Source organism: Pseudomonas sp. 10-1B, from assembly GCF_000935045.1.
In the GTDB taxonomy this organism is placed as follows: domain Bacteria; phylum Pseudomonadota; class Gammaproteobacteria; order Pseudomonadales; family Pseudomonadaceae; genus Aquipseudomonas.
The window spans coordinates 1-55,441 of record NZ_JYKS01000005.1; the positions used below are offsets into that span (position 1 = coordinate 1).

Sequence of the window (55,441 nt, forward strand, 5' to 3'; positions counted from 1 at the left end):
CCACCACCTTGGCGATGCCGCTACTTTCGCCGATGTTGGCGAACACCTCGACGGCGTGGCCATCACGGGTGACGGCCGGCTCGAAGCGGTTGGCCCAGGCGGCCTGCAAGCGCTGCTCGCGCAAGTCGCGCTCGGCCAGGGCACGTTGCAGTTCATCCGCCGGCGGTGCCACGCTGACCACGCCGCGCTGGCCATCGAGCAGCAGCGGCGTGCCACTGTCCAGCAACAGTATCGCCGCCCCCGCCCCCACCACCGCCGGAATGCCCAGGGCACGGGCGACAATGGCGCTGTGGGCGGTGGCGCCACCTTGGGCAGTGACAATGCCCGCGACCCGGCTGGGGTCTAGCCGAGCGACATCGGACGGGCCGACTTCGCTCATCACCAGTACGTAAGGTTGCTCGGGCTCCACCTGGGCCCGCACACCACACAACTGCGCCAGTACCCTGCGGCCAATGTCACGCAGGTCGGCGGCGCGTTCGGCGAGCAAGGCGTCGTGCAACGATTCCTGCTGGCGGGCCGCCGCCTCGATCACCGCCATCCACGCCGCCGCAGCGCTTTCACCCTGGGCCAGGCGCTGCTCGACATCGTCGCTCAGGGCCGGGTCGGCGAGCATTTCCTGATGGGTGACGAAAATTTCGCCAATGCCCTTGTCGCTGCGCTGGACCAAAACCTGCAGTTCGCCGTTCACACTCGCCATGGCCTCGCGCAGCTTTTGCCGCTCCTGGGCGCACGACTCACCGCGCAGGGGGTAGTCGAATTCGCGTTCCACACACACATGCGCCGGGCCGCTGGCAATGCCGGGGGCAGCGCCCACACCGTGAATACGGCTGCCGGCGGCGGGGGCCTGCAGCACTTCGGGCGCAGCGCTGGCGACAGCTGCGCTGCTCTGCGCCAGCGGTTCCACCTCTTCACCCAGGCCCTGTTCGATGGCGGCCAGCAACACCGGCAAGGCATCGGCGGCGATACCTGGCTCGGCCAGCAGTTCCAGCGTCTGGCCACGGCGGGCGCCGAGGCTGAGCAGCTTGCTCAGGCTCTTTACCGACACCGCCGGCTGTGCACTGTCAACCAGGCGTACCCGGACTTCCCCCTCGAAGCCTTTGGCCAACTGCGCCAGCACCTTGGCCGGGCGGGCATGCAGGCCGTGCGGGTTGGCCAGCACGATACTCGCGCTGGGCCAGTCCAACGGCGCTTCGCCACCCAGCATTTGCAGTACCGCACGGCTGCTGGTGGCCTGGTAGAGCATCTGCCCACGGCCCTCGATCAGCACTTCGCACAAGCGTTCGAGCAAGGCCTGGTGCGCCGCGCCGAGGCTGGCCAGGCAGAACAGGCCGTTGAGCGGCTGGTCGCGGTAACGCAGCGGTTGCTGCGGGGTGATGAAGGCCAGGCCCGGCTGGCGCACCTGGCGCTCGCTGTGCAGCCACCACAGGCCCTCGCCCAACGGCAGCGGCTCGGCCTGCTGCAGCACGGCGGCAAAGCCACTGTCGACGCAGTCGGCACGCTGCAACAGGCGGGCACCGCGCCAGGCCAGCTCGTCGAAGTCTTCGGCCGGCAGGTTCAAACCGACCAGTTGGGCATCCAGCGCCAACTCCTGGGGTGCACCTTGCAAAAGCTTGAGCAGCGCCTCGGCGGAACTGGCCCGGCGCAAGGCTTCGGCCAGGTCTGTCTCGCCCAGGGCGCGGGTCAGCAGTTGCAGCAGGCGCAGGTGCTCGTCGGAACGGGCGGCGATACCGATGGCCAGGTAGACGATCTGGCCATCGCCCCAGTCCACCCCCTCGGGAAACTGCAGCAGGCGCACACCGGTGGCGTACACCAGGTCGCGGGTCTGCGGCGTGCCATGGGGGATGGCGATGCCCTGGCCAAGGAAGGTGGAGCCTTGCCCCTCGCGGGCCTGCAGCCCTTGCAGGTAACCCTCGGCGACCAGGCCGTCAGCGACCAGCCGGTCCGCCAACAGGCGCAATGCCTCGGCCTTGTCGGCGGCCTTCTGGCCCATGGCTATCTGCTCCTTGGCGAGCTCGAGCATGACCTTCTCCTTTTGCAGTTCCCGGTCGGGTACTGGAGTATTGTTGTGAAATTCACGTAAAGGGCCAGTTCAACAGCCTTGCACGGATGGCTGCCGAGGCAGAAAAATCGGCGGCTGAAACGTTTAATCTGACCAGGCGGCCACGTTACTCGATAATCTGCCGAGGAAAAAGCCCCATCCTGTCGGACAATTGCGACAATGGTCGTCTGCGCGTGGCGCCAGTAGCGGGTCAAACTACCCGATCCGGCCCCACAACCAGCCCCGGTAATAACAAGGAAAATTCGGTGAAACTCAGCGATATCGCCCGTCTGGCCGGTGTGTCCGTGACCACTGCCAGCTACGTCATCAATGGCAAGGCCGAACAACAGCGCATCAGCAGCAGCACCGTCGAGCGGGTGCGCGCGGTGGTCGAGGCCCACGGCTTCACACCCAACCCGCAGGCCGCTGGCCTGCGCAGCCGGCATACCCGCACCCTGGGCTTCATTCTCCCGGATCTGGAGAACCCCAGCTACGCCCGCATCGCCAAGCAACTCGAGCAAGGCGCCCGCGCCCGCGGCTACCAGTTGCTGATCGCCAGCAGCGACGACCAGCCCGACAGCGAGCGCCAGTTGCAGCAACTGTTCCGCGCCCGCCGTTGCGATGCGCTGTTCGTCGCCAGCTGCCTGCCTCCGGAAGATGACAGCTACCGCGAACTGCAAGACAAAGGCCTGCCAGTGATCGCCATCGACCGGCGCCTGGACCCAGCGCATTTCTGCTCGGTGATCAGCGATGATCGCGACGCCAGCCGCCAACTGGCTGCCAGCCTGCTGAGCGCCGCCCCGCGCAGCATTGCGCTGATCGGTGCACGCCCCGAGCTGTCGGTCAGCCAGGCCCGTGCCGGCGGCTTCGACGAAGCCCTGCAAGGCTATACCGGCGACGTTCGCCGTTACCAGGGTGAAGCCTTCAGCCGCGCCTGCGGCCAGCGCCTGATGCAGCAATTGATCGACGACCTGGGCGGCCTGCCGGATGCCCTGGTGACCACCTCGTACGTGCTGCTGCAAGGGGTGTTCGACACCCTGCAGGCGCGCCCTGCCGACTCGCGCCAACTGCAATTGGGCACCTTCGGCGACAACCAGTTGCTCGACTTCCTGCCGCTGCCGGTCAATGCCATGGCCCAGCAGCATGGCCTGATTGCCGCCACCGCCCTGGAGCTGGCGCTGGCCGCGATCGAGGAGAAACGCTACGAACCCGGCGTGCATGCCGTCGGCCGCACCTTCAAGCAGCGCATCACGGCGGCCTGAACATGCGCCTGATCGACACCCACACCCACCTGGACTTCCCCGACTTCGACGCCGACCGCCCGCGCCTGCTGGCCAACGCGGCGGCGCGCGGGGTGGAGCGGATGGTGGTGCTGGGGGTGTGCCAGGCGAATTTCCAGCGCGTGTGGGAGATGGCCTGCGCCGATCAGCGCCTGTTCGCCGCGCTGGGCTTGCACCCGATCTACCTCGACCAGCATCGCCCGGAGCACCTGGTGCAGTTGCGCCAGTGGCTCGGGCGCCTGCACGGCGACCCGCGGCTTTGCGCCGTGGGTGAATTCGGCCTGGACTACTACCTCGAAGACCTGGACAAGGTGCGCCAGCAGGCGCTGTTCGAAGCACAGCTGCAAATGGCCTGCGACTTCGCACTGCCCGCCCTGCTGCACGTGCGCCGTAGCCATGCCCAGGTGATCGCCACGCTCAAGCGCTACAAGCCGGCGCGGGCGGGGGTGATCCATGCGTTCGCCGGCAGTTACGAAGAGGCACGCGAATACATCAAGCTTGGCTTCCGCCTCGGCTTGGGCGGCGCGGGGACCTGGCCGCAAGCCCTGCGCCTGCGCAAGACCATCCCGCGCTTGCCGCTGGAGAGCATCGTGCTGGAGACCGACTCGCCAGACATGGCACCGGCGATGTTTGCCGGCGAGCGCAACAGCCCCGAGCACCTGCCAGCGATTGCCGAAGCGCTGGCGCAGTTGATGGGCATCGAGGCCGAGACACTGGCGGAGGCCAGCAGCCGCAATGCCTGTGAGGTCTTTGGCTGGTAGTACCTAGACCTTGAACGCCCCGATCAAGCGCTTCAACTCCACCACCTGAACCGACAACGCCCGGCTGGCATCCTCGGCCTGGCAAGCGCCTTGGGTGGTGTCCTGCGCCGCCCGGTTGATCGCGACGATGTTCTGGTCAATGTCATGCGCCACCGCGGTCTGCTGCTCGACTGCCGCGGCAATCTGCTGGTTCTGCTCGACGATCCCGCCCACTGCGCCCAGGATATTGCCCAGCGCCTGTTGCACCTGGCGCGCTTCATCGACGGTTCCCGCGGCCATCTGATGGCTGCTGCCCATTGCCTGCACGGCCACCTCCACGCCTTCGCGCAGGCGCTGGATCATCTGCGCGATCTGCGCCGTCGAGTCCTGGGTACGCTTGGCCAAGGTGCGCACTTCATCAGCTACCACGGCAAACCCACGCCCCTGCTCGCCGGCCCTCGCCGCTTCGATGGCCGCGTTGAGCGCCAGTAGGTTGGTCTGCTCGGCGATGCTGCGAATCACCTCGAGCACCTGGCCAATCGCCTGGCTGTCGTCTGCCAGCCGGTTGATCGCCAGCACGGTCTGGTCGATTTCCGCGGCCAGGCGGCCGATGCTGCCCTGTTGGTTTTCCACCAGCGTACGGCCATTGGCACTCTCGTGATTGACCTGCTGCGCACCATCGGCGGCCAGCGTGGCGCTGCGCGCTACCTCCAGCGCGGTAGCGCTCATCTGGTTCATCGCCGTGGCCACCTGTTCGATCTGTTCCCGCTGGCCACTGACCGCCTGGTTGCTGCGCATCGACACCGCCAGCACCTGCCCGGCCTGCTCCTCGACCGCCATCACAGTGCGCCCGACCTGGTCGATCAGGCCACGGATACGCCGCACGGTTTCGCTGAACCCCTGCCCCAGCTCGCCCAGTTCATCGCGGCTGTGCGCGGTGAAGCTGACCGTCATGTCGCCAGCCGCAACCTTGTCCATGGCACCGCCCAGCTCACGCAAGGAGGCCCGGGTCGAGACATAGAAGCCTGCATAGAGGTACAGGATCAGCGCCAGGACACCGGCCAACACCGCCCCCAAGGCGAACATGCGCAGGCGCTGCTCGGCAAGCCGCTCCTGCAGCTGCTCCTGCAGGTGCGTAAGCACTGCGTCGTTCAGGCGGTAGGTCTGCGCCATCAGCTCACTGACCTGCTGATAGAAGGTTGGCCAGGGCATATCGAGGGTTTCCGCCACCACCACCTGCTCTTCGAACAAGGACGCGGCCTGCCTGACCGTCGCCTGGCTGGTCTCGGCCACCCCCGCCAAGCCGGCCTTGGCCCCAGGCGCCGTGGCCATGACATCGTCCAGCCGCAGGGCATAGTCCGCCGCCAGGCGCTCAAGGCGTTGCAGCAAGTCTTCGAAACGGGCACTGGCAGAGGAATCGAGGAAGCCCCGTCCCAGCGCAACGGCGCCCATTGCCCGGCCCTCGCCCAACACCTGCGTGACCTGTGCCGTGCTCACCCCGAGCAGTTCACTGAACTGGCGCACCGAGGCTTGGCTGTCCTGGCTCAAGCCGGACTGGCTCACCACCTGTTTGCCCAGCATCTGGGCCTGGACCAGTAACTTATCGAACAGGGCCACCTTGGCCTGCAGCGACGATTCCGCCCGCGCGCTGGTAAACGCCCCCGCCAATTCATCGAGCTTGCCTTGCGGTACCGACACGCCCCCCTGCAGCGTCTGCAACTGCGCCTGGACTTTGTCCTGCAACGCCGCGATACGCGCCTCCAGGTCACCTGCCTGGCCCGACTGGCCAAGCACGGCGTTGATCTGCAACAGGTTGCCAAGCGACTCCAGGTCGGCGCGCAGGATCAAGCTGTCCCCCAGCGGGCCAATGCCCTGCAGTTCAGCGCGGGTGACATGAAATTGCTGCAAGGCATCACGCATCAGATAAATGCTGGTGGCGAGCATGGGCAGGAAGAACAGGATGCTGATCAGGCTGAACTTCTTGCCGAAGCTCAGCCGATTCATCAATGCGATGGCCGGATAGAGCAAATGCTTCACGGGGCACCTCCATGGATTCTTGTTGTTCTGCAGAGATAGCACTAGGCCATTTGTATAGCGCAGATCGAATCGGAGGTTTGTAACTTAACGTTAACCGCTGCCCGCGAATGGGCTCAGACCAGTACCGTTCACAGGGCAGCAGCCTGCGCTGGCTGTGGGAGCGGGCATGTCGAGGCTTCGAACCGCCGCGAAGAATCCAACGCGGTGGCTGGCACCGGCTATGCCGGTGTTCGCGGGCAAGCCCGCTCCCACAGGGACCGCGTATTTCCATAGCTCAGCGCCAAACCTGTGGGAGCGGGCGTGCCCGCGAAGGGCCGCAGAGCGGCCCCAAATTGCTTAACTGACTGGCATTAGGGCAAGCCCGCTCCCACAAGGCCCCTGCTAAATCAATCAGTTGTTCTATGAGAACGTGCTTGGTCTCGCATCAGACCAGTACCGTCCACAGGGCAAACCCGGCATACCACAGCACCGCACAGCGCAGCAGCAGCTCCCACAGGCTGTCCAGCCGCCCCAGCCCGCGCTGGTTGTCTTCTTCTTCGGGAATGTCATCGGCAATGCGCCCGACCCTGGCCACCAGGTGCCCGGCGCTGATGTGCCAGTTGAGCAACTCGTGCAGCATCACCCGCATTACCGCCACGAAGTTGCCAACCAGTGCAAAACTCAATGCCAGCACGCGTACCGGCAACCAGTCCATGATGTGCCGCAGCTGTTCGGCACGGGCCTTCAACGCCGGCTGCTTGCTGTGCTCGCCGCACAACGCCAGCAGCCGATAGGCCAGGGCGGCCCCCGGGCCCAGCACGAAGTACCAGAAGATCACCGCGAAAAAGCCCTGGTACACCTGCCACAGCAAGTTACCCTGCACCCGCACCAGCAGGCTGTGCGGTTCATCGGCCACCAGGCCCAGGTCACGCTCGGCCACATGCAGCGCCGCCTGGTCGTCACCACGCCGCCAAGCATCGCGGAACGGCCCCAGCGATGCCTTGGCATCGCCGCGGCCCAGGCTGTAGACCAGTACCAGCAGGTGCACCGGCAAGGCCAGCAGGCCATACGCCACCGGCTCCAGCACATGCAGCAGCAACACCAGCAGCGCTACCGGTGCCAAGACCAGGATGGCCAGCGTCCACCAGGGGTGCACCTTGCCACTGCGCTCCAGGCGTACCAGTTCGCCGAGGAAGAACCCATCGCGCTGCACCTGATGGCGCAGGGCCGAGAACTTCTCGACCCACAGCGCCAGCAACAACACCAGAAAACTCATGCCTTGTCCTCGTTGTGCTGCAGCGCTTCACGGTAGCGCGACCAGTCGAAGGCCGGGCCCGGGTCGGTCTTGCGTTGCGGGGCTATGTCGCTATGGCCCTGGATCCGGTGCAGGTCGATGGCCGGCCAGGCGCCGCGGATGTGCCGGGTGAGTTGCTCCAGCACCGCGTACTGGGCATCGGTATAGGGCAGGTCGTCGGTACCCTCCAGCTCGATGCCGATGGAGAAATCGTTGCAGCCTTCGCGCCCGTCGAAGCACGACACCCCGGCGTGCCAGGCACGGTCGAGCAACGACACGAACTGGGTCACTGCACCATCACGCTCGACGAACAGGTGCGCCGACACAGTCAGGTGGTTGATGCTGGCGAAGTAAGGGTGTTCGTTGGGGTCCAGGCGATTCTGGAAGAATTGCTGAACCTTGCCCGTACCGAAGCAGGCCGGCGGCAGGCTGATGTTGTGGATCACCAGCAACGAGATCGATTCGCCTTCGGGGCGGGCATTGAAGTTCGGCGAAGGGCAGTGGGTGATTCCGATTCCGTGGAACCAGCCAGTGGCACGGTCCAATTGCATGGGGCAAATCCTGAAACGCCGTGAACAGAGCAACAGTATGCCTTGCCGCCAACGCCGTTTGCATGTGAATGATTGTAATGTTGCCTCCTACAGCCGCAACCCGTCGAGCGCCGCCGCCAGCGCCCGTTCGAACAACAGCCCGTCATCCAGCACCCGCACTTCGCCCCGGTGCAGTGCCTGGGCCAGGCTTGCACTGCTCCACTCGCACACTTTCATGCCGGTGCGGTTGGCGAACACCAACCTGTCGCTGCTGTCGATGCGCGCCACCAGTTTGCAGCGCAGGGGGCCTTCTTCATCGCGCACCTCGATCCAGGTGCCTATACGCATGCGCTGCACCTGCCGCAGCAACGCAGCCTGGCCGTCGGCAAAATGCCGTGGCGCACAGGCGGGTTCTTCGGCAATCGCCAGCACGATGTCCTCGCCCACCAGCACTTCGTCGAGGGGCTGATCCGCGCCGTCGGGCTGCGACGCGCCAGCGGCACAGGCGCGCAGGTGCAACCGCTCCAGTTGCAGGAAGAATTCGCGGGTTGCCAGCGAATCCAGGGCCACGCTGGCCAGGCCATCGCGTAGCGCCTTGAGCAGGCCCGGCACCTGCTGCAGCAAGGCCTGCGGCTCGTGCGGCGGGGTGATGCTGGCCAGCAGCAGGTCCAGGGTCTGCACCGCATCCCGCCACGCCTGGGAGGCCTCACCCTGCTTCAACCAGGCCAGTAGCAGCACTTGGCTCCAGGCCTGCACCAGCATCTGCACCACCACCAAGGGCAATACCCGGCCGCGCAGGCGCTGGTTGAGCAACTGTTGTACCTGCTGCCTGGCCTGCAGGGCCCGGGCACGCCCTTCTTCGGCGTCGCGGGTACGTTGCTCGAGCAGTTCGTTGCGCCGCCGCTCGTCCTGGCCGAAGGCAAGGAAATCGTCGAGCAGTTCGGCAAACAGCCCGACATCTTCGGCAAAATCATCGAGCAGGCGCTGGACGATACGCTCCACCCGCAGGTGCAGGTTGTCGCGCAGGCCTTCGCCGCCGCACTCCCAGCCAATGGCCGCGCCAGCGATCTCGTTGAGCAGCCGGCGCGCCGGGTGGCTGGCCCTGCTGAACAGCCCCCTGTCCAGCAGGGCCACCTTGAGCAGGGGGATATGCAGGCGTGCGAGTAGCGCACGCAGGCTGGCCGGCAGGTTGTCGTCGTCATGGATGAAGGCGAACAGCAGGCCAACCAGGTTGATCATGTCTTCATCGGCCACGGCGATGCGCCGACGCGTGCCGCTGCGCACGCTGACACGCAACAGCAGTTGTTCGAGCTGCTGGTCGAGTTCGAAATCGTCGGCCTCGTGGGTGGCAGGCACGTAGTGCTGCAAATGCGACAGCAGGCGCAACAGGTCGGCGGTGCTGATCGGCTGGGCAGCAGCCACCGCCTGCAACCGTGGTGCGAACTGCCCGCGCAGCGGTGCCAGCAGCGTTTGCACCGAGGCAAAGAACGCCTGCCCTGCCGCGTCTGCGCCCACCTCTTGCCCTGGGTTTGCCGGCCCTCGGCGTACGCTCATGCGCCGGTCTTCGGCGCGCCGACGCGGTGCCGGTTGCAGCTCTGGCAGCACACCGGCGGCAGCCAGCAACTGGTTGGCTTCGCCGTAAATCACGTCGATATCGCGCAGCACATAACGCTCGAACAGCTTGAGCAGGATCAGTTTGACCCGCAGGCCAACCCCCAGGTTGCAGCCGGCGTCGAGGAAGTACCCGCATAACGCGGCGGGCCCCAGCGGGTTGTGCTGTTCATGCAGGGGGCGGTCAAGCAGCGCCTGCAAGCGCAGGCCCAGTTGCTGCAACGCGAGGCCGTCGCGTGACAGCACCCGCGCGACCATGCCGTCGATGGCCGCGGCCCGCTCCAATTGTGCCTTGCTGCGCAGCTTGCCCGGCTCGACCAGGTGCGCCAGCAGGTCTACCTGGCCAATGCGGGCGAAGGTGTCATAGAAGATATCGAGAAAACCACGCTCGATGCTTTTGCGCTTCAGGCGCAGGTCGCGCATGGCCTCGAAGTACAGGTGCTGGTCACAGCGGTCGAAGGCCTTGTCGGCCATTTCGAACAGGGTATCGTCGGCGTTGGCGAACAAGTCCTGCAGGCCTTGCCGCAACTGCAATGCGGCCTTGTCGCGCACCTGCAGGAGCAGCACCGGAAGGCAAGGCAGAGGCGTACGTCCACCTCGGTCGATGGCTGCCGCCAGGGGCACCACCTTGCCTTCTTTTTGCATCCTGGACTCCTTGCAGGGTGTCTCGCCCGACGGGGCTGTAGATCGTCAAAGCTATGACGCCAAATACTGGTCGCTATTATCGATAAAAATGCGCACAGCTGCCAGCGCCATGTCGCTGGTTGGCAAATGACCCTGATTTGCCGGAATTGCTCGTTCGTGCCGACCAAAGGTCGTTGCCAAGGCGGCTGTACACACCGGCCCCCTGCCCTATAATCGCGGGCATCTAGCTTGTGGAGCCGACCATGCCGAACCTACGCCTTGCCGACCTGACCGCTGAAATCGAAGCCAATGTGCGCCGTGCACTGTTGGAGGACATCGGCAGTGGCGATATCACCGCGCAGTTGATCCCGGCCGAACGCCTGGCCAAGGCGACCATCATCACCCGCGAAGACTGTGTGATTGCCGGCACCGCTTGGGTCGATGCGGTATTCCGCCAGCTCGACCCACGGGTAGCGGTGCACTGGCAGGTAGCCGACGGCGAGCGCGCCACGGCCAATCAGCCGCTGTTCCATCTGGAGGGCCCGGCCCGTTCGTTGCTGAGTGGTGAGCGCAGTGCGCTGAACTTCCTGCAGATGCTGTCGGGTGTCGCCACCCGTGCACGCTTCCTGGCCGACCTGGTGGAAGGCACCCAGGTACGCCTGCTGGACACCCGCAAAACCTTGCCAGGCCTGCGTTTGGCGCAGAAGTACGCGGTCACCTGCGGTGGTTGCGACAACCACCGCATCGGCTTGTACGATGCCTTCCTGATCAAGGAAAACCACATCGCCGCCAGTGGCGGGGTGGCCGAGGCAGTGGCGGCGGCGCACCGCATTGCGCCGGGCAAGCCGGTGGAAATCGAGGTGGAGAGCCTGGACGAACTGCGCCAGGCACTGGCTGCCGGCGCCGACATCATCATGCTCGATGAGCTGAACCTGGATGAAATGCGCGAAGCGGTGCGCATTACCGCCGGCAAGGCCAAGCTGGAGGCCAGTGGCGGGGTCAACGAGACCACCTTGCGGGTGATTGCCGAGACCGGGGTGGATTACATCTCGATTGGTGCCATGACCAAGGATGTGAAGGCGGTGGACCTGTCGATGCGCCTGAGCCTGTGAGCTGATTGCAGGCACAAGAAACCGGCCATTTGGCCCAATGCCAGTCAGTTAAGCCTTAGTGGCAGCCATTGGGGCTGCTGTGCAGCCCATCGCCGGCAAGCCAGCTCCCACAGGTACCGCGCAGATCTCAAGCTTTGCGCAGTCCGTGTGGGAGCTGGCTTGCCGGCGATGGGCCGCACAGCGGCCCCAAATGGCTTAACTGACTGGCATTAGCCATTTGGCCGGTTTCTTATTAAGCGGCGCTTTGCGCCCCTTTCGCGAATCAGAACGAAGCGTTGGCCAGCCCGTCCAGGTAACGCTCGACATCCAATGCCGCCATGCAGCCGGCACCGGCCGAGGTGATGGCCTGGCGGTAAACGTGGTCAGCCACGTCACCGGCGGCGAACACACCCTCGACGTTGGTGGCGGTGGCATTGCCTTCACGGCCACCATTGACCACCAGGTAGCCGTCTTTCAGGGTCAGCTGGCCTTCGAACAGCGAGGTGTTCGGGGTGTGGCCGATGGCGATGAACACGCCGTCGACCTTGATCTCGTCGCTGCTGCCGTCGTTGTTCTTCAGGCGCGCACCGGTCACGCCCATGTTGTCACCCAGCACTTCGTCCAGGGTGGCGTTGAGCTTGAGCTCGATCTTGCCTTCGGCCACACGGGCGTGCAGCTTGTCGACCAGGATCTTCTCGGCACGGAAGGTATCGCGACGGTGCACCAGGGTCACCTTGCTGGCGATATTGGCCAGGTACAGCGCCTCTTCCACGGCGGTGTTGCCGCCGCCAACCACGGCGACCGGCTTGTTGCGGTAGAAGAAACCGTCGCAGGTAGCACAGGCCGAAACGCCCTTGCCCATGAAGGTTTCTTCCGACGGCAGGCCCAGGTAGCGGGCACTGGCGCCAGTGGCGACGATCAGCGCGTCGCAGGTGTACTTGCCGCTGTCACCCTGCAGGGTGAACGGCTTGTTGGCCAGGTCGACGGCGTTGATGTGGTCGAAGACGATTTCGGTTTCGAAGCGCTCGGCGTGCTCCTGCATGCGCTGCATCAGGGCCGGGCCGGTCAGGCCATGGGGGTCGCCCGGCCAGTTGTCGACTTCGGTGGTGGTGGTCAGCTGGCCGCCAGCCTGCATGCCGGTGATCAGCAGCGGCTTGAGGTTGGCACGGGCGGCATACACCGCAGCGCTGTAACCGGCAGGGCCGGAACCGAGAATGATGACGCGCGAATGACGTACTTCAGACATGTCGAACTCCTGTCGAGCGGGCCGCAAGGGGCCGGCATCGGTGTACCGGCTGCGCCAGCTGGAAAGTTAAAAAGGACCCACGCAGCACTTGGGGAAGGCTACAACGCGCAGGCCCACAAAGCGGAAAGTTGAGCGCACTGTAGCGAGGTCGCAAAGATTAAGGAAATATCCTTCGACAATCCACCTCATAGGCATCGTCTATTCAGCGATTTCATCGATAGCCAACGCCTGCTGCTTTTGTTACAGCCGGTTTCCCGGCCAGTACCCGCCTTTCGTCGGCGCGGCAAACTCGGTAAGGTCAGCGGGTTTTCTTCTCTGCGGAGTGTTCCGATGCAAGCCCCTGTCCTCTCCGGCCCCCAGTACCTGCGCGAAGGCCTGAAACTGGTGCTGAGCCCCAACCTGCGGTTGTTCGTGCTGCTGCCGCTGGCGGTCAACCTGCTGTTGTTCGGCGGCCTGATCTACTTCGCCGGTCACCAGTTCAGCCTGTGGGTGGATGCCTTGATGCCGACCTTGCCGAGTTGGCTGAGCTTTCTTACCTACATTCTCTGGCCGCTGTTCGTCGCCTTGGTGGTGTTGATGGTGTTCTTCACCTTCACCCTGGTCGCCAACGTCATTGCCGCGCCGTTCAATGGCTTTCTGGCGGAGAAGGTCGAGGTGGTGGTGCGTGGCGAAGACAACTTCCCGGCATTCAGTTGGGGTGAGCTGATGGCCATGGTGCCACGTACCTTCGGCCGCGAAATGCGCAAACTGGGCTACTTCCTGCCACGGGCCATCGCCCTGTTCATCCTGTCGCTGATCCCGGTGGTGAACGTGGTGGCCGCGCCGCTGTGGCTGATTTTCGGGGTGTGGATGATGGCGATCCAGTACATCGACTACCCGGCGGACAACAACAAGATGAGCTGGCAGGACATGCTCGCCTGGCTGCGCGCCAAGCGCTGGCAGTCGCTGGGCTTTGGTGGCATCACCTACCTGGCGCTGATGATTCCGCTGGTGAACGTGCTGATGATGCCGGCTGCGGTGGCTGGGGCCACGCTGTTTTGGGTGCGGGAGCGGAGCTGATCCCCGGGTCATGTGCGATTGGCATGACTTGCACGCCCCCCTGTGGGAGCGGCCTTGTGTCGCGATAGGGCCGCAAAGCGGCCCCAGCAATCTGTGCATTGGCGCTGAAATCCTGGGGCCGCTCTGCGGCCCTATCGCGACACAAGGCCGCTCCCACAAAAAAGCAGAGCGTGCCTAGCCTGGGTTTCACTGCCCCAACCGGCTGGAAAACTGCCCCACCACATCCACCACCCGCTGCGCTCCGTCCTGGATCTCGACAATCACGCTGCCCGTCTCGTCGGCCAGCGCCAGCCCTTGCTCGGCCTGGCGCTTGCTGGTGTCGATGATCGCCACCGCCGCCTGCGCCAGTTGCTCGTTCTGCTGCACCACCCGGGCAATTTCCTCGGTGGCGGTGCTGGTGCGCGAGGCCAGCTGGCGCACTTCATCGGCTACCACGGCAAAGCCGCGCCCCTGCTCGCCGGCGCGGGCGGCTTCGATGGCGGCGTTAAGGGCCAGCAGGTTGGTCTGCCCGGCAATATCGCTGATGGTCTTGATGATCGAGCCAATCACCCGCGACTGGGTGTCCAGCGCCTGGATGCCCTCGGCCGCCTCCTGCATCGAGGCTTCCAGCCCGCGCATCACGCTGACGGTCTGGGTAACCACGTCGGTGGCCTTGCGGGCGCTGGCATCCGTGCCCAGCGAGGTGTTGAAGGCGACGTCCGCCGCCTCGGCCACCGCCTGTTCCTGGTTGACCTGTTCGGTGATCACGGTGGCGAACTTGACCACCTTGTACAGCACGTCGTGAGCATCGAAGATCGGGTTGTACGAGGCCTCCAGCCAGACTACCCGGCCATGGGCATCGATACGCTTGAAGCGGTCGGCAACGTATTCGCCACGGCGCAGCTTGTCCCAAAAGGCCTGGTAGGCTGCCGAGTTGGCTTCCTCCGGCTCGCAGAAAATACGGTGATGCTTGCCCCGAATCTGTTCCAGGCGGTAACCGACAGTGGCCAGAAAACGCTCGTTGGCGGTGAGGACGATGCCGTCGAGATCGAATTCGATCACGGCGGTGGAACGCATCAGCGCGTTGATCAGGCTTTCGTGCTCACGGGAGGTCTCGATGGTGCGGGTGAGGTCGCTGGAGTGCAGGGTGAAGTACTTGATGCGCCCCTCGCTGTTCTTGACCGGCTGCAGGATCGAGCGCAGCCAGGCCTCCTTGCCATTGCCACGCAGCAGGCGGAAGGCGCCGTTCAGGTGTTCACCACGGCTGATCGCGCCTTTCATGCGCTGGTAGAAATCCAGCGACTTCACATGGGCGGGGACGATGTCCTCGATGTTGCGTCCAAGCAATTGTTCGGCACGGTAGAGCATCTCGCTCTCGAAGTTGCCGTTGACCATCTCGATGCGTCCCTGAGGGTCGAGCTGCAGTACCAGCATCTCGCTGTCGAGACTGCTCTTGACCTGTTCGATGGACATCAGGTCTTCGCGCAGTTGCCGGACTTCTTGCTTGAGTTTGTTGTTGAACATCACCGCTCTCCTGGAGCGCATCAGGTAGTCGAATGCATCTTCATCGGCTGCCGGTGCGCCCTTCTTGAGTGCCGTGAAAGGAAATATTCACAAAGCCAAAAACGTCGACGGCCAGGCGTCATCTGTACGTCACACGACAGTCACATTGGCGCAACCCAGTAGGCGGAAACTTTTTGTCATGAATACACCCGCCCTACGCATTACCCTGGTCAGCGAAACCTTCCCGCCCGAAATCAACGGTGTGGCCAATACCCTTGGCCGCCTTGGCGAAGGGTTACGTCAACGCGGCCATGCCATCGAGGTCGTCCGCCCACGCCAGGCCGGTGAAGGGCCAGTGCATGACGACCCGAACCTGATGCTGTGCCGCGGCTGGGCATTGCCTGGCTATCCGGGTTTGCAATGGGGCGAGGTGTCGATGCACAAGTTGTTGCGCCACTGGCGCCGACAGCGCCCGGATGTGCTGTACATTGCCACCGAGGGCCCCCTCGGGCTCAGTGCGCTGCGCGCGGCAAGACGCCTGGGGGTAGCGGTGGTCAGTGGCTTCCATACCAACTTCCCGCAGTATTCCGGCCAGTACGGCCTGGGCCTGCTGGCGCGCCTGCTCACCCACTACCTGCGCTGGTTCCATCGGCGCACGGCAATTACCCTGGTGCCCAGCCTCAGCCAGCGCCTGGAGCTTGAACGCCGTGGTTTCGAGCGCCTGGAACTGCTGGCCCGCGGGGTAGATGCCTGCCTGTTCAACCCGGCCCGGCGCTGCCAGGCATTGCGCGAGAGCTGGGGGCTTGGCCCGGCCGACATCGCCGTGCTCCATGTCGGACGGTTGGCGGTGGAAAAGAACCTTGGCTTGCTGCATCCATGCTTCGAGGCATTGCAGAAGACTTATCCACACCAGCGCCTGCGCCTGATCGTGGTGGGTGACGGCCCGCAGCGCGCGGTCCTCGAACAACAGGTAGCCGATGCCGTGTTCTGCGGCACCCAGCGGGGCGAGGCACTGGCCGAACACTATGCCAGCGGTGATCTGTTCCTGTTCCCGAGCCTGACCGAAACCTTTGGCAATGTGGTGCTCGAAGCCATGGCCTCGGGGTTGGCGGTGGTCGCTTATGACGAAGCGGCCGCCGCGCAGCATATTCGCCATGGCCACAGCGGTGCGCTGGCCATGCCGGGGGACCAGGCGGCGTTCATCGATTCGGCCTGCTGGTTGCTGGAAGAGGAGGAAACCTTGCGTCGGGTGCGGTTGAATGCCCGCCAGCATGCCAGCCGCCAGGGCTGGCCGGCGATTGTCGAGCAGTTCGAGGGGTATCTGCATGCAGCCCGCAGCCAGGCTGCGGCCTCACCAGCAGACGCTGGCACCATCGCCCTAAAGACTCGAAGCTGAAGGCTAGGCAATCCCTGTGGGAGCGGCCTTGTGTCGCGATAGGGCTGCAAAGCAGCCCCCTCGAAAGTTGCAGCGACGCTGATATCCGGGGGCCGCTATGCGGCCCATCGCGACACAAGGCCGCTCCCACGGAGGGGCCGCGCAAGAAGCTTCAGGCTAGCGCCTTCTCGATAGCCTGCACCACCGCCGGGTCGTCCGGCGCCGTGCGCGGCGAGAAGCGCGCCAGCACCCGCCCGTCCTTACCCACCAGAAACTTCTCGAAGTTCCAGGTGATGTCACCCGGGAACTCGGCGCCCTCGCCCGCAAGCAGGCGATACAGCGAGTGGCGCTGCGGCCCGTTGACTTCCAGCTTGGCCCCCAGCGGGAAACTCACCCCGTAGTTGAGACTGCAGAATTCCTGGATTTCCTTTTCGCTGCCTGGCTCCTGGCCGGCAAACTGGTTGCATGGCAGGCCAAGCACATTGAAGCCCTTGCCCTTGTATACCTGGTAGAGGTTCTCCAGGGCCTTGTATTGCGGCGTGAGACCACACTTGGAGGCTACGTTGACCACCAGCACCACTTGGCCCTTGAACGGTGCGAGGGGCAGATCCCCGCCGTTCAGCGCGTCCAATTTCAGGTCGTGAAATGCACTCATGATGAAATCCCCTCTCCGGTTCCCGATTGCCGCGCAGACGAATTCCGCCCACTAAAAAGGCGCTCGTCCAAACCGTCCACCTCCCGTAGGAAGGCAAATCGGCTTGCCCGAGCGCCTGGCGACTTTCTGAGCTTAGCGCAGAAAATCAGTGGTGATGGCCACCTTCACCGTGGATGTGACGGTGAGCGATTTCTTCGTCGCTGGCGTCACGCACGTTGACCACCTTGACCTGGAAGGTCAGGCGCTGGCCGGCCAGCGGGTGGTTGCCGTCAACGGTGACGTCGTCGCCGTCGATGTCGCGGATGGTGACGATCTGCATCTGCCCGTCCGGTGCCGAAGCGTGGAACTGCATGCCGACTTCCAGCTCGTCGACGCCTTCGAACAGGCTGCGGTTCAGGGTGCTGACCAGTTCGGCCAGATATTCGCCGTAGGCCTCTTCCGGCTCGATGGAAACGTTCAGCTCGTCACCGGCCTGCTTGCCTTCCAGGGCTTTTTCCAGGCCCGGGATGATGTTGCCGGCACCGTGCAGGTAGACCAGCGGCGCGCCACCGGCGGAGCTGTCGATGGTCTCCCCGGCGTCGTTGGTCAGGGTATAGTCGATGGAGACAGCCTTGTTGGCGGCGATCAGCATGGGGCAAGACCTTTTGCAAAAGTATGTAGAGCGGACAAGTGTAACCAAGCCATCGCCCGATTGCGAACGCACTACGGACGAGCAACGGCCCATCAGTCGGATCACCGGCTTCCACCAGGACGAAGAAGGCCACTGGGTGGCCGAACTGTCCTGCGGCCACACTCAGCACCTGCGCCACCAACCGCCGTGGCAGGCACGCCCCTGGGTGCTCGACCCGGAACAACGCGCACAACGCATCGGCCAGCCTTTCGCTTGCGGCTGGTGCGCACAAGGGGCCGATAGCGCTACCCTTGGCCGTTGATTTTTTGCACCGCTTATTTCGAGAAGCACGCATGCAGACATTTTTCATTGCGCCGACCGACTTCGGTGTCGGCCTGACCTCCATCAGCCTGGGCCTGGTGCGCACCCTGGAGCGCGCTGGCGTCAAGGTCGGCTTCTTCAAGCCGATCGCCCAGCCTCACCCGGGTGACACCGGCCCCGAGCGCTCCACCGAGCTGGTCGCCCGCACCCACGGCATCAAGCCCCCCATGCCACTGAGCCTGGCCCACGTCGAGCGCATGCTCGGCGACGGCCAGCTGGACGAGTTGCTCGAAGAAATCATCCGCCTCTACCAGCAAGCCTGCGTCGGCAATGACGTGGTGGTGGTCGAGGGCATGGTGCCCACCCGCCACGCCAGCTATGCGGCGCGGGTCAACTTGCACCTGGCCAAGAGCCTGGATGCCGAGGTGATCCTGGTTTCAGCACCGGAAAACGAAGTACTCAGCGAGCTGTCGGGCAGGGTCGAACTACAGGCCCAGCTGTTCGGCGGCCCGCGCGACCCGAAAGTGCTCGGGGTAATCCTCAACAAAGTACGCACCGACGAAAGCATGGCGGATTTTTCCATGCGCCTGCGCGAGCACTCGCCCTTGCTGCGTGGCAATGACTTCCGCCTGCTCGGCTGCATCCCCTACCAGCCCGAACTGAACGCCCCGCGCACCCGCGACGTGGCCGAATTGCTCGGCGCCCAAGTGCTCAATGCCGGCGACTATGAGCAGCGGCGCATGAGCAAGATCATCATCTGCGCGCGCACCGTGGCCAACACGGTGCCGCTGCTCACCTCGGGCACCCTGGTGGTGACCCCAGGCGACCGCGACGACATCATCCTCGCCGTCAGCCTGGCGGCGATCAATGGCGTACCGCTGGCCGGCCTGTTGCTGACCAGTGACAGCAAGCCCGACGCGCGCATCCTCGGCCTGTGCCGTGGCGCCCTGCAAGCCGGCTTGCCAATCCTGTCGGTAAGTACCGGTTCATATGACACCGCCAACCAGCTCAACTCGCTGAACCGCGAAATCCCGGTGGACGACCGCGAACGCGCCGAATTCATCACCGACTTCGTCGCCAGCCACCTCGACGCCGCCTGGTTGCATCAGCGCTGTGGCACCCCACGCGAACTGCGCCTGTCGCCGGCAGTGTTCCGCTACCAACTGATCCAGCGTGCGCAGCAGGCCAACAAGCGCATCGTCCTGCCGGAAGGCGCCGAGCCGCTGCTGGTACAGGCTGCGGCCATCTGCCAGGCCCGTGGCATTGCCCGCTGCGTGCTGCTGGCCAAGCCCGAGGATGTCGACGCGGTCGCCCGTGCCCAGGGCATCACCTTGCCGCCGGGCCTGGAGGTCCTCGACCCAGAGCTGATTCGCGGGCGCTACGTGGAGCCGATGGTCGAGCTGCGCAAGAGCAAGAACCTCAACGCGCCGATGGCCGAACAGCAACTGGAAGACCCGGTGGTGATCGGCACCATGATGCTGGCCCTGGACGAAGTGGACGGACTGGTCTCGGGCTTGGTGCACTCCACCGCCAACACCATCCGCCCTGCCCTGCAACTGATCAAGACCGCGCCGGACTCGAGCCTGGTATCGTCGGTGTTCTTCATGCTGTTCCCCGAGCAAGTGCTGGTGTATGGCGACTGCGTGATGAACCCGCACCCGAGCGCTGCCGAACTGGCGGAAATCGCCCGACAGAGCGCGGAATCGGCGCAGGCCTTCGGCATCGCACCACGGGTGGCGATGATCAGTTATTCAAGCGATTCGGCCAGCGATGAGGAAGTCGAGAAAGTGCGCGAAGCGACCCGCCTGGCACAGGGTGCGGCGCAGGAACTGCTGATCGATGGGCCACTGCAGTATGACGCGGCGGCCAACCCGGCGATTGCCCGGGAGCTGGCGCCGGGTAGCCCGGTGGCCGGGCGTGCCACGGTGTTCGTGTTCCCCGACCTGAACACCGGCAATACCACGCACAAGGCGGTGCAGCGCAGCGCCGATGGGGTCAGCCTGGGGCCGATGCTGCAGGGCTTGCGCAAGCCGGTGAACGACTTGCCACGCGGGGCGCAGGTTGACGATATCGTGCATACCATTGCCCTGACGGCGATTCAGGCCAGCGTAGCGGGTTAGAATTCAGGGCTGCTTTGCTGCCCATCGCAGGCAAGCCAGCTCCCACAGGATTTGCTCAGCCCTTGAGCCTTGTGCAGTACCTGTGGGAGCTGGCTAGCCTGCGATGGGCCGCAACGCGGCCCCAGGATTGATGCCTTACTGCTGAACCTGGCCCTGGTCATACTGCTGGCCCGGAATCGGCTTCAGGTTCACCTCGACACGGCGGTTCTGCGCACGGCCATTGGCGTCGGCGTTGCTGGCGATCGGCTGGTCCGGGCCCATGCCACGCACCGAGATACGCGAGGCATCCACACCCTGCGAGGTCAGGTAGGTGCTGACCGCCTGCGCACGGCGCTGGGACAGGTCCATGTTGTGCTGACGGCTGCCGGTGCTGTCGGTAAAGCCAACCACTTCGATGGTGTTCTGGTTGAACTGCTTGAACGAGCCAGCTAGGTTGTTCAACGGCGAATAGAAGCTTGGTGCGATGTTGGCCGAATCGGTGGCGAAGGTGATGTTGCCCGGCATGATCAGTTTGATCTGGTCACCTTGGCGCTGCACTTCCACGCCGGTGTTGGCCATCTGCGCGCGCAACTCGGCTTCCTGCTTGTCGGCGTAGTAGCCATAACCGGCCGCAGCGGCACCCACTGCGGCGGCGCCGATCAGTGCCCCCTTGCCGCGGTTGTTGTGGTCGATGGCGGCACCGGCAATGGCGCCGGCCAGCGCGCCCAGGCCGCCGTACTTGGCGGTCTTGCTCATCCCCGTGGAGCCCTGCGCCTGCCCCTGGTTGTCGTACGGGTTCTGGCTGGCACAGCCGCTCATCAGGGCGGCGGCGGTTGCGACGATAATCAGACGACGCATGGTGAACATGGACAAGCTCCTACTGAAATTCGTAAATGCGGCAGACCGCGAACGGATCTATGCCAGCCTTGGAACGCTTGGGCAACGAAAAATTCCGTGAAAGCATTTTCACTGGCCATCAGGCGCGCACGAAGGGGTTTTCGCGCATTTCGTCACCCAGGCGGGTATCGGGGCCATGGCCCGTTACCACGATGGCCTCTTCGTCCAGGCGGTACAGCCGCTCCTTGATCGAACGCACGATAGCCCGCTGGTCCCCACCCCACAAATCGGTGCGGCCAATACCACGGCGGAACAGGGTGTCACCGGCGATCAGCAGCTTGGCATCGGCGAACCAGAAGCTCATCGAGCCCGGGGTGTGGCCTGGGGTATGCAGGGCCACTCCGCAGCCGCAGGCCAGCTCCTCGTCATCGCCCAGCCAGCGGTCTGGTGCCGGCACCGGAGTGTAGGGCACGCCGAACATCTGGCACTGCATCTCCAGGTTGTCCCACAGCGCCTGGTCGTCCTTGTGCAGATGCAGCGTGGCGCCGGTCAGCTCCTTGAGCTTGCCCGAGGCAAGGAAGTGATCGAAGTGCGCATGGGTGTGGATGATGCTTACCAGCGTCAGGTCGTGAGCCTGCAGGCGGGCCAGGATCTTGTCCGGATCACCGCCCGGGTCGACGACGATGGCCTTTTTGGTCAGTGGGTCGCCGATCAGCGTGCAGTTGCATTGCAGGGGGCCTACGGGGAAGGTTTCGCGAATGAGCTTGGGTCATTGTATTTCTCATGAGGAATAGCGGAGAGCACTGAAAAGCTTCGAGTCTATTATTTCAATCAAGAATCGAAATGTAACCAAAACTCCGAATTCACTCGCTGAGACAAACGAAAAACCGGCCAATAGGCCGGTTTCAGATAAATACTAGCCTGCAGGAAGGCGCCTGACCTACTGTCGATCAGGATGGGACGCCTGCCAGAGGGCCCACGGGCTCAAGCTCTGCCCCCTTAGTCTTGGCCACCTGCAGAAACCGCAGCTGGTTACTGGAAATTCGACCTGCAAGACGTCTTGCTTCAGCCTCAAATCTTGCGATGGCAAGCAACTCTACCTGTCTGGTTTTGGATCGCATGGCGACCTCCAAAAGCTTGATCGACTCTTGATCGATGTTATTAGGAATCAATCTGGATCACAAGCCGACCTTCGGCAGTCCAAGTAAAGCCAAGCGCTTCATAAACTGACCGGGCGCCCTCAAGGGGGTCTTGTACTTCAATCTCTTGGCAACCCAACATGCGAGCGTAGAAGTCTATCGATGTCAGCGCCAAACCAGCGATCTCTCCCCTCAATGGATGCGTTCTGCTGGGATTACCTTGTAGCAGAATGACCTTGATGCATAAGCTGCTCTTTCTAGGGCTTGCGTAGCAGAGGCCGCAGAGATCGTTTGCGAACCAGATTGCAAGATCGAACCCTTTGGGATCGCTATCCTTCCAGTCGACAATCTCCTCCCAAGGAAACAGATACCCAATATCCGGCCATTCCAGGCAAGCAGCGACAGCTTCGCGCGTTATCGGCTCTATCCGGACTTGGCTTGCCTCTACATCCGCGCTCAATAGATCTGGCTGCCGACACAGCAATTCATGAGTGAGGGCTCGAGCTTGGGAGCGAAAGACTTGATATCGAAGCTTGCTGAATCGTCTTCTCATGCAGGCACCACGTCCGAATTGAGCCTCCGCCCATTCAGAACTCACGACCTACTGGTCGCATGTGGTTCCACACCTGCATATCTTTGGGTTGCGGCGCATTGAAATCGCACTGATCGAGGAGGGACACGAGGTCATAGCGGCTTGCGCCGGAGCCCGCCAGCTTCTGATGCGCCTTCACTCGCACGCTTTCGGTCTGTGAGCATTGCTTCGATTTCTGGGTAAATTCCTTCATGGCCACTCTGCTGGTAATCATCGAAAATCGAATAACTACCAGCATGACCGCCAATGAAAAAGAGCCCAAAAGCCCGTTTGGTGGAGTTCAGATTGCTCCTACGACCCACGACGAAACGTCGCCCCTGCAGCACCAGGAAGCGTTGCATAATGTGTCACTCTGAACCGCGCGCTACACCTTTCTCTCAAGGCAAAAACAACCTGAACAACCCGCCCCCAAGCGCCCCGCCATTGGAGATCTCGATCCGCCCGCGCACCCCGCCGCTTTCATGCAGCGCCGCGATCCGCGCCGCGAAATACAGCCCCAGGCCAGTGCTGCCACTGTTCGAATCGATACCTTGGATGAACTCTTCCTGGCGTTCGAGCATGCGCTGTGGATAACCTGGGCCGTCATCGTTGACGCAAATGACCAGTTGGTTGTCTTCCTCTTCGATGGTGATCACCAAGGCATGCGCGGCAAAACGGGTGGCGTTGGTGATCACGTTGGTAATCACCGAGGCCACCAGCTCACGATCGAAGAAGCCCAACGGGTTATCGGTTTCGATGCGCCAGGTGGCGAGGATGTCCTTGTGCTTGAGCACCTCTTCATGCGCAGCCAGCTGGGCTTCGATGAAATCGTCCAGCTCGTGGTAGTCCGGGCACACCGGCAACTGGTTCACACCGAGTTTGTACAACCCCAGCAACTGCACCAGCATGCCGTTGAGGTGACGAAACTCATGCTCCATGACCCCCTGCTCGGCACCACCACGCAGCTCCTCGGGCAAGCGCTGCATCCACTGGTCATGGGCCTGGATCAACGCTGACAAGGTATTCTTCAGGTCGTGCACGGTGGAGGCGATCACCGTGGAAAAATCCAGCCCCTGATTGTCTTGATTCATGCGCCGAATACTCGGATGTGCAGTTTGCGGTAACGGTCATAGCGATTGTCGCTGCCAGGGATACCAGCCACGCTGCCCAAGGCGTCGCGGCACTCCTGCAGGATCGCGGGCTGAGGGTTCTCACCACCGATGCGCAGCAGCGCCTGGGCGGTATTGAGGGCGATACTGATGTTCTTCGGCTGCAAACCCAATGCCTTGCGGAACAACTGCAACGCCTCGCCGAGTTGCCCTCCCTGGTAACTGCGCACACCCTGGCGATTGAGAGTGACCGCCTCGGTAATGGCGTTGAGCACGCTGGGGTCGTCCGTCAGCTTGCCCACTTTCTCCATGACCTTGGGGTCATCGCCATAACTTTCCACACAGCTCTTCAGCACGCCGATGGCGGCCGCTTCCTGTCCCATCGCCTGCAACTGCGCAGCGACGGTCAGGGCCGAATCGACAGAGAAGAACTGGTTCATCTTGTCCAGGCGCTGGATCGCCTGTTCGGTCAGCTTGGCGGCCGTTTCAGGGTCGCCCGCCTGCTGCAGGCTGGCGGCTTTCATCATCCGCGCGCGCACTTGCAAGCCCTGGTCTTCGGGGTTTTCCTTGGCCACCTCGCTGAGCGTGGTGTTGATCTCGACCCGGGTGCGGGCGTCCAGGCCAAAGCCTGCATTCTTGCTCATCAGCGCCTGCACCAGGCCAAGGTTGTTCTCAGGGTCCTTGTAGCGCGAGCTCTGCCCTTGGTTCACCGCATGGCGGAACGCTTTCGACGCGCTCTCGAAGTCCTCGTTCTGCAGCGCCAGCTTGCCCAGCGTCGACTGCCGCCGCACTGAAAGCGGCGACAGGCGCACGGCTTCTTCAAGCATGCTCTGCGCGCGCTGGGTTTCGCCCTGGGCCACCAATACCTCGGCCATGCCATCGTAAAGGCCCGGCATGATCGGGAACGCCTTGAGCGCCTGCTCGTACACGCCCTGGGCCTGGGCATTCTGCCCGCGCTTGTGCATCAGCGCGCCCAGCGCCGAGTACACCCACGGCTGCGGACGGCTGGCCAGGATGGCCTTGAGGAACTTTTCCAACTCCTCGAAGCGGTTGAGGTTGCGCAAGGCATCGGCCCGATAGCGCAGGCACAGCGGTGCCAGGCGCGGGTCCCGTTTGCACAGCTCGGCGCAGGCCGCCAGCACTTCGCCCGGGCGATTGCGGTCCAGGGCCTGCAGGATCGGCCTGAGCAGCGTCTTGCGCTGGTACAGTTTCTCGACGCGCTGGGCCAGGCCAACCCGATTGAACGGCTTGGTCAGGTAGGCATCGGGCTCGTGTTCGATGGCGCTGAGGACAATCGCCTGGCTGCTCTCGGCAGTGACCATGATGAACACGCATTCATGGCTGATGTGCTTGTCGATGATCAGGTCTTCGAGTACCTGCTGGCCGTTCTTCTTGCCGTCGCCCAGGTGGAAGTCCTGCAGGATGAAGTCATAGCGCTTCTGCACGCACATGCGCAGCGCCTGCTCGCCGCTGTCGGCGGTGTCCACATCGCGCACGCCCAGCTCGCGCAGCATGGAACGGGTCGACGTGCGAAAGTCGGTAAAGTCGTCGACGATCAGAAAGCTCTTTTGCCCGTACTGCAGCATCAACACGACCTGCCTTGGAATGATTGAAAAATCGCGCGAGGCGATGCCACCGATCGCTGTATCGGCAGCCGGTCGGGAAAGATGAGGATAGAGCATCTGCTGCCACGACCCATGGCCCCGGGCCATCACTTTAGCGGGCAACGACCTACCGGGCCAGCCTTACGCCAGCAGCCCCAAGGATTTGGCTTTGGCCACCGCCTGTGTACGCCGCTCCACCCCAAGCTTGCCGTTGATGTGGCTGGCGTGGGTTTTCACGGTGTGCAGTGAAATGAACAGCCGCTCGCTGATCTGCTGGTTGGAACAGCCTTGGGCAATCAGCTCGAGCACGGCCAGCTCGCGGCCACTCAGGGCCTCGCCGCTAGCCGTGCTGGCGCTTGGCATTTGCGGCAGGCGCTTGAGCAGCTCTGCCTGCACCGGGCAAGCGGCCCTTGCCTGCAACTGCTCGTGAAGCCACTGGGGATGCTTCTCCAGCAAAAGCTGGAACGGTTGCAACACGCCGCCATGGGCCGCTTCCAGCAACCTTGGCAACAACTGCACGGCCTGCCCTTCCCGGCCTTCGCTCAGCAACAAGGCAAGCCACTGGCACAGGGCGCTGACGGTGAGCATCATGCCGCCACTGGCCTGGCCGCGTTCGACCAGGCCAGCCAGGCGTTGAGCGGCGTCGTCGCAACGCGACTGGATACGTTCGAGCAACGCTTGCTGCAACTCGATGTGCATCGGCAGCAGCGGGTGGAACTCCGGTGCTGCCGCCGGTTGCTCGCCGCCATAGGTCTGGCCCAGGCGCAGCAGCCATGACTCGGCCAGGTCGGTGCGCCCCTGGGCTAGCCACAACTCGCATTTGACCAGGGTGATCATGGCCAGGTAATAGACCGGGGGGACGTCCCAGATATGCATCAGCCGCTCGGCCTCGGCCAGCTCGGCAAAGGCCTCGGCAAAGTGCCCTTCCCGGCCATCGAGCGTAGCGATCACGCAGTGCCCGATGAGCACGCTGATGTCCCGACAAGCCCGCGCCTCGCCCAGCCCCGCGCGCAAGCGCGCACGGCCCTGGGCCGGCTGCAGGCGCGCGACCAGCAGGTAGCCTTCGTAAAGCATCAGGCGGGCGCGTACGGCATACAGGCGCTGTGCCGAAAGCCCCTGCAAGCGTTGCAGCCCCTCGCGCACTTCATCCAGCGCCCGCAAGACCTCGCCACGGGCGTGCAGCACCCGTGCCCGGTCGTAATGGGCCAGGGCCTCGAACAACGGGTTGCCGACACGCTGGGCCAGCTCCAGCGCCTCGCGGTTCCAGCCACGGGCCCGCCAGAAGTCGCCATCGGCAATGGCCAGGTTGGACAACGTCGACAAGCACACCAGACGTTGGCCGTAACGCTTGCTTGGCAGGCTCTGCAGTGCTTCACCGCAATAGGCCAGGGTGCGCTCGCGGTCACCACGGCCACGGGCGATTACACCACTCAGCGCCAGCCACTGGGCCAGCATGGACTTTTGCGCGGTCGCCGAGGGTGCCGGCAGAAAACGGCTGAGGTAACCCGCCAGTTCCTCGGCCGCGTCCAGCTGGCAAGCCAGGCCCAATGCCCAGCTGTACAGCACGATCAGGCGTGGCGTGCTGATCAGTAGGCTTTCGGGCAGGTCCATCTTCCAGCGCAGCAACATGCCGACGTTCTGTTCGGCCAGCAGCTGCTCCTCGGACAGGCTCTGCACCAGGCCGGCAGCGACATCGAGGTGGCCGGCACGCAGCGCCTGCTCCACCGCCTCGTCCAGCAGGCCCTGGGTTTCGAACCAGCGGCAGGCACGCAGGTGCAGGCCGGCCAGCGGTTCGCTGGCCTGGCGGCTGCGCAGCAGGTCGGAGAACAGGTGGTGATAGCGGAACCAGTGGCCATGTTCGTCCAGCGGCACCAGGAACACCTGGTGTGCCTGCAGGAAGCGCAGGATTGCGGCACTGTCGTGACGGCCACGCAAGGCATCGCACAATGGGGCGCAGAAGCGCTCCTGGCAGGCCGTGTCGTACAGAAAGGCCTGTACGTCGGCGGGCAGCATGTCGATGACTTCTTCAAGCAGGTAGTCGCGGATCAGGCCCTCACCACCATGCAAGGCCTGGGGCAAGGCCTGCTCGTCAGCGGACTCGCTGGCCGCCAGCTGCCAGAAGCGCAACCCGGCCACCCAGCCATCGCTGCGCTGGATCAGGTTGTCCAGAGCCTGGCCGCGCAGACCGGTGGGCTGGCGGCCGATCACCGCCAGGGATTCCTCGGCGGTCAGGCGCAAATCCTGTTCGTTGAGTTCGGCCAGTTGCCGCGACAGGCGCAGGCGCGCCAGATGCCAGTCCGGGCGCTGGCGGCTGGTGACCAGCAACACCAGGCCGGCGGGCAGATGGTTGAGAAAGAACTGCAGGCAACGGTCGAGCACCGGCCCCTGGGCCAGGTGATAGTCGTCCAGCACCAGCAGCAAAGGGGTATCGGCTTGCAGGTACAGCGCCAGTTCGTCGAGCAGGCCATCGAGCCATTCTTCGAAGGCGAACGGCTGGTGGCGCTGGCGCATTTTCAGCAGGCCCATGGCCTGGCCGCCCAACGCCGGGCAGTACTGCTGCAGGCCTTCGAGCAGGCGTTCGAGGAAGCGGCCTGGGTCGGCATCTCGTTGGCTCAGACCCAGCCACAGACTACGCCAGTGCTCGGGTAGCGCTTCGCAGAATTCGATGGCCAGGGAGCTTTTGCCGAACCCCGCCGCGGCATTGACCAGCAGCAAGCGCCCGCCAAGGCCGGCTTGCAGACGCTGACACAGGCGTGGGCGCGGCACATGGCCGTCTGGCAACGGCGGCCGGAAGAAACGCCCGTCCAGCAGGCCCACGGCCTGGCTGGCGAATCCATGCGTACGGGACAGATCTATCATGGCCGGCTCGTTCTGGTTGGAAGACTACGGCGGTATGGATGCTTGCGAGACTAGCGGGTAACGCAGCGCATTTGAAGATGATGGGGACAATTAGGCTGTAAAAGACTACGACAAAAAGCAACAACGCTGATGGACAAGGCCTGGGGCGAGGGTTTGGTGGAGTATTCAGCAGATTTATTGCCTGTTCGGGCCTCTTCGCGGGCAAGCCCGCTCCCACAGGGACCGCGCATTTCCAAAGCTCAGCGCCAAACCTGTGGGCGGTAAATAGAAACGCCCCGGACAAGCCGGGGCGTTCTGGGGATCACACGGAGTGAATGACGCTCGGATCAACGAATACCCGACTGGCGCAATGCCGCAGGCTGGAAGTCAGCCTTGCTGGCGCTGAAGCCGAAGTCGTAGGCCCGCTTCTCTTCGTTCTTCATGCCCAAGGCCAGGTAGCGGCCCGACTGCAGGTCGTAGATGGTCTCCAGGGTGTACCACGGCACGTCCATGTTGTAATACGGCTGGGCGTGGGCCTCGGATACGCGCCACAGCTGACCACGGCCGTCGTACTGGTCGATCACCGCGGCCTGCCAGGTGTCTTCGTCGATGTAGAAGTCACGCTTGGCATAGATGTGCCGCTGGCCCGGCTTGAGGGTAGCGACCACATGCCAGACGCGACGCAGCTCATAACGGGTCAGGTCCTGGTTGATGTGCCCGGCCTTGAGAATGTCGGCGTACTTGAGCTTCGGGTCATCCAGCTTGAAGGCGTTGGAGGCGATGTACATCTCCTTCTTGCCCTCCAGCTTCCAGTCGTAACGGTCTGGCGCACCGTTGTACATGTCCAGGTTGTCCGAAGTGCGCAGGCCGTCGGCAGCGGTACCCGGGCCGTCGTACGACACCTGCGGTGCCTGACGCACGCGGCGTTGGCCGGCGTTGTAGATCCAGGCCTTGCGCGGCTCCTTCACCTGATCGAGCGTTTCGTGCACCAGCAGCACGGTACCGGCCAGCCGCGCAGGCGCGGTCACTTCCTGCTTGAAGTAGAACAGGATGTTGCCAGGGTTGTTCGGGTCGTAGTCCTTCATCTTGTCGCGGAAGACGAACTGGTCGGAGAAGTACACCAGGCTGTAGGAGCCGTTCTGCTGCGGCGTGGCCTGGGTCACCAGGCGGCTGACGCTGCCGCCACGGTAGCGGGTGATGTGGTTCCAGATCACTTCCAGACCGCTTTGCGGGATCGGGAACGGCACGGCCGTGCGGAAGTTGTTCAGGCCGTTGCCGCCTTCGACCAAGGTGGTCTTGGTGGCGTTTTCCTTGATGGCGGCGAACACCTCGGCGGGTACCGTGGAGCCGCGGTGGGTCTTGAACACCGGGATCCTGAAGGTGTCCGGGTAGCGCTTGAGCATGGCCAACTGGCCCGGCGAAAGCTTGTCCTTGTACTGGTCGGCGTTCTGCGCGGTGATGGTGAACAGCGGTTTTTCACTGCCGTACGGGTCGGAGAGGAAGCCCTTGCCATCGACACTGCCCGCCGTCTTCGACAGCGGCTCCCACGGGCCGATCGAGCCATCGGCATTGCCGGCCTTTTCGGCGCCCATCGGGGTCAGGGTGCTGCCCAGCTTGGCCGCCTCGTCGGCGGATACCGCAGCCATGACGCTGGTCGCCAGCAGGGACAGGCCCAGCACACCGGCTTGCAGCAGACTTCTGGTCTTGTTCATGTCGTGTCGTCCTGGATCTATATGCTTAGAAGTTCACGCCGAAGCTGAGGGCGACGAAGTCGCGGTCATCCACGGTGGTGTACTTGCCGTCGAAGAAGTTGGTGTAAGAAAGGCTCGCCGTATAGGTGTTCTGGTATTCGGCGTCCAGGCCCAGGCTGACAGCCTTGCGACCTTCCTCGAAGTTGCCACCTGGGCCTGGCGAGTAACCATCTACGTCGTGCGACCAGGCCACGCTCGGCTTGAGGTTGACCCCCGCAAACACATCGTTGTAGTCCCAGATGGCGCGAGCGCGGTAACCCCACGAGGTGCTGGTGGTGAAACCATCGCTGTTGCAGTTGCGCGACAGGTTGGCGGTAGAGCTGCCCAGGCCAGAGCCACCGATGGTGGAACCGTTGAGCGCGGTACACATGCCACCGGGCAGTTCGCCAGGGCCGTAGACCGGGTCACGGCCATAACGTACCTTGCTGGTACTTTCCAGGCCGCCGACATGAGTAACACCGACTTCGCCCACCACAGTGAGGCGGCTGGCGCCCATGACTTGATCGAAGAAGTGGGTGAAGGTGGTCTGGAACTGGGTGATTTCCTTGCGCCGGTAACCGTGCAAGTCCTCACCAGGTGCCCCCTGGAGCAAGGATGCGTTACCGAACCCGGCCAGCGGCGTGACACCAGCGAACAGGATGTCGGTAGAGTTCAGCTGCACCGGTGCATTGGGGCGATAGCTAAGCTCGCCGCTCCAGGCGGTACCGGTAGGCAGCGTGGTGGAGAAGCTCAAGCCATACAGGCGGATGTCTTCTGGATACTCGACGAAGTACTGCGAGTTGCCGGCAATGAGCAGCGGGCGCAGCCCCGATAGCGGCGTTGGCGTCAGGCTATTGGCAAAATCGAACGCAGCCTGGGAGGCGCCGGTCGCACTGAAGATCGGCGCACGGCTGTGGTAGTTCATGAAGTACGCACCGAACTCGGTATCCAGCGGCTCGAACATGTAGCGGAACGCCACGCCGAACTGGCCACCGTCGCGAGCATCGCGATCGGCACCACGCCTTACCAGCACGCCCTCTTCGTTGTAGTTGACGTTGTTGGCAGCAAGCACGCCCCTGGCAAGCGCTGGCAGCCCATTGAGGGTGCGGCTGCTGCTGAGCACGCGCAGGTTGTCGGTACAACCGTCGGCAATGATGTCCGGCTGGGAGAAGAAGGTGCCGCAGTTGTCGACGACCGTCTGGTCCCATTCGATCTGGTAGAAGGCCTCGGCCGACAAGTTGTCGGTCAGGCTCTGGGAGATGTAGAACATGTTGACCGGGATCAGGCCTTCCTTGATCTCGGCCCCCGGGCGACGAAACGCCGACACGTCGATGGGGTTGATCGAGTTGATGCCGCCGCCGATGAAGGTACTTTCACCCCAGCTCACCACCTGCTTGCCCAGGCGCACCGAGCCCGGCTGATCGCCGATGGAGTAGTTGTGATAGACGAAGGCGTCGAGCAGCTCGGCGCCGGACGACTTGGCGCCCTCCTTGCGATTGGAATCGCTGATGTCCTTGAACTCGCGGCCTTCGTCCTTCAGCTCGAAGTCGTACCAGTACTTGCCGCGCACGAACACACCGGTGTCACCATACTTGAGCTCCAGGTCATGGATACCCTTGAAGATCTTGGAGAAGGTTTCGCCCTTCTTGAAGTTCAGGTGGCCATCGTCGGACGTCTGCGACAGGCCCTTGCCGCCGTTGTTCACCCCGATCAGGTTCTTGTTGGGGTTGGCAGTCGACCAGCTGGCGCCGATGGAGAGCGAAGAGTCGAACTGGCCTTCGATTTCACCAATGTTGAAACTGACCGCGAAAGCAGGACTTGCGAGCGTGGAAGCAAGGCTGACGGCCAAAGGCAACTTGGCCCGGCGCCAGAACAGGTTTGCAGATTTCATCGACGCTACTCCATGTACTTTTTTGTTATGGCAGTGAGTCCTTTCAAGAACGGCCCGGGCGACCGGTTTGCAGGCTTGCGCCCGCGGCGACACGGCTTGCGCGTGTCGCCCTCCCCCATTCCTGAAAATCCCCTGGCCCCGACTATAGCCAGCAAGGCACAGGCGCTTGATCCCTCTAAAGTGTGATTTGCGCTCCATGCCGCCAGCTCGCTGCTATGTTGTCCTGGTTGCGGGCTGGCAGTGCTCAAGGATGGCGCATTTCTGCCATTTGGCAAGGCGCCGGCCCCTCTAGCATGCGGGTCGCGTTCTGGCGCACACGACCCGCACCGTGGCTACAGCGTGGAAAGGAACGCGCTGTTGCTGGCCTGCCACTGGACGATGTCCTGGCGAATGCGTTTCTTGTCGAGCTTGCCGACACTGGTCTTGGGAATTTCAGTAACAATGGCGATCTGGCTTGGAATCGCCCACTTGTTGATATGCCCTTGCTCGACGAATGGCTTGAGGTGTTCCTTGAGCGCCTTGGCGTCGATGGCCTGGCCGTCGCGCACCACCAGCAGGGCAAACGGGCGCTCGCCCCACTGCGGGTCGGCAACCCCGACCACCGCCACTTCGCGTACCGCCGGGTGGCGGCTGACCAGGTCCTCCAGGTCAAGCGAGGAAATCCACTCGCCGCCGGTCTTGATCACATCCTTGATGCGGTCGCGGATGTCGATGTAGCCCATGCCATCGAGGGTGGCGACATCACCGGTGTGCAGCCAGCCGCCCTGCCACAGCTCTTCGCTCTTTTCCGGCTCCTTGAAGTAGCCCATGGTCAGCCATGGCGCACGCAGCACCAGTTCGCCCTGGGTTTCACCATCGGCAGGCAGGAAGTTGCCGTCGCCATCGACGATGGCCGCCTCGACCAGAGGCACCGGCACGCCGGCCTTGATACGGTAGGTGACGCGCTCATCCTCGCTGCCGGCCTGCAACTCGTCGTTCAGGTGCGCGGCGGAGATCAGCGGGCAGGTTTCGGACATGCCATACGCCGCCGTCAGCTGGATGCCACGCGCCAGGGCGGCCTGGTACAGCGAACGGTTGAGCGCGCTGCCGCCGATGATGATCTTCCAGCCGCCGAAGTCCTGGCCTTGGGCGGTCGGGCAGTTCAGCAGCATCTGCAGGATGGTCGGCACGCAATGGGAGAAGGTGACTTTCTCTTCGCGCCACAGCTTTACCAGCATGTCCGGCTCGTAGCGCCCCGGGTACACCTGCTTCATGCCGAGCATGGTGGCGGCGTAGGGAATGCCCCAGGCGTGCACATGGAACATCGGGGTGATAGGCATGTACACATCGTTGCTGCCCAGCAGCCGCACGCTGTCGATACTGCCGGTCACCGAGGCTTCGGCCAGCGTATGCAGCACCAGTTGCCGGTGGGTGAAGTACACCCCCTTGGGGTTGCCGGTGGTGCCGGTGGTGTAGAAGGTGGTGGCCACCGAGTTCTCGTCGAAGTCCGGGAAATCGTAGCGTGGGCTGGCTGCGGCGAGCAGTTGCTCGTACTCGCCGACCAGGTTGGGCAACTCGGCGGTCTTGTCCGGGCCATCGGTCAGCAGCAGGGTCTTGTCGACGGTGGTCAGCTGCCCGGCAATGGCCTGGTAGAGGCCGACGAAGTCGCTGTTCACCAGCACCACGCGGTCTTCAGCGTGGTTCATGGTGTAGAGGATCTGCTCGGGCGACAGGCGCACGTTGATGGTATGCACCACCGCACCGATCATCGGGATGGCGAACATGCATTCGAGGTAGCGATGGCTGTCCCAGTCCATCACCGCCACGGTGTCACCGGCCTTTACCCCAGCTTCGGTCAGCACATTGGCCAGGCGCGCGATGCGCTCGTCGAGCTGTGGATAAGTCAGCCGCAACTGATCGCGGTAGACGATTTCGCGGGTCTTTTCATAGCGGCTGCCGGACATCAGCAGGCGTTTGATCAGCAGTGGGTAGGCGTAGGCGCCCTCGGCGGGCTTGATGATGCGGGTCTGCAACATGGGTATCCCTTTTCTGAAAAGCGGGCCGGACAAGTCTGGCAACTACTGTAGTTCGCCAATGTGACGGCTAAATCAGCCAAAGGAATGATTTGCGTGGCAGAGGTATGAGCGGGCGGGCGTTGACGGGCAGTAACCGCGGGCTAGACACTGCGCTGAGCGGCTTCAGGATTTGTACTGGAGCTCCATGGCCCTTTCGCGGGTAAACCCGCTCCCACAGGTACTCCACCAACCTTTGGGGTTGTGCAGTACCTGTGGGAGCGGGCGTGCCCGCGAATGGCCACACCGCAGCACCATTATCCCGCCCTGCCACCGGAGAACCCCATGCCCAGCCCGCGTCGCGCCGTGTTTCTCGATCACCAGTCCCTGGACCTGGGCGATCTCGACCTCTCGCCCCTGAAGCAGCAGTTCGACGAGTTCGAGTTGTTCGCCGCCACCCGCCCGGACCAGGTCGCCGAACGCCTGCAGGGCGCCGTTGCCGTGGTCAGCAACAAGGTCATGCTCGACGCCGCAGCCCTGGCTGCCAACCCGCAGCTCAAGCTGATCCTGGTGGCCGCCACCGGCACCAACAATGTCGACCTGGTGGCAGCGCGCGCCCAGGGCATCACCGTATGTAACTGCCAAGGCTACGGCACGCCGTCGGTGGCCCAGCACACCCTAGCCCTGCTGCTGGCCCTGGCCACCCGGTTGTGCGACTACAACCAGGCGGTAGCCGACGGACAATGGGCCAAGGCCAGCCAGTTCTGCCTGCTGGACTTCCCAATCGTCGAACTGGAGGGCAAGACCCTCGGCCTGCTCGGCCACGGTGAACTGGGCGGTGCGGTGGCACGGCTGGCCGAGGCCTTTGGCATGCGCGTTTTGAGCGGGCAGATCCCCGGGCGCCCGGAACGCGCCGACCGGCTGCCGCTGGACGAACTGCTGCCGCAAGTCGATGCCCTGACCCTGCACTGCCCGCTGAACGAGCACACCCGGCACATGATCGGTGCCCGGCAGTTGGCCCTGCTCAAGCCCAATGCACTGGTGGTCAATACCGCCCGGGGTGGCCTGATCGACGAACAGGCGCTGGCCGACGCCCTGCGCAGTGGCCACCTGGGGGGCGCTGCCACCGACGTGCTGAGCGTCGAGCCACCGATCAACGGCAACCCGCTGCTCGGACCCGGTATCCCGCGCCTGATCATCACCCCGCACAGCGCCTGGGGTGCGGTGGAGTCGCGCCAGCGTATCGTCGGCCAGCTCAGCGAGAACGCCCAGGCCTTCTTCGCCGGGCAACCACGCCGCATGGTCAGCTGAGCCCGGCGCCCGCCTCTGCTACACTGCGCCACTTTTTCAGGAGGCGTCGTCCATGGACCCGCGCAGTGAAGTGTTGCTCCGCCAGGCAGAGCTGTTCCAGGGGCCGCTGCTGGTCGCCGGCGCCCCCGCCGACGACCTGCTCGGCCAATTGCCCCAGGCCCAGGCCTGGACCTGGCATGCGGGTGATCAGGCCATGCTCGAAAGCCGCTTCGGCGGCCGCAGCCACTACGCGGTCGAGCCCCCGCAGGTAGCTTTCGACAGTGCCGTGCTGTTCCTGCCCAAGTCCCGCGAATTGGCTGCCTACCTGCTCAATGCTCTGGCTTCGCGCCTGGCCGGCCGCGAGCTGTACCTGGTCGGTGAGAAACGCGGCGGCATCGAAGGCGCGGCCAAACAGCTGCAGGCCTTTGGCAAACCGCGCAAGCTCGACAGCGCCCGGCATTGCCAGCTGTGGCAAGTGACCGTCGACCAGGCACCGCAGGCAAAACCGCTGGAAAGCCTGGCCGAACGCTTCGAACTCGCCCTGGAGGACGGGCCGCTGCAAGTGGTCAGCCTGCCTGGAGTGTTCAGCCATGGCCGCCTCGACCGGGGCACCGCGCTGTTGCTCAAGCACCTCGACGGCCTGCCTGACGGCCATGTACTGGACTTCGGTTGCGGTGCCGGGGTGCTCGGCGCCACGGTCAAACGCCGTTATCCACAAAGCCGGGTGACCCTGCTGGACGTGGATGCCTTCGCCGTGGCGGCCAGCCGCCTGACGCTGGCTGCCAATGGCCTGGAAGGCGAGGTGATCAGCGGTGATGGCATCGACGCAGCGCCGACCGAACTCAGCCTGATCCTGAGCAACCCGCCGTTCCACACCGGGGTGCACACCAATTACCAGGCTTCGGAAAACTTGCTGAAAAAATCCGCCGTTCATCTGCGAAAAGGTGGCGAAATGCGCCTGGTGGCCAACAGCTTCCTACGCTACCAGCCGCTGATCGAAGGGGCGCTGGGCAACTGCCAGGTACGCGACGAGGCCGACGGTTTCCGTATCTACCAGGCAACACATGGATAAAAACAGCGCTTGCCGAAAGCGTTTTGCCTAGGCAGAATCCGCACCGTCCTAGGGGAGTAGTCTCCCGCGAGCACCCTGCTCGCCCGGTACGCGTCAACATACTTGGTCCATAGACCATGGCGCGTGCGACCCACCATGCCAGCCTGCATGGAAAGATCCGCAAAGACGGATCCAGGGTTTGACAAGACCTATGACACGCACACCTTACCCGGGGCGGGGAGGTTGTACGTGTCATAGCCGTGTCGACCCGCCCCCGTAGGAAACCTGATGCTGGAATCTTTGCTGGTCCCCACCGCCATCGTTGCGCTCGCCGAAATCGGCGACAAGACGCAACTGCTCGCGCTCATTCTCGCGGCCCGCTTCCGCAAGCCGTGGCCGATCATCGCCGGCATCATCGCTGCCACCCTGGCCAACCATGCCGCGGCGGGGGCCGTGGGCGCGTGGGTCGGCAGCTTCTTCAGCGATTCGACATTGCACTGGATCCTGGCCGCAAGCTTTACCGCCACAGCGCTGTGGACGCTGATACCGGACAAGATGGATGACGATGAAAATCCGGCACGCCGCTTCGGGCCGTTCCTGACCACGCTGATCGCGTTTTTCCTGGCCGAAATCGGCGACAAGACCCAGGTCGCCACGGTGATGCTGGCGGCACAGTACCCGCACCTGATCATGGTCATCATCGGCACCACCCTGGGCATGCTGATTGCCAACGTGCCGGTGGTGCTGGCAGGTAACTTCGCAGCGGACAAACTGCCGTTGACGCTGATTCGGCGCCTGGCGGCCACGGCGTTCATCGTGCTGGCGATCGTGGCCGTGTACTCGGCGATGAAGGCCAGTGGCTGGATTGGGTAACTGCCAAAGGGGCCCCGCTGCGGCCCAATCGCCGGCAAGCCAGCTCCCACAGGGACTGCACAGGGCTTGAGATCGATGCGGTCGAGGTGGGAGCAACTGTCTTATATTGCCTGGGCTGGCCTCATCGCCGGCAAGCCAGCTCCCACAGGGACTGCACAGGGCTTGAGATCGATGCGGTCGAGGTGGGAGCTGGCTTGCCGGCGATTGGGCTGCAAAGCAGCCCCTTGCAGACTTACTGCTTGGCCGCAGCCTGATACAACGGCATCACCTTCGGAATCGCCGCCTGCAACGAAGCAATGCGGCTATCGGACGCCGGGTGAGTGCTCATGAACTCAGGCGGCGCGCCTTCGGAGGCCTTGCTCATCTTGTTCCACAAGGTGATCGCGGCATTCGGGTCGTAACCGGCACGCGCCGACAACTCCAGGCCGATCAGGTCGGCTTCGTTCTCGTTGGCACGGCTGTTGGGCAAGGTCATGGCGTAGTTCACCACGGTATCGGCCAGGGCCATGCTGCTCTGGCCCAGGCCGAAGATGGCACCGGCACCCTGGCGGGCCATTTCCACGCCGTATGCCTTGGACATCGCCTCGCGGCTGTGCTCGCGCAGGGCGTGGGCAATTTCATGCCCCACCACCGCGGCAATTTCCGCATCGGTGAGCTTGAGCTGATCGATCAACCCGGTGTAGACGATGATCTTGCCGCCCGGGCCGCAGTTGGCGTTGAGCTCGTCGCTCTTGATCACGTTGACTTCCCAGTTCCATTGCGCGGCATCCGGGCGGAACCTGGGCGCCTGGGCGATCAAACGGTTGGCGATCACCTGCACACGCTTGGCATCGGCGCTGGACTTGTCGAGCACGCCTTTGCTCGATGCCTCACCCAAGGTCTGCTGGTATGACTGGGCGTACATCTGGTTGACCTCATCGGTCGAGAGCATGCTGAACATATATTGCTTGCGCTCAACGCCGACAGCACCGCCGCTGGTGGTATTCACTGCCTGGCAGCCAGCTAGCAGGATGCCAGCGCTCAACAGGCTGACGACAAAAGACTTACGCATGAAAACACTCCCTATCTACATGCGGCGTATCCTAGGCTGAGTCGGCTGGAGCCGCCATAGCCGCAGGGAAGATTTTCGTAGCCGGCACTGGCCCTATCGCCGGCAAGCCAGCTCCCACCTCGACCGCATAGGCTTCAAGCCCTGTGCAGTGCCTGTGGGAGCCGGCTTGCCGGCGATGAGGCCAGCCCAGGCAATACAAGACAGTTACTCCCACAGGGAGGTGGGAGCTGGCTTGCCGGCGATAGGGCCGCTGCAGGCAACCCATCAGGCCGGGGTCAGGCACTCCGGTGCATCCAGTTTCGGGTCGTTGACGAAGTTCGCCAGGGCCCGCTCGCGCAACGTCGCCGGCGGGCTGGCCAGCAGCTCATGCAAACGCGTCAACGGCGTATCCGGGTCAAGCCAGGCCGCCTGCCCCGCCTCGTCCAGTATCAGCGGCCGACGCTGGCTCATGGCCGCCTGGGTCACCACCGCACAACTCAGCCACACCTGGTCCTGCACCGGGTAGGCCTCCCACACCGCTGCGAAGTACAGTGACGAACCCTCACCCGGGGTCAGCCAATAGGGGCGTTTGCGCACGCTGCCGCGCCATTCGTAAAAGCCGTTGGCCGGCATCAGGCAGCGACGCTGGCGAAACGCATCGCGAAACATCGGCTGCTCGGCCAGAGTTTCGGCGCGGGCATGGGCAGGGGTGCGGGACAGGTCGGTGAGCCAGGCCGGGGTCAGCCCCCAGCGCGCCTTGGCCAGCTGCTGCTGGCCGTCGAGCTGGCGCTGGATCAGCACCGAAGCCCCCGGCGAGATGTTCCATTGGGCCGGCTGGCCATCGGGAAAGCCAGGCAGACAGGCAAGCGCCTGGGGCCAGCGAAACAGGGCATAACGTCCACACATGGGCGAATTTAGAACCTAGCAGATCAAAGTACCGGGGAAACTCTCCGGTTCGTCGCCAACCAGTGGCTGGGCGTCATTGTACGCATCGATCAGTTGCCGTGCGTACTCGGCCTGCTCATCGGCCACGGCAAGCCCCAGCAGGCCCTGCATCGGCAGCTCGCCAGCGGCACCGACCAGGTCACGGCCGACCAGGTGCACCTCGACCCCCTCGCTGGCGAGCATGCCTGCCAGCATCTGGGCCTCGAGCAGGCTTTCCGGCTCGTAGATCCGCTTCATCAGGCATCGTCCTCGCGCCGCACTTCGAGCATCCATTCGTCACCATGCACCTGCAGAATGAACACCACAGGCTGGCAGCACACCTGGCAATCTTCGGTGTAGACCTGGTCGCCACCGGACAGATCGACGGTGGTTTCCACACGTTCGCCACAATAAGGGCAATCATAGAAGTCGGTTTCCAGCATCGCGGTCTCCGCAGTGACTTATGCGTATAATTGCCGGTCTGTTTACAGGGTCTGTGTGCGTCCGAGCCGTTTTTCGGAGCCCGCCCCTACCTTATTACCCTAGCCGTTTCCAACAAGAGAGCATGATGGGCGAATTCGATGCCATCCGACCGTATGACGACGCTGAGGTCCCTGCCGTTCTGGCACGCCTGCTCAGCGACCCGGCATTCCTCGATATCCTCACCCACTTCCGCTTCCCGCGTGCGGCCGGTGCTCTCGGCTGGTTGCTCAAGCCCCTGATCGCCCGCCGCCTGCGCAAGGAATTCGCCGGCGTCACCTGTGTCTCGACCTTGCAGGACAAAGTCGAGTACTACGTCGACCAGACCATCGATCGCGCCACCGACGGCGTCACCTATTCGGGCGTGGAGCAGCTCAAGGCCGGCACTGCCTACCTGTTCCTGGCCAACCACCGCGACATTGTCATGGACCCGGCCTTCGTCAACTACGCGGTATACCACGCCGGCCTGCCGACCCCACGCATCGCCATTGGTGACAACCTGCTGCAAAAGCCGTTTGTCAGCGACATGATGCGCCTGAACAAGAGCTTCATCGTGCACCGCTCGATCAGTGGCCGCCGCGAGAAGCTGGCGGCCTACCAATTGCTCTCGGCCTACATCAACCATTCGATCCGCAACGACGCCACGTCGATCTGGATCGCCCAGGCCGAAGGCCGGGCCAAGGACGGTGACGACCGCACCGACTCGGCGATCCTCAAGATGTTCCACATGAGCCGCAAGGACGAGCCATTCGGTGCGGTGATCCAGAGCTTGAACCTGATACCAGTGTCGATCAGCTACGAATACGACCCTTGCGACCAGGCCAAGGCCCGCGAGCTGTACATCCGCGCTACCACCGGTACCTACAAGAAGGCGCCGGGCGAGGACGACAACAGCATCGCCAAGGGCATCACCGGCTACAAAGGCCGAGTGCACATCAACTTCGCCCCGCCGGTGACCGAGTACCATGAGGACACCAAGCAACTGGCGGCGGAAATAGACCGGCAGATCCTCGGCGGCTACCGGCTGTTCCCGGTGCATTACCTGGCCTATGCGATGTGGGACGGCAAGGATGAAGCCCTGCAGGTGCCGAGCGCCGAGAAGGTGTTCCCGGCCGATGAGCTGGCCCGGGCCAAGGAAGAATGGCAGCGCCGCCTGGATGCCTGCCCTGAAGAGCAGCGGCCTTACCTGGTATTGCAGTATGCGACGCCGGTACGCAACCAGTACCAGGTCAAGCAACAGGCGCCGGTTGCCTGAAGTACCATGGGGGCTGCTTCGCAGCCCCAGGTTCTCAAACCCAGGTACTGAACCAGGACAGCAGCAGAGCCATCGCCAGGCACGAAAACCCAAGGATATAGAAGTACTTGGGCACCCGCAGGCCGAACGCGTCCACCACCCCGTCCTCCACTGCCAGGCTCTCGCGGGCTTGCACCTCGCGCCGCCGGGCACTGTGCAGCAGCAACCCGCCCGGGCAGGTCAGCAGCAGCGCCAGCAGGTTGATCAGCTTGGTGGGGTGGGCGGCCAGGAACCCCCAGAGCACTTGCAAGGACATCACGCAACCTCGGTGTAAGCGACGGCAAAGGCCCGCATTCTACCCAAGTCACACCCCGGCGCCCGGCCTTGGCGACAAACTGTCATTAATTTCATCTGTCATGCGCTCGTCATCAGAACAGGCCACCCTGTCGGCCTTTTCATGATCCGGAGCTTGTTCAATGCTGCACGCCGAAAACCAGGACCGCCTCTATCTCGTTGCCCAGAGCGATGAACAACAGGCGCTGATCGATGGTTTTGCCATCAATGTGCAGGACCGTCAGTGGCTGGTCTACTGTGCCCTGGGCGGGCATGTGCATGAGGACTTGCCGGACATCGATACCCATACCGGCGTCAGCTTGCTGGATTTCCAGATATTTGAAGCTGCTTAAACCTGTACCGGCCTCTTCGCGGGCACGCCCGCTCCCACAGGGATATCACTGGACCTGAGCATAGTGATATTCCTGTGGGAGCGGGCGTGCCCGCGAAGAGGCCGGTACAGACAACAAAAAACCCGCTGCCTGACACACAGGCAGCGGGTTTTCTTTTCCAGCTGAAAGCTTACTGGCCCAGCACCTGCCCGATGGACGGGTCCTTGAACAGGCGGGTCAGCGCATCGCTCAGCACATCGCCCACCAGTTGGGTGTTGGTATCCTGGTTCGGCGCCATGCCGAAGCGCTGGTCCAGCGAAGCGCCGTAGCGGCCGCTGTAGCGGCGGCCGCCATTGGTCACGTCGGCACGGAAGGTGGCGCCGATGGTGGCTTCGGTCACGTAGAGGTTGTCTTTCGGCGATTGGTATTTCAGCTCGGCCAGGGTCACGGTCAACTGCGGCGCGTTGTAGGCGTTCGGCGTCGGGGTGAAACCGAGCAGGCGCACGGCGGCTTCGGCCTGGGCCTGCAGCTTGGGCACCACGTCGTTACCGCTGACGCTGATGGTGCTGGTCTCGGGGTACATGCCACCGCGAGTGCCCAGGGACTGCGAAGGCCGACCATCGACCACCTTGACCACCACCGGCTGGCCATGGCCGACCGGAGCGAGCTGGGCCTTGAGCGTGGGTTGCGGGTTGAGTTGTTGCGGGCTGTGGGCACAACCGACCAGGCTGAGGCTGGCCACGGCGAGCAAACCGAACAACAGACGTTGCAACATGCGCGTTACTCCAGAAAATGCGGCGAAGGCGCACAGTATACCTAGCGGCAAGCTATAAGCGGCAAGCTGCAAGTGAAAGCAGATCGCACGACGGGCTGGGTTTTTCTTGAGGCTTGCAGCTTTATGGCTTGCCGCCCAGAACCATTGTCACAATCGTTTCATGGCCACGCCCTTATCCTTGGGCCAAGCCCTAATGCACAGGACTCGCCGCCATGGCCTCGCTCTGGACCCTGCTCTTCCAATACCCGCGCCACAACACCTATGCCCGCCTGGACGCCGCAGGCAAATGCCTGGCCTTCAAGCAATGCAGCCAGGCACCCAGCGGTAGCGGCTGGGTCCAGATCAGTGAAATCCAGCTCACCTGGCTGGGCCGCGAGCTACCCGCCAGCGCCCGGGTTTGCGCCCGCGCAAGCCGCCGCTGGCACCAGCGCATCCTCGCCGCCTGACAAACGCTGCAATAAAAACCAAGAATGGCGACATTTCTGCCCGCGACATCGCTATAATCTCCCCCCGATTATAAGGACGTCTCCTGATCGGGCCCCGCATTCGCCGATTGACCCCGGCACCTCCCGCTTCGCCCACAGAGAGCCTTCCACTCAGGTCTTGCATCGGCTGTCGTGCCTGCTTTCCGGCCCTTCGCACTGCATGAACCTGTGGGTTGCCATCGCGCAGTCCCCTTTTGAGGTTCACGTCTCCAAAAGAGCGTGAAAAAACGGTTTTTCACAACTTCACGAGAGTGTGGCGAGCAAATGAACAGTCTGGCATGTGCAAAAGCGGCAGATGTGTCCCGAACAGCCCTGAACAGGCGGCAAATACGCTCATCCCGCATGAGTGTCTGAGCCGTTCCATAACGCACGCACGACACCTTGACCATAAGTCGAATTGCCGCACCCGTGGCAAACGGCGTTCAATGCACGAACCCGAAGACTGATTGGCGGTGTCCGCGGAAGTTGCAAGAACTGCGAAAAGTCGGACATGGCGATCCTGGCCAACCCAGGTCCTATGCTGTCAATTAGGTAGCTGTAGATTGTGGAGACGCGTTAAATGGCGCAGAACGAATCGGTTGATGTGGTACTGGTAGGCGCGGGCATCATGAGTGCCACCCTGGCCGTACTGCTCAAGGAGCTCGACCCGGCCCTGAAGCTCGAGGTCGTCGAGGCGATGGACTCCGGAGCCGCGGAAAGCTCCAACCCCTGGAACAACGCAGGTACCGGCCACGCCGGTCTGTGCGAGCTTAACTACACACCCCAGGCCGCCGATGGCAGCATCGACATCAAGAAGGCCGTGCACATCAACACCCAGTTCGAGGTTTCGCGCCAGTTCTGGGCCTACCTGAGCAAGAAGGCCAACTTCGGCTCGGCGCGCGCCTTCATCAACCCTGTCCCGCACCTGAGCTACGTCGAGGGTGACAAGGGTGTTTCCTTCCTCAAGAAGCGCTTCGAGCTGCTCAAGCAGCACCATGCCTTCGCCGAGATGGAATACACCGAAGACAAGGCCGTGATGAACGACTGGATGCCGCTGATGATGCCTGGCCGCCCGGCCGACCAGCACATCGCCGCCACCCGCGTGGCCAAAGGCACCGACGTCAACTTTGGCGCCTTGACCAACAAGCTGCTCAAGGTGCTGGGCGACTCGCCGGACGCGCAGGTCAAGTACAGCAAGAAGGTCGTCGGCCTGCGCCGTAACGGCAGCGGCTGGACCGTGAGCATCAAGGACGTCAACAGCGGCGGCAGCCGTGAAGTGGACGCCCGCTTCGTCTTCCTCGGCGCCGGTGGCGCGGCCCTGCCGCTGCTGCAGTTGTCCGGCATCCCGGAAAGCAAAGGCTTCGGCGGCTTCCCGGTCAGCGGCCAGTGGCTGCGTTGCGACAACCCGGAAATCGTCAAGCAGCACCAGGCCAAGGTGTACAGCCAGGCCGCTGTCGGCGCCCCGCCGATGTCGGTACCGCACCTGGACACCCGCGTGGTGGACGGCAAGACTTCGCTGCTGTTCGGCCCATATGCCGGCTTCACTACCAAGTTCCTCAAGCACGGTTCGCTGATGGACCTGCCGCTGTCGGTGCGCATGGGCAACATCGGCCCGATGCTGGCCGTGGCCCGCGACAACATGGACCTGACCAAGTACCTGGTCAGCGAAGTGATGCAGTCGATGGAGCAGCGCCTGGAAGCTCTGCGTCGCTTCTACCCGCAGGCCAAGGCCGAGGACTGGCGCCTGGAAGTGGCTGGTCAGCGCGTGCAGATCATCAAGAAAGACCCGAAGAAAGGCGGCGTGCTGCAGTTCGGTACCGAGCTGGTCTCGGCCCAGGACGGCAGCCTGGCTGCCCTGCTCGGTGCATCGCCGGGTGCTTCGGTGACCGTGTCGATCATGCTGGAGCTGATCGAGCGCTGCTTCCCTGAGCAGGCCAAGGGTGCCTGGGCTGCCAAGCTCAAGGAAATCTTCCCGGCGCGTGAGAAGACCCTGGCGACCGATGCCGCCCTTTACCACAAGATCAGTGCCGACAACGACGTGGCGCTGGAACTGGTGGAAAGCAGCCCGGCGGCCAAGCATTACGCCTGAGCCGGCCAGTAACGAAAAAACGCCTCTCGGGGCGTTTTTTTGTGCCTGGATCTTCATCAACCTGCCCCGGCCTCTTCGCGGGCATGCCCGCTCCCACAGGTTCAGCGCTGCCCTCAGGCTCGATGCTATCTCTGTGGGAGCGGGCGTGCCCGCGAAAGGGCCGGGACAGGTTTACAAATCAACCACGGGCGTTATCGATGATCTCGATGTACTCCGGCGCATTGCGCTGGTCGGCAATCTGCTCGACGAAGGTCTTGCCGTGCTCGTCCTTGCCGTCCAGGTCCAGGCCAGCCTCGACGAAGAAGCCGACAAAACGCTCGAAGTCATCGACACGCAGGCCACGGTAGGCCTTGACCAGCTTGTGCAGCGACGGCGAGGTCACGCCATCGGCTGGCTCGAACTGGAGGAACGACTTGATGTAGTCGTCGCTGATTTCGTCGCCGATTACCTGTTTCTTGTCTTTACGCATTGCCGACTCCAACTGGGCCATCACGGAATTTCGAAGGCCGGCAGTTTACCCCCCGCAGGCCGCGTGCCTCAACGCGTACGTACGGTACCGGTGTGCAGGTCGGCCCAGATATGGCCGTTGCCGTAAGTGAGGAACTGCACGTACAGCGTTTCGTTGCGCAGCAGGTCCATGATCACCCGGTAGTCGCTGGCCGGGTAATTCAGGCTCAGGGTGCGGGTTTTCTCGTCATACACGGGCTTTTTCAGGCTCTTGCCAGCTTCACCGTCGAAGGTCAGCCGCACCTGGGCGATGGTCGCGCCCTTGCTCAGCGGCTTGCCCTTGAGGCGCACCTGCAACGACGAGGTGATCGGGATAGGCTGCTGGTCGGATTGGCGTTGAGCCCCAACCACCACCGAATAGTCGGTCACTTGCAGCAGTTGCTGACTGGTCGGCGCTTCCTGGCGCAAGGACTGGTCGTCAGGTGGCAGGAACTGGCTGTGCAGCGGTGCGGCGGCGAGTGGCAGGCTGACCACCAGCAGGAGAGGAAGAATCGCACGCATGTAAGGCTCCTTGAATGAAGGAGCACTCTAGCATGCTGTATCCAGGCTGTACCGGCCCTATCGCCGGCAAGCCGGCCACCACAGGTACGGCGCTATCCCTGTGGGAGCCGGCTTGCCGGCGATAGGGCCGGTACAGGCAACATCAAGCGAACTGCGCGCGCATCCAGGCCTGGTATTCGGCCACGCCCGCTTCACCCTCACGCGGCGCCCAGTGCGCATGTTCGCCCTCGCCCACCGGCCGGTACGGCCCGGCCTTGCACTCGAACAGGATGCTGTCCGGTTCCAGCACTACCAGCCCATGGTAGGTGCCTGGCGCCAGGTCCACACCCAGGCAGTCGCCGCCCGCCTGCAGCACCCGCTTGTCGGTCACCGCCCCCTGCTCATCGAAGATCAGCAGGCCCAGGCGGCCCTTGAGCACGATCAGGGCCTCGGCCTTGTCGTCGCTCAGATGGCGGTGTGGCGGGATATAGGTACTTGGCTGCAGCCCGACCGCCATGCGGTGGCAGGGCTCGTCCATCTCGTGGAAGTTATGGTGCTGCCGCCCACGCGGGTTGGCGGCAGCCTTTGCGGCCAGCCCGGCGAACAGCGATTGGTCGATGAACGCCGGCTGGCGCATGGTCACAGCCCCTTGACGGCGAAGATGCCGTTGGCGTTGCGCCAGTAGCCTTTGTAGTCCATGCCGTAACCGAAGATGTAGCGGTCGACGCATGGCAGGCCCACGTAGTTGGCCTTGAGGTCCGGGCTGGCCTTGCGGTCGTGATCCTTGTCGATCAGTACGGCGGTGTGCACCGAGCGCGCACCGGCATGCTTGCAGAACTCGATGATGGCGCTGAGGGTGTGGCCTTCGTCGAGGATGTCGTCGACGATCAGCACGTCACGGTCGATGAACGACACTTCCGGCTTGGCCTTCCAGAACAGCTCGCCGCCGCTGGTCTGGTTGCGGTAGCGGGTGGCATGCAGGTACGAGGCTTCCAGCGGGAACTGCAGGTGGGTCAGCAGCTTGCCAGAGAAGATCAGGCCGCCGTTCATCACGCAGAACACCACCGGGTTCTTGTCGTGCAGGTCCTTGCAGATCTGCTCGCCGACCTTGGCGATGGCCGCTTCGACTTCGGCTTCGTTGTACAGGCAGTCAGCTTCACGCATGACTTGACGGATATGCTCGAGATCGGCGGACATGGCGCTCTCCGGGGGGTGCATTTTGGAAAAGCGGGCAAAGGTACGCATCCGCTCGTCACAGATCAAGCATTTATGGACTAACGTCCAGAATGACCAGACGACAGCACAGGCTGAATAGATTAATCTAGCGCGGTTTTTTTGCCCGCCTTTCGGAGCCCCCCCTATGCCCACTCGTGAGATCCGCCACCCGCTGATCCGCCACAAGCTCGGCCTGATGCGCCGTGCCGATATCAGCACCAAGAATTTTCGCGAACTCGCCCAGGAAGTCGGCGCCCTTCTGACGTATGAAGCCACCCAGGACCTGCCGCTCGAAACCTACGAAATCGATGGCTGGTGCGGCAAGGTCTCGGTGGAAAAAATCGCCGGCAAGAAGATCACTGTAGTACCGATCCTGCGCGCCGGCATCGGCATGCTCGACGGCGTGCTCAGCCTGATCCCTGGCGCCAAGGTCAGCGCCGTCGGCGTTGCCCGCAACGAGGAAACCCTCGAAGCCCACACCTACCTGGAAAAGCTCGCGCCGGATATCAACCAGCGTCTGGCCCTGATCATCGACCCGATGCTGGCCACCGGCGGCTCGATGGTCGCCACCATCGACCTACTGAAAAAGGCCGGCTGCAAGGAAATCCGCGCCATGGTCCTGGTCGCCGCACCAGAAGGCATCGAAGTGGTGGAAAAAGCCCACCCGGACGTGCAGATCTACACGGCCTCGATCGACCAGCGCCTCAATGAACACGGCTATATCGTGCCGGGCCTGGGCGATGCCGGTGACAAGATCTTCGGCACCAAGCAAAAGGACGCCTGACCATGCAGGACGGCTTCAACGACCCGCTCTGGCGCCAGGTCGTTTCGGGCGCGCAGATGCTCTTCGTGGCATTCGGCGCGCTGGTGCTGATGCCACTGATCACCGGCCTCGACCCGAACGTCGCGCTGTTCACCGCCGGTATCGGCACCCTGCTGTTCCAGCTGGTCACCGGCCGCCAGGTACCGGTGTTCCTGGCCTCGAGCTTTGCCTTCATCACCCCGATCATCCTCGCCAAGGGCCAGTTCGGCCTGGCCGAGACCATGGGTGGCGTGATGGCCGCAGGCTTCGTGTACACCTTCATGGGCCTGATGGTGAAAATCAAAGGCACCGGGTTCATCGACCGCATGCTGCCGCCGGTGGTGATCGGCCCGGTGATCATCTCCATCGGCCTGGCCATGGCGCCGATCGCCGCCAACATGGCGATGGGCAAGGCCGGTGACGGCAGCGTGCTGCTGCCGTACAAGACCGCCATGCTGATCTCCATGCCGGCCCTGCTGACCACACTGATCGTCGCCGTGTTCGGCAAGGGCATCTTCCGCCTGGTGCCGATCATTGCCGGTGTACTGGTGGGCTTTGCCCTGTCGTTCGCCTTTGGCGTGGTCGACACCGCCAAGATCGCCGCCGCGCCGTGGCTGGAACTGCCCAACTTCACCGCGCCAGCGTTCAACTGGCAAGCCATCCTGTTCATCGTCCCGGTGGCCCTGGCGCCGGCGATCGAGCACATCGGCGGGGTGATCGCGGTCGGTAGCGTGACTGGCCGTGACTACCTGAAAAAGCCCGGCCTGCACCGCACCTTGCTGGGTGACGGCCTGGCCACCACAGCAGCCGGCCTGTTCGGCGGCCCGCCCAACACCACCTACGCCGAAGTGACCGGCGCGGTGATGCTGACCAAGAACTACAACCCGAAGATCATGACCTGGGCGGCGGTCTTCGCCATTACCCTGGCCTTCATCGGCAAGTTCGGCGCGCTGCTGCAGAGCATTCCAGTACCGGTGATGGGCGGCATCCTCTGCCTGCTGTTCGGCTCGATCGCGGCGGTAGGCATGAACACCATGATCCGCCACAAGATCGACCTGGCCGAAGCGCGCAACCTGGTGATCGTTTCGGTAACCCTGGTGTTCGGTATTGGCGGCGTGCTGATCGGTAGCGGAGATGGCCCGGATGACTGGGGCCTGAAAGGCATCGCCCTGTGCGCCATCGTGGCGATTGCCCTGAACCTGATCTTGCCGGGCAATGATGGCTGGAAGCACAAGAAGCTGGATGATCAGTTGCCTTGATCCGGCGTCAACCTGATCTGGCCCTATCGCCGGCAAGCCAGCTCCCACAGGTTCCCCACAGATTTCAAGAACTGTGAGCACCTTGTGGGAGCAACTGTCTTATATTGCCTGGACTGGCCTCATCGCCGGCAAGCCAGCTCCCACAGGTACTGCACAGGGCTTGAGGCCTATGCGGTCGAGGTGGGAGCTGGCTTGCCGGCGATAGGGCCGGTACAGGCAACCTGAAAATCAGGCCTTCTCGCACATGTCAGCCAACACCCTCACCCACTCCGGGTGATCATTCAGGCACGGCACCAATACCAGTTCTCGCCCGCCGGCCTCGACAAACTGCTCGCTGCCGCGCATGCCGATCTCTTCCAGCGTCTCGATGCAGTCGGCCACGAACGCCGGGCACATCACCAACAGCTTCTTCACCCCCGCCTTGGCCAGCTCATCCAGCCGCGCTTCGGTATAGGGCTCGATCCATTTGGCCCGCCCCAGTCGCGACTGGAACGACACCGACCACTTGCCATCGGGTATGCCCATTTTCTGCGCAAAGGCCTTGGCCGTGGCCAGGCACTGCCCGCGGTAGCACACTGCGCGCATTTCGGCGCTGGCGCCCTTGCAGCAGTCGGCGGCCTGGAAGTCATGCTTGCCGGTTGGGTCCAGCTTCTTCAGGTGCCGCTCCGGCAACCCATGGAAGCTCAACAGCAGGTGGTCGTAATCCTGCTCCAGGTAGGGTTTGGCACTGGCGACCAGTGCCTCGATGTAGTCCGGGTGCTCATAGAACGGCTGCAGCACGCGCAGCTGCAACGGCAACTGGCGTTCGCTGAGCGTCTGCCTGGCCAGTTCCACAACGGTGGTCACCGTACTGTCGGCGAACTGTGGATAAAGTGGCGCCAGGGTCACCTTGCGCACGCCTTGGGCTGCCAGGCGCTCCAGCACCTCGGGCAAGGCCGGCTGGCCATAGCGCATGGCAATTTCCACCGGGCCATGGGGCCAGTGCTCGACCATCGCCGCCTGCAGGCGGCGGGTCAGGACCACCAGCGGCGAGCCCTCGTCCCACCAGATCGAGGCATAGGCATGCGCCGACTGCTCCGGGCGCTTGACCAGGATCAGCGACACCAGCAGGCGCCGCACCGGCCACGGCAGGTCGATCACGTACGGGTCCATGAGGAACTGGTTGAGGTAGCGGCGCACATCGGCCACCGAGGTGGAGGCCGGGGAACCCAGGTTGACCAGCAGCAGGGCGTGATCGGTCATGCAGCGTCCTATGTCAGAGGCGACTGGACAGGTTGTCCAGGGCCGATTGCAAATCGTTGAAGCGGAAGGTGAAACCTGCCGCCAGCAAGCGTACAGGGCGCGCCCGCTGGCCACCGAGCAGCAAGGTCGACAACTCGCCCAGCCCGGCCTTGAGCAGCATGGCCGGTACCGGCAGCAGCGCCGGCCGGTGCAGAGTGCGGCCCAGGCGCCTGGCGAACTCGCGGTTGCGCACAGGCTCCGGGGCGCAGGCATTATAAGGACCGCTGGCATCCTTGTGCTGCAAGAGAAAATCAATCAGGGCGACCTGGTCGTCTATATGGACCCAAGACATCCACTGCCGCCCGTCGCCCAAAGGCCCGCCCAGCCCCAGTTTAAAGGGCAGGCGCAGGCGCGACAAAAAGCCGCCATCACTGGCCAGCACCAACCCGGTACGCACCAGCACCACGCGGATGCCCTGGGCCTGGGAACGCAGGGCGGTCTCTTCCCAGGCAATGCACAGCTGGCTGGCGAAATCTTCGCGTACCGGCGGCGAAGCCTCGGTCAGTTCGCGTTCGCCGCCGTCACCGTACCAGCCCACCGCAGAGCCGGAGATCAGCACTTCCGGGCGCTGTTCGCGGCTACCCAACCAGGCCAACAGCTGCTCGGTGAGGGTGATGCGGCTGGCCCATAGCAGGTTGCGCCGTGCTGCTGTCCAGGGCCGGTCGGCAATCGGTGCACCAGCCAGGTTGACCACTGCGTCGAGCTGATCGCTCGCCTCCAATTGCTCCAGGCGGGCGATGCCACGCACGCCTGTCCCACAGATTTTCGGCACCTGCTCCGGTCGTCGGCTCCACACCGTCAGCCGATGGCCCTGGCCGAGCCAGTACTGGCAAAGGTGCTTGCCAATCAACCCGGTGCCGCCGGTCAGCAATATATGCATGGCTGTGTCCTCGCAGAATGCGGCGGTGGTCTATTTTTAACATCAAGGCACTTTTTTGACCCGACGCTCTCGGATAAACATAGGCTAACCTGCCCGCTACAGCGGAATAACCTTATACAAATTTTGTGTATTGTACAGGTTTACCTGACAGCGTAGTCTGCTCACAGCAAGGTTTGAAGAGGCCATCATGACAGTACCTATCGCCATCATCGGGGCCGGTATCGCCGGCTTGTCAGCCGCCCAGGCCCTGCAGAAGGCCGGGCAATCCGTGCACTTGTTCGACAAAGGCCACGGCAGTGGCGGGCGCATGGCCAGCAAGCGCAGCGAGGCCGGCGCGCTCGACCTTGGCGCCCAGTACTTCACCGCCCGTGACCGGCGCTTCGTCGAGCAGGTACAGCAGTGGGTTGCCGCTGGCTGGGCCGCACAGTGGAAACCGCAGTTGTACAACTATCGCGATGGCCAACTCAGCCCCTCGCCCGACGAGCAGACGCGCTGGGTGGGCGTGCCGCGCATGAGCGCCATCACCCGCGGCCTGCTCAAGGATGTGACGGTGAACTTCGGCTGCCGTATCGCCGAGGTGTTCCGCGGCAAGCAATACTGGCACCTGCAGGACACCGAAGGCTGCAGCCATGGCCCCTACAGCCGCGTAGTGATCGCCGTGCCGGCACCGCAGGCCACGCCGCTGCTGGCCGCTACCCCAAAGCTGGCCGCCGTGGCCGCCGGCGTGCAGATGGAGCCCACCTGGGCCGTCGCCCTGGCCTTCCAGACCCCACTGGACACGCCGATGCAAGGCTGCTTCGTGCAGGACAACCCGCTCGACTGGCTGGCCCGCAACCGCAGCAAGCCCGGTCGTGACGAGCAACTCGACACCTGGGTACTGCACGCCACTTCGGACTGGAGCTGGCAACACATCGACCTGCCCAAGGAAAAGGTCATCGAACAGCTGTGGGGCGAGTTCGCCGAGTTGGTCGGCTGCGTGGTGCCTGCCCCCACCTTCGCCCTGGCCCACCGCTGGCTGTATGCCCGCCCCAGCAGCAACCATGAGTGGGGCGCGTTGGCCGATGCCGACCAAGGCCTGTACGCCTGCGGCGACTGGTGCCTGTCCGGGCGCGTCGAAGGCGCCTGGCTCAGTGGCCAGGAAGCGGCACGACGGCTGCTCGAACACCTCGAGTAAGCAAAGTTATACAAAAATATTAGTTTGCATAACTTTCTAGCTGTGCTGGAATGAACCTGTACAAGCCAAGAGCCGCGTACAGGTTTCCGGAGGCAGCCATGCACGACCCTTCCGCCCACAGCAAGCCGCGTATTGCCATCAGTGCCTGCCTGACCGGGCACAGCGTGCGTTACAACGGCGGCCACAAGGCCTCCGACCTGTGTCGCGAGCAACTGCAAGCACATTTCGAATGGTTACCGGTGTGCCCGGAAGTGGCCATCGGCCTGGGCGTTCCGCGCGACCCGATCCGCCTGGTCGGCAACCCTGGGCACCCGGAAGTGGTCGCTACCCGCAACCCGAGCACGGACCTGGCCGGCCCGTTGCGCAGCTACGGCGAGCAGATGGCCATCGAGCTTGACGACATTTGCGGCTACATCTTCATGCAGAAGTCACCCTCTTGCGGGCTGGAGCGGGTCAAGGTGTACCAGGACAATGGCCACCCGGCCTTCCACGGCGGGCGCGGCGTGTATGCCCATGCCTTCTGCGCACTACGCCCGGACCTGCCGGTGGAGGAAGAAGGCCGCCTGCACGACGCCGTGCTGCGTGAGAACTTCATCAGCCGCGTGTACGCCTACGCCGACTGGCAGCGCCTGCTGTCCGTGGGCTTGAGTCGTGGCGCCCTGGTGCGCTTCCACGCTCGCTACAAGTACCTGCTGATGGCCAGCAACCCCCAGGCCTACCGCATCCTGGGGCGCCTGCTCGGTAGCATGAGCCGGGATGACGACCCGCAAAGTATCGGCCCGCGCTACTTCAGCCAGCTGATGCAGGCCCTGCGCCGCTGCGCCAGCCGCGGCACCCATTGCAACGTACTGCAGCACCTCAGTGGCTACCTCAAGGGCGCGTTGACGCATCAGGACAAAGCCGAACTGCAGACGATCATCGGCCAGTACCAGCAAGGCGTGGTGCCGCTGGTAGTACCGCTGACCCTGCTCAAGCACCATTTGCGCAAGCACCCCGACCCATACCTGCTGCAGCAAGCCTACCTGCAGCCGCACCCGGAAAGCCTGGGCCTGCGCAATGCCGTCTGAAACTCTATTGCCCATCGGTGAGCTGGCCCGCCGCACAGGTGTCAACCCGGTCACCCTGCGCGCCTGGGAGCGCCGCTACGGCCTGCTCAAGCCCCAGCGCACCGCCAAGGGGCACCGCCTGTACCCACTGGAGCAGGTCGAGCGGGTCGAGGCGATCCTTGCCTGGCTGCAGCGTGGCGCATCGGTCGGCCAGGTACGCGAGCTGCTCGACAAACCCTCCAGCACGCCGCCGAAAGGCGACTGGCAGGCCAGGCAGCTGCAACTGATCGAGGCCATCGCCAATCTGTCGCAACGGGCGCTCGACCAGCAACTCAACCAGGCCATGGCCCTGTACCCGGCCGTCACCCTGTGCGAGCAATTGCTGTTGCCGCTGCTCGAGCTCCTCGACCTGCGCTGGCGCAACTACTTCAACGCGCGCCTGGAACAGGTGTTTTTCCACAGCTGGCTGCGCAGCAAGCTCGGTGCCCGGATCTACCACGACAACCAGTTGCTGCAGGGCCCCGCCGTATTGCTGGCAGAAGACAGCGAACACGCCTTCAGCCCTGTTTTGTGGTTATGTGCCTGGCTGTTCACCAGCAACGGCTTCCCGGTCGAGGTGCTCGAACACGCCGTGGCCGGCCCGCAACTGCAACGCGCCGTCACCACGCTCAAGCCCCGCGCGGTGCTCCTGCACCTGGGGCCACGCATCGATGGCAAGGCGCTACAACGCACCTTGCACAACCTGCCCGTGCCCACCCTGGCCGGTGGGCCAACGCTGGCGCTGCATGAAACCCAACTACGTGCCCTCCAGTCGCCCAACCTGGCCCTGTTCGATACCCCGCAGGCGGCATTGCGCTTGCTGCAAGCCCATGACCGCCAGCCTGTAGAGATGAATGCCCCATGCACCTGACCTGGCTGCGCAGCGACCTGCGCATCGATGACAACCCCGCCCTGAGCGCCGCCAGTGAACGCGGCCCGACCATCGCCCTGTGGCTGGTCAGCCCTGGGCAGTGGCAAGCCCACGATGACGCCGCCTGCAAAGTCGACTTCTGGCTGCGCAACCTGCGCGACCTGCGCCAGTCACTGGAGCGCCTGAACATCCCCCTGCTGATCCGCAAGATCGACACCTGGGCCCAAGCGCCACAAGCCGTGCTCGACGTATGCCGGCAACATCGGCTGCAAAGCGTTCACTGGAACGAGGAGTACGGCGTCAACGAGCAACGCCGCGACGACGCAACCCGGGCCCTGCTGGAGCAGTCGGCCATCCCGGCCTACAGCCACCTCGACCAGTTGTTCTTCCGCCCGGGTACCCTCCTTACCCGCAATGGTGACTACTTCCAGGTCTTCAGCCAATTCAAGAAGCGCTGCCTGGAGCACCTGCACCGTAGCCTTCCTGCCCTTGCCCCCCGAGTGAAGCGTCAGGCACCGCTGCAGATCGGCAGCGACCCGATCCCCCAACATGTGGACGGTTTCGCAGAAACCGCGCCAGCCCTGCGCGAGCATTGGCCAGCGGGTGAAGCCGAGGCGCAAGGACGCTTGGCACGCTTTCTCGATGAAACCATCGATGACTACCAGCAACTGCGCGACCTGCCTGCCATGCCTGGCACCAGCCAGCTCTCCGCCTACCTGGCCGCCGGCGTGATCTCGTCGCGCCAGTGCCTGCACGGTGCCCTGGCCAGCAACCGTGGTGAGCTCGACAGTGGTAGCAGTGGCGTGCAGAGCTGGATCAACGAGCTGCTCTGGCGGGAGTTCTACAAGCACATCCTGACGGGTTATCCACAGGTCTCACGTCATCACGCCTTCCGCGCCCAGACCGAGGCCCTGCCCTGGCGCGACGCCCCGGCCGACCTTGAATCCTGGGAGCAGGGCCGTACCGGCTTCCCGATCATCGACGCAGCCATGCGCCAGTTGCTGCACACCGGCTGGATGCACAACCGCCTGCGCATGATCGTGGCCATGTTCCTCAGCAAGAACCTGCTGATCGACTGGCGCAAGGGCGAGCGGCATTTCATGCGCCACCTGATAGACGGCGACCTGGCCGCCAACAACGGTGGCTGGCAGTGGAGCGCATCCACCGGCACCGACTCCGTACCCTATTTCCGCATCTTCAACCCGATTGCGCAGTCGCAGCGCTTCGACCC

Annotated in this window: 51 protein-coding genes, 2 pseudogenes and 1 riboswitch (1 of these 54 cut by a window edge); of the genes and pseudogenes, 20 read left to right on the forward strand and 33 right to left on the reverse strand. The window is 63.6% G+C overall.

Annotated elements, in window-relative coordinates:
* A partial coding sequence (fruB, locus tag TZ03_RS03725) for a fused PTS fructose transporter subunit IIA/HPr protein (RefSeq protein ID WP_051095821.1) occupies positions 1–2,020 on the reverse strand: 2,020 nt, incomplete at its 3' end.
* A gap of 284 nt (positions 2,021–2,304) precedes the next feature.
* Here fruB and cra point away from each other — a divergent pair.
* Both cra and TZ03_RS03735 read left to right on the forward strand, forming a co-directional pair.
* A complete protein-coding gene (cra, locus tag TZ03_RS03730; RefSeq protein ID WP_051095822.1) occupies positions 2,305–3,300 on the forward strand; it encodes a catabolite repressor/activator in 996 nt (331 codons plus the stop codon).
* 2 nt (positions 3,301–3,302) lie between these two features.
* Positions 3,303–4,079: a TatD family hydrolase gene (locus TZ03_RS03735; RefSeq protein WP_051095823.1), complete on the forward strand. Its 777-nt coding sequence runs from the start codon at positions 3,303–3,305 to the stop codon at positions 4,077–4,079.
* Positions 4,080–4,082: 3 nt separating this feature from the next.
* Here the strand turns inward: TZ03_RS03735 and TZ03_RS31885 are convergent, their stop codons facing one another.
* The 5 genes and pseudogenes from TZ03_RS31885 to TZ03_RS03755 form a co-directional block, all read right to left on the reverse strand.
* Entirely contained in the window at positions 4,083–4,898 is an 816-nt protein-coding gene (locus TZ03_RS31885; protein ID WP_414860300.1) for a methyl-accepting chemotaxis protein, read from the reverse strand.
* 42 nt (positions 4,899–4,940) lie between these two features.
* Positions 4,941–6,062 (reverse strand): annotated as a pseudogene (locus tag TZ03_RS31890) (HAMP domain-containing protein); the annotation flags it as partial.
* Positions 6,063–6,519: 457 nt separating this feature from the next.
* Positions 6,520–7,350 (reverse strand): regulatory signaling modulator protein AmpE, encoded by an 831-nt coding sequence (gene ampE, locus TZ03_RS03745; protein WP_051095825.1) that lies wholly within the window; start codon positions 7,348–7,350, stop codon positions 6,520–6,522.
* Positions 7,347–7,919 carry a 1,6-anhydro-N-acetylmuramyl-L-alanine amidase AmpD gene (gene ampD, locus TZ03_RS03750; RefSeq protein ID WP_051095826.1) on the reverse strand — a complete coding sequence of 191 codons (573 nt, stop codon included), beginning with the start codon at positions 7,917–7,919 and terminating at the stop codon, positions 7,347–7,349. The genes ampE and ampD overlap by 4 nt, the downstream gene beginning before the upstream one ends.
* Positions 7,920–8,006: 87 nt before the next feature.
* Entirely contained in the window at positions 8,007–10,154 is a 2,148-nt protein-coding gene (locus TZ03_RS03755) for a DUF1631 domain-containing protein (protein WP_051095827.1), read from the reverse strand.
* Positions 10,155–10,396: 242 nt separating this feature from the next.
* Between TZ03_RS03755 and nadC the strand changes: the two genes are divergently transcribed.
* Positions 10,397–11,245 (forward strand): carboxylating nicotinate-nucleotide diphosphorylase, encoded by an 849-nt coding sequence (nadC, locus tag TZ03_RS03760; protein WP_051095828.1) that lies wholly within the window; start codon positions 10,397–10,399, stop codon positions 11,243–11,245.
* Positions 11,246–11,507: 262 nt separating this feature from the next.
* Here nadC and trxB read toward each other — a convergent pair whose 3' ends face one another.
* Entirely contained in the window at positions 11,508–12,470 is a 963-nt protein-coding gene (gene trxB, locus TZ03_RS03765) for a thioredoxin-disulfide reductase (RefSeq protein ID WP_051095829.1), read from the reverse strand.
* Between the two features lie 330 nt (positions 12,471–12,800).
* Between trxB and cysZ the strand changes: the two genes are divergently transcribed.
* Entirely contained in the window at positions 12,801–13,529 is a 729-nt protein-coding gene (cysZ, locus tag TZ03_RS03770; protein ID WP_051095830.1) for a sulfate transporter CysZ, read from the forward strand.
* A gap of 186 nt (positions 13,530–13,715) precedes the next feature.
* On the opposite strand, the gene TZ03_RS31895 is transcribed toward cysZ, so the two are convergent.
* Positions 13,716–14,147: a methyl-accepting chemotaxis protein gene (locus TZ03_RS31895; RefSeq protein ID WP_414860301.1), complete on the reverse strand. Its 432-nt coding sequence runs from the start codon at positions 14,145–14,147 to the stop codon at positions 13,716–13,718.
* Positions 14,148–14,303: 156 nt separating this feature from the next.
* Positions 14,304–15,053, reverse strand: a pseudogene (locus TZ03_RS31900) (PAS domain-containing protein); the annotation flags it as partial.
* Positions 15,054–15,210: 157 nt separating this feature from the next.
* On the opposite strand from TZ03_RS31900, the gene TZ03_RS03780 reads away from it, so the two are divergent.
* A complete protein-coding gene (locus TZ03_RS03780; protein WP_051095832.1) occupies positions 15,211–16,407 on the forward strand; it encodes a glycosyltransferase family 4 protein in 1,197 nt (398 codons plus the stop codon).
* A 151-nt stretch (positions 16,408–16,558) separates the two neighbouring features.
* On the opposite strand, the gene TZ03_RS03785 is transcribed toward TZ03_RS03780, so the two are convergent.
* A complete protein-coding gene (locus TZ03_RS03785; protein ID WP_051095833.1) occupies positions 16,559–17,041 on the reverse strand; it encodes a glutathione peroxidase in 483 nt (160 codons plus the stop codon).
* Between the two features lie 145 nt (positions 17,042–17,186).
* Positions 17,187–17,672: an FKBP-type peptidyl-prolyl cis-trans isomerase gene (locus tag TZ03_RS03790; RefSeq protein ID WP_003247325.1), complete on the reverse strand. Its 486-nt coding sequence runs from the start codon at positions 17,670–17,672 to the stop codon at positions 17,187–17,189.
* On the opposite strand from TZ03_RS03790, the gene TZ03_RS03795 reads away from it, so the two are divergent.
* Complete coding sequence (locus tag TZ03_RS03795) at positions 17,671–17,973, forward strand: DUF3565 domain-containing protein (RefSeq protein ID WP_051096118.1); 303 nt, start codon at positions 17,671–17,673, stop codon at positions 17,971–17,973. The genes TZ03_RS03790 and TZ03_RS03795 overlap by 2 nt on opposite strands.
* A 31-nt stretch (positions 17,974–18,004) precedes the next feature.
* The gene (pta, locus tag TZ03_RS03800) at positions 18,005–20,092 is read left to right on the forward strand and encodes a phosphate acetyltransferase (protein ID WP_051095834.1); all 2,088 of its coding nucleotides are present in this window, start codon (positions 18,005–18,007) and stop codon (positions 20,090–20,092) included.
* A 135-nt stretch (positions 20,093–20,227) separates the two neighbouring features.
* Here pta and TZ03_RS03805 read toward each other — a convergent pair whose 3' ends face one another.
* The 10 genes from TZ03_RS03805 to TZ03_RS03850 form a co-directional block, all read right to left on the reverse strand.
* Positions 20,228–20,938: an OmpA family protein gene (locus TZ03_RS03805; RefSeq protein ID WP_051095835.1), complete on the reverse strand. Its 711-nt coding sequence runs from the start codon at positions 20,936–20,938 to the stop codon at positions 20,228–20,230.
* Between the two features lie 109 nt (positions 20,939–21,047).
* Positions 21,048–21,668 (reverse strand): MBL fold metallo-hydrolase, encoded by a 621-nt coding sequence (locus TZ03_RS03810; RefSeq protein ID WP_051095836.1) that lies wholly within the window; start codon positions 21,666–21,668, stop codon positions 21,048–21,050.
* Positions 21,669–22,069: 401 nt separating this feature from the next.
* The gene (locus TZ03_RS03815) at positions 22,070–22,600 is read right to left on the reverse strand and encodes a hypothetical protein (RefSeq protein ID WP_051095837.1); all 531 of its coding nucleotides are present in this window, start codon (positions 22,598–22,600) and stop codon (positions 22,070–22,072) included.
* Between the two features lie 34 nt (positions 22,601–22,634).
* A complete protein-coding gene (locus tag TZ03_RS03820; protein ID WP_051095838.1) occupies positions 22,635–22,832 on the reverse strand; it encodes a hypothetical protein in 198 nt (65 codons plus the stop codon).
* Positions 22,833–23,016: 184 nt separating this feature from the next.
* Positions 23,017–23,709 carry a sensor histidine kinase gene (locus TZ03_RS03825; RefSeq protein WP_051095839.1) on the reverse strand — a complete coding sequence of 231 codons (693 nt, stop codon included), beginning with the start codon at positions 23,707–23,709 and terminating at the stop codon, positions 23,017–23,019.
* Positions 23,706–25,313: a response regulator gene (locus tag TZ03_RS03830; protein WP_051095840.1), complete on the reverse strand. Its 1,608-nt coding sequence runs from the start codon at positions 25,311–25,313 to the stop codon at positions 23,706–23,708. Before TZ03_RS03830 ends, TZ03_RS03825 begins: the two co-directional genes overlap by 4 nt.
* Positions 25,314–25,472: 159 nt before the next feature.
* Positions 25,473–28,190 carry a LuxR C-terminal-related transcriptional regulator gene (locus TZ03_RS03835; protein WP_051095841.1) on the reverse strand — a complete coding sequence of 906 codons (2,718 nt, stop codon included), beginning with the start codon at positions 28,188–28,190 and terminating at the stop codon, positions 25,473–25,475.
* A 326-nt stretch (positions 28,191–28,516) separates the two neighbouring features.
* Complete coding sequence (locus tag TZ03_RS03840) at positions 28,517–29,881, reverse strand: DUF1329 domain-containing protein (RefSeq protein ID WP_051095842.1); 1,365 nt, start codon at positions 29,879–29,881, stop codon at positions 28,517–28,519.
* A gap of 25 nt (positions 29,882–29,906) precedes the next feature.
* Positions 29,907–31,790 carry a DUF1302 domain-containing protein gene (locus TZ03_RS03845; protein ID WP_051095843.1) on the reverse strand — a complete coding sequence of 628 codons (1,884 nt, stop codon included), beginning with the start codon at positions 31,788–31,790 and terminating at the stop codon, positions 29,907–29,909.
* A 332-nt stretch (positions 31,791–32,122) separates the two neighbouring features.
* Positions 32,123–33,805: a fatty acid--CoA ligase gene (locus TZ03_RS03850; RefSeq protein WP_051095844.1), complete on the reverse strand. Its 1,683-nt coding sequence runs from the start codon at positions 33,803–33,805 to the stop codon at positions 32,123–32,125.
* A gap of 321 nt (positions 33,806–34,126) precedes the next feature.
* Between TZ03_RS03850 and TZ03_RS03855 the strand changes: the two genes are divergently transcribed.
* The 3 genes from TZ03_RS03855 (at position 34,127) to TZ03_RS03865 (ending at position 36,995) form a co-directional block, all read left to right on the forward strand.
* Positions 34,127–35,092, forward strand: a complete 966-nt coding sequence (locus TZ03_RS03855; RefSeq protein WP_051095845.1) for a 2-hydroxyacid dehydrogenase — start codon at positions 34,127–34,129, stop codon at positions 35,090–35,092.
* A 52-nt stretch (positions 35,093–35,144) separates the two neighbouring features.
* On the forward strand, positions 35,145–36,143 hold the full coding sequence (locus TZ03_RS03860) for a class I SAM-dependent methyltransferase (RefSeq protein WP_051095846.1): 999 nt from the start codon (positions 35,145–35,147) through the stop codon (positions 36,141–36,143).
* Positions 36,144–36,182: 39 nt separating this feature from the next.
* Positions 36,183–36,322, forward strand: a riboswitch (yybP-ykoY riboswitch).
* 88 nt (positions 36,323–36,410) lie between these two features.
* Positions 36,411–36,995: a TMEM165/GDT1 family protein gene (locus TZ03_RS03865; protein WP_051095847.1), complete on the forward strand. Its 585-nt coding sequence runs from the start codon at positions 36,411–36,413 to the stop codon at positions 36,993–36,995.
* A 232-nt stretch (positions 36,996–37,227) separates the two neighbouring features.
* On the opposite strand, the gene TZ03_RS03870 is transcribed toward TZ03_RS03865, so the two are convergent.
* The 4 genes from TZ03_RS03870 to TZ03_RS03885 form a co-directional block, all read right to left on the reverse strand.
* Positions 37,228–38,046, reverse strand: a complete 819-nt coding sequence (locus TZ03_RS03870) for a M48 family metallopeptidase (RefSeq protein ID WP_051095848.1) — start codon at positions 38,044–38,046, stop codon at positions 37,228–37,230.
* Positions 38,047–38,310: 264 nt separating this feature from the next.
* Positions 38,311–38,931 carry an SOS response-associated peptidase gene (locus TZ03_RS03875; RefSeq protein ID WP_051095849.1) on the reverse strand — a complete coding sequence of 207 codons (621 nt, stop codon included), beginning with the start codon at positions 38,929–38,931 and terminating at the stop codon, positions 38,311–38,313.
* 15 nt (positions 38,932–38,946) lie between these two features.
* A complete protein-coding gene (locus TZ03_RS03880; RefSeq protein WP_051095850.1) occupies positions 38,947–39,207 on the reverse strand; it encodes a putative signal transducing protein in 261 nt (86 codons plus the stop codon).
* Positions 39,207–39,392 (reverse strand): CPXCG motif-containing cysteine-rich protein, encoded by a 186-nt coding sequence (locus TZ03_RS03885; protein WP_051095851.1) that lies wholly within the window; start codon positions 39,390–39,392, stop codon positions 39,207–39,209. The genes TZ03_RS03880 and TZ03_RS03885 overlap by 1 nt, the downstream gene beginning before the upstream one ends.
* Before the next feature lie 122 nt (positions 39,393–39,514).
* Here TZ03_RS03885 and TZ03_RS03890 point away from each other — a divergent pair, with 122 nt between their 5' ends.
* Complete coding sequence (locus TZ03_RS03890; RefSeq protein WP_177328430.1) at positions 39,515–40,684, forward strand: 1-acyl-sn-glycerol-3-phosphate acyltransferase; 1,170 nt, start codon at positions 39,515–39,517, stop codon at positions 40,682–40,684.
* A 34-nt stretch (positions 40,685–40,718) separates the two neighbouring features.
* Here the strand turns inward: TZ03_RS03890 and TZ03_RS03895 are convergent, their stop codons facing one another.
* Positions 40,719–40,979, reverse strand: a complete 261-nt coding sequence (locus TZ03_RS03895) for a hypothetical protein (RefSeq protein ID WP_051095853.1) — start codon at positions 40,977–40,979, stop codon at positions 40,719–40,721.
* Between the two features lie 160 nt (positions 40,980–41,139).
* Here TZ03_RS03895 and TZ03_RS03900 point away from each other — a divergent pair, with 160 nt between their 5' ends.
* Positions 41,140–41,349, forward strand: coding sequence for a hypothetical protein (locus TZ03_RS03900; protein ID WP_051095854.1), 210 nt, complete (start codon positions 41,140–41,142; stop codon positions 41,347–41,349).
* Between the two features lie 169 nt (positions 41,350–41,518).
* Here TZ03_RS03900 and TZ03_RS03905 read toward each other — a convergent pair whose 3' ends face one another.
* Complete coding sequence (locus TZ03_RS03905) at positions 41,519–42,103, reverse strand: YajG family lipoprotein (RefSeq protein WP_051095855.1); 585 nt, start codon at positions 42,101–42,103, stop codon at positions 41,519–41,521.
* Between the two features lie 212 nt (positions 42,104–42,315).
* On the opposite strand from TZ03_RS03905, the gene TZ03_RS03910 reads away from it, so the two are divergent.
* Positions 42,316–42,549, forward strand: a complete 234-nt coding sequence (locus TZ03_RS03910) for a hypothetical protein (protein WP_051095856.1) — start codon at positions 42,316–42,318, stop codon at positions 42,547–42,549.
* A 598-nt stretch (positions 42,550–43,147) separates the two neighbouring features.
* Complete coding sequence (mqo, locus tag TZ03_RS03915) at positions 43,148–44,656, forward strand: malate dehydrogenase (quinone) (RefSeq protein ID WP_051095857.1); 1,509 nt, start codon at positions 43,148–43,150, stop codon at positions 44,654–44,656.
* Between the two features lie 178 nt (positions 44,657–44,834).
* Here the strand turns inward: mqo and TZ03_RS03920 are convergent, their stop codons facing one another.
* The 4 genes from TZ03_RS03920 to TZ03_RS03935 all read right to left on the reverse strand — a co-directional run bounded on the left by TZ03_RS03920 (position 44,835) and on the right by TZ03_RS03935 (position 46,840).
* Positions 44,835–45,125 (reverse strand): PA4642 family protein, encoded by a 291-nt coding sequence (locus TZ03_RS03920; RefSeq protein WP_051095858.1) that lies wholly within the window; start codon positions 45,123–45,125, stop codon positions 44,835–44,837.
* A 68-nt stretch (positions 45,126–45,193) separates the two neighbouring features.
* Positions 45,194–45,664, reverse strand: a complete 471-nt coding sequence (locus TZ03_RS03925) for a hypothetical protein (RefSeq protein ID WP_051095859.1) — start codon at positions 45,662–45,664, stop codon at positions 45,194–45,196.
* Positions 45,665–45,806: 142 nt separating this feature from the next.
* Positions 45,807–46,280 carry a WbuC family cupin fold metalloprotein gene (locus TZ03_RS03930; RefSeq protein ID WP_051095860.1) on the reverse strand — a complete coding sequence of 158 codons (474 nt, stop codon included), beginning with the start codon at positions 46,278–46,280 and terminating at the stop codon, positions 45,807–45,809.
* Between the two features lie 2 nt (positions 46,281–46,282).
* Complete coding sequence (locus TZ03_RS03935; RefSeq protein ID WP_051095861.1) at positions 46,283–46,840, reverse strand: hypoxanthine-guanine phosphoribosyltransferase; 558 nt, start codon at positions 46,838–46,840, stop codon at positions 46,283–46,285.
* Between the two features lie 163 nt (positions 46,841–47,003).
* On the opposite strand from TZ03_RS03935, the gene upp reads away from it, so the two are divergent.
* Both upp and TZ03_RS03945 read left to right on the forward strand, forming a co-directional pair.
* Positions 47,004–47,642, forward strand: a complete 639-nt coding sequence (gene upp, locus TZ03_RS03940; RefSeq protein ID WP_051095862.1) for a uracil phosphoribosyltransferase — start codon at positions 47,004–47,006, stop codon at positions 47,640–47,642.
* A gap of 2 nt (positions 47,643–47,644) precedes the next feature.
* Positions 47,645–48,919, forward strand: a complete 1,275-nt coding sequence (locus TZ03_RS03945) for a uracil-xanthine permease family protein (protein ID WP_051095863.1) — start codon at positions 47,645–47,647, stop codon at positions 48,917–48,919.
* Between the two features lie 228 nt (positions 48,920–49,147).
* Here the strand turns inward: TZ03_RS03945 and hemH are convergent, their stop codons facing one another.
* Positions 49,148–50,161 carry a ferrochelatase gene (gene hemH, locus TZ03_RS03950; RefSeq protein WP_051095864.1) on the reverse strand — a complete coding sequence of 338 codons (1,014 nt, stop codon included), beginning with the start codon at positions 50,159–50,161 and terminating at the stop codon, positions 49,148–49,150.
* Between the two features lie 13 nt (positions 50,162–50,174).
* Positions 50,175–51,080: a TIGR01777 family oxidoreductase gene (locus TZ03_RS03955; RefSeq protein WP_051095865.1), complete on the reverse strand. Its 906-nt coding sequence runs from the start codon at positions 51,078–51,080 to the stop codon at positions 50,175–50,177.
* A gap of 187 nt (positions 51,081–51,267) precedes the next feature.
* Here TZ03_RS03955 and TZ03_RS03960 point away from each other — a divergent pair, with 187 nt between their 5' ends.
* The 4 genes from TZ03_RS03960 to phrB all read left to right on the forward strand — a co-directional run.
* A complete protein-coding gene (locus TZ03_RS03960) occupies positions 51,268–52,254 on the forward strand; it encodes an NAD(P)/FAD-dependent oxidoreductase (protein WP_051095866.1) in 987 nt (328 codons plus the stop codon).
* A 98-nt stretch (positions 52,255–52,352) separates the two neighbouring features.
* On the forward strand, positions 52,353–53,321 hold the full coding sequence (locus tag TZ03_RS03965) for a YbgA family protein (protein WP_051095867.1): 969 nt from the start codon (positions 52,353–52,355) through the stop codon (positions 53,319–53,321).
* A complete protein-coding gene (locus TZ03_RS03970; protein ID WP_051095869.1) occupies positions 53,311–54,210 on the forward strand; it encodes a MerR family transcriptional regulator in 900 nt (299 codons plus the stop codon). The genes TZ03_RS03965 and TZ03_RS03970 overlap by 11 nt, the downstream gene beginning before the upstream one ends.
* Positions 54,201–55,441, forward strand: the 5' portion of a protein-coding gene (gene phrB, locus TZ03_RS03975; protein ID WP_051095870.1) for a deoxyribodipyrimidine photo-lyase. Its footprint extends 187 nt past the window's final position; 1,241 of the gene's 1,428 nt are visible here — the first part of the coding sequence; its start codon is at positions 54,201–54,203; its stop codon lies beyond the right edge, outside the window. The genes TZ03_RS03970 and phrB overlap by 10 nt, the downstream gene beginning before the upstream one ends.

What these genes read in the sequence shown, in the direction of transcription:
- TZ03_RS03795 (WP_051096118.1), top strand. Translation starts at nt 17,671, where the DNA reads ATGGGGCAAGACCTTTTGCAAAAGTATGTAGAGCGGACAAGTGTAACC.
- TZ03_RS03825 (WP_051095839.1), bottom strand. Translation starts at nt 23,709, where the DNA reads ATGAATCAAGACAATCAGGGGCTGGATTTTTCCACGGTGATCGCCTCC.
- cysZ (WP_051095830.1), top strand. Translation starts at nt 12,801, where the DNA reads ATGCAAGCCCCTGTCCTCTCCGGCCCCCAGTACCTGCGCGAAGGCCTG.
- ampE (WP_051095825.1), bottom strand. Translation starts at nt 7,350, where the DNA reads ATGAGTTTTCTGGTGTTGTTGCTGGCGCTGTGGGTCGAGAAGTTCTCG.
- TZ03_RS03895 (WP_051095853.1), bottom strand. Translation starts at nt 40,979, where the DNA reads ATGTCCTTGCAAGTGCTCTGGGGGTTCCTGGCCGCCCACCCCACCAAG.
- TZ03_RS03910 (WP_051095856.1), top strand. Translation starts at nt 42,316, where the DNA reads ATGGCCTCGCTCTGGACCCTGCTCTTCCAATACCCGCGCCACAACACC.
- TZ03_RS03850 (WP_051095844.1), bottom strand. Translation starts at nt 33,805, where the DNA reads ATGTTGCAGACCCGCATCATCAAGCCCGCCGAGGGCGCCTACGCCTAC.
- TZ03_RS03935 (WP_051095861.1), bottom strand. Translation starts at nt 46,840, where the DNA reads ATGTCCGCCGATCTCGAGCATATCCGTCAAGTCATGCGTGAAGCTGAC.
- TZ03_RS03970 (WP_051095869.1), top strand. Translation starts at nt 53,311, where the DNA reads ATGCCGTCTGAAACTCTATTGCCCATCGGTGAGCTGGCCCGCCGCACA.
- TZ03_RS03735 (WP_051095823.1), top strand. Translation starts at nt 3,303, where the DNA reads ATGCGCCTGATCGACACCCACACCCACCTGGACTTCCCCGACTTCGAC.
- TZ03_RS03925 (WP_051095859.1), bottom strand. Translation starts at nt 45,664, where the DNA reads ATGCGTGCGATTCTTCCTCTCCTGCTGGTGGTCAGCCTGCCACTCGCC.
- TZ03_RS03835 (WP_051095841.1), bottom strand. Translation starts at nt 28,190, where the DNA reads ATGATAGATCTGTCCCGTACGCATGGATTCGCCAGCCAGGCCGTGGGC.
- ampD (WP_051095826.1), bottom strand. Translation starts at nt 7,919, where the DNA reads ATGCAATTGGACCGTGCCACTGGCTGGTTCCACGGAATCGGAATCACC.
- TZ03_RS31885 (WP_414860300.1), bottom strand. Translation starts at nt 4,898, where the DNA reads ATGGCGGTCGAGGAGCAGGCCGGGCAGGTGCTGGCGGTGTCGATGCGC.
- TZ03_RS03945 (WP_051095863.1), top strand. Translation starts at nt 47,645, where the DNA reads ATGCAGGACGGCTTCAACGACCCGCTCTGGCGCCAGGTCGTTTCGGGC.
- upp (WP_051095862.1), top strand. Translation starts at nt 47,004, where the DNA reads ATGCCCACTCGTGAGATCCGCCACCCGCTGATCCGCCACAAGCTCGGC.
- TZ03_RS03865 (WP_051095847.1), top strand. Translation starts at nt 36,411, where the DNA reads ATGCTGGAATCTTTGCTGGTCCCCACCGCCATCGTTGCGCTCGCCGAA.
- pta (WP_051095834.1), top strand. Translation starts at nt 18,005, where the DNA reads ATGCAGACATTTTTCATTGCGCCGACCGACTTCGGTGTCGGCCTGACC.
- trxB (WP_051095829.1), bottom strand. Translation starts at nt 12,470, where the DNA reads ATGTCTGAAGTACGTCATTCGCGCGTCATCATTCTCGGTTCCGGCCCT.
- TZ03_RS03845 (WP_051095843.1), bottom strand. Translation starts at nt 31,790, where the DNA reads ATGAAATCTGCAAACCTGTTCTGGCGCCGGGCCAAGTTGCCTTTGGCC.
- TZ03_RS03880 (WP_051095850.1), bottom strand. Translation starts at nt 39,207, where the DNA reads ATGAAGCGGATCTACGAGCCGGAAAGCCTGCTCGAGGCCCAGATGCTG.
- TZ03_RS03785 (WP_051095833.1), bottom strand. Translation starts at nt 17,041, where the DNA reads ATGAGTGCATTTCACGACCTGAAATTGGACGCGCTGAACGGCGGGGAT.
- TZ03_RS03790 (WP_003247325.1), bottom strand. Translation starts at nt 17,672, where the DNA reads ATGCTGATCGCCGCCAACAAGGCTGTCTCCATCGACTATACCCTGACC.
- TZ03_RS03840 (WP_051095842.1), bottom strand. Translation starts at nt 29,881, where the DNA reads ATGAACAAGACCAGAAGTCTGCTGCAAGCCGGTGTGCTGGGCCTGTCC.
- TZ03_RS31895 (WP_414860301.1), bottom strand. Translation starts at nt 14,147, where the DNA reads ATGCGCGGGCTGGAAGCCTCGATGCAGGAGGCGGCCGAGGGCATCCAG.
- TZ03_RS03965 (WP_051095867.1), top strand. Translation starts at nt 52,353, where the DNA reads ATGCACGACCCTTCCGCCCACAGCAAGCCGCGTATTGCCATCAGTGCC.
- TZ03_RS03820 (WP_051095838.1), bottom strand. Translation starts at nt 22,832, where the DNA reads ATGAAGGAATTTACCCAGAAATCGAAGCAATGCTCACAGACCGAAAGC.
- TZ03_RS03870 (WP_051095848.1), bottom strand. Translation starts at nt 38,046, where the DNA reads ATGCGTAAGTCTTTTGTCGTCAGCCTGTTGAGCGCTGGCATCCTGCTA.
- TZ03_RS03890 (WP_177328430.1), top strand. Translation starts at nt 39,515, where the DNA reads ATGATGGGCGAATTCGATGCCATCCGACCGTATGACGACGCTGAGGTC.
- TZ03_RS03780 (WP_051095832.1), top strand. Translation starts at nt 15,211, where the DNA reads ATGAATACACCCGCCCTACGCATTACCCTGGTCAGCGAAACCTTCCCG.
- TZ03_RS03815 (WP_051095837.1), bottom strand. Translation starts at nt 22,600, where the DNA reads ATGAGAAGACGATTCAGCAAGCTTCGATATCAAGTCTTTCGCTCCCAA.
- TZ03_RS03955 (WP_051095865.1), bottom strand. Translation starts at nt 51,080, where the DNA reads ATGCATATATTGCTGACCGGCGGCACCGGGTTGATTGGCAAGCACCTT.
- TZ03_RS03930 (WP_051095860.1), bottom strand. Translation starts at nt 46,280, where the DNA reads ATGCGCCAGCCGGCGTTCATCGACCAATCGCTGTTCGCCGGGCTGGCC.
- TZ03_RS03755 (WP_051095827.1), bottom strand. Translation starts at nt 10,154, where the DNA reads ATGCAAAAAGAAGGCAAGGTGGTGCCCCTGGCGGCAGCCATCGACCGA.
- TZ03_RS03855 (WP_051095845.1), top strand. Translation starts at nt 34,127, where the DNA reads ATGCCCAGCCCGCGTCGCGCCGTGTTTCTCGATCACCAGTCCCTGGAC.
- TZ03_RS03885 (WP_051095851.1), bottom strand. Translation starts at nt 39,392, where the DNA reads ATGCTGGAAACCGACTTCTATGATTGCCCTTATTGTGGCGAACGTGTG.
- TZ03_RS03920 (WP_051095858.1), bottom strand. Translation starts at nt 45,125, where the DNA reads ATGCGTAAAGACAAGAAACAGGTAATCGGCGACGAAATCAGCGACGAC.
- hemH (WP_051095864.1), bottom strand. Translation starts at nt 50,161, where the DNA reads ATGACCGATCACGCCCTGCTGCTGGTCAACCTGGGTTCCCCGGCCTCC.
- TZ03_RS03960 (WP_051095866.1), top strand. Translation starts at nt 51,268, where the DNA reads ATGACAGTACCTATCGCCATCATCGGGGCCGGTATCGCCGGCTTGTCA.
- TZ03_RS03900 (WP_051095854.1), top strand. Translation starts at nt 41,140, where the DNA reads ATGCTGCACGCCGAAAACCAGGACCGCCTCTATCTCGTTGCCCAGAGC.
- TZ03_RS03875 (WP_051095849.1), bottom strand. Translation starts at nt 38,931, where the DNA reads ATGTGTGGACGTTATGCCCTGTTTCGCTGGCCCCAGGCGCTTGCCTGT.
- TZ03_RS03805 (WP_051095835.1), bottom strand. Translation starts at nt 20,938, where the DNA reads ATGTTCACCATGCGTCGTCTGATTATCGTCGCAACCGCCGCCGCCCTG.
- TZ03_RS03905 (WP_051095855.1), bottom strand. Translation starts at nt 42,103, where the DNA reads ATGTTGCAACGTCTGTTGTTCGGTTTGCTCGCCGTGGCCAGCCTCAGC.
- nadC (WP_051095828.1), top strand. Translation starts at nt 10,397, where the DNA reads ATGCCGAACCTACGCCTTGCCGACCTGACCGCTGAAATCGAAGCCAAT.
- TZ03_RS03830 (WP_051095840.1), bottom strand. Translation starts at nt 25,313, where the DNA reads ATGCTGCAGTACGGGCAAAAGAGCTTTCTGATCGTCGACGACTTTACC.
- mqo (WP_051095857.1), top strand. Translation starts at nt 43,148, where the DNA reads ATGGCGCAGAACGAATCGGTTGATGTGGTACTGGTAGGCGCGGGCATC.
- TZ03_RS03860 (WP_051095846.1), top strand. Translation starts at nt 35,145, where the DNA reads ATGGACCCGCGCAGTGAAGTGTTGCTCCGCCAGGCAGAGCTGTTCCAG.